Source organism: Streptococcus sp. 2018110 (assembly GCF_019754115.1).
In the GTDB taxonomy this organism is placed as follows: domain Bacteria; phylum Bacillota; class Bacilli; order Lactobacillales; family Streptococcaceae; genus Streptococcus; species Streptococcus hashimotonensis.
This window is the reverse complement of the sequence record NZ_JAIJZO010000014.1, coordinates 1-56,285: the sequence shown is the minus strand read 5'-3', so window position 1 is coordinate 56,285 and position 56,285 is coordinate 1. Positions and strand designations below refer to the sequence as shown.

Annotated in this window: 60 protein-coding genes, 2 pseudogenes and 1 riboswitch (1 of these 63 running past the window's edge); of the genes and pseudogenes, 42 read left to right on the top strand and 20 right to left on the bottom strand. The window is 41.8% G+C overall.

Translation table 11 applies throughout. The features are described from left to right. Positions 1–416 carry the 5' portion of a low molecular weight protein-tyrosine-phosphatase gene (locus K5Q34_RS08700; protein ID WP_105248727.1) on the bottom strand. The gene continues 19 nt to the left of window position 1, outside the view, so the window shows 416 of its 435 coding nt (coding positions 1–416); it begins with the start codon at positions 414–416; the stop codon falls past the left edge of the window. A gap of 169 nt (positions 417–585) precedes the next feature. Next, a complete protein-coding gene (locus K5Q34_RS08695) occupies positions 586–798 on the bottom strand; it encodes a CsbD family protein (protein WP_002942806.1) in 213 nt (70 codons plus the stop codon). Positions 799–1,000: 202 nt separating this feature from the next. Between K5Q34_RS08695 and K5Q34_RS08690 the strand changes: the two genes are divergently transcribed. From K5Q34_RS08690 to trpB, 15 genes are all read left to right on the top strand, one after another. Continuing rightward, positions 1,001–1,519, top strand: a complete 519-nt coding sequence (locus K5Q34_RS08690) for a DNA starvation/stationary phase protection protein (RefSeq protein ID WP_024384587.1) — start codon at positions 1,001–1,003, stop codon at positions 1,517–1,519. 408 nt (positions 1,520–1,927) lie between these two features. Next, positions 1,928–2,806, top strand: coding sequence for an ABC transporter ATP-binding protein (locus K5Q34_RS08685; RefSeq protein ID WP_114866743.1), 879 nt, complete (start codon positions 1,928–1,930; stop codon positions 2,804–2,806). Continuing rightward, on the top strand, positions 2,803–3,534 hold the full coding sequence (locus tag K5Q34_RS08680) for an ABC transporter permease (RefSeq protein ID WP_221864841.1): 732 nt from the start codon (positions 2,803–2,805) through the stop codon (positions 3,532–3,534). The genes K5Q34_RS08685 and K5Q34_RS08680 overlap by 4 nt, the downstream gene beginning before the upstream one ends. An 8-nt stretch (positions 3,535–3,542) precedes the next feature. Then, positions 3,543–4,637, top strand: a complete 1,095-nt coding sequence (locus K5Q34_RS08675; protein WP_221864840.1) for a sensor histidine kinase — start codon at positions 3,543–3,545, stop codon at positions 4,635–4,637. Beyond that, positions 4,634–5,233 carry a response regulator transcription factor gene (locus K5Q34_RS08670; protein WP_221864839.1) on the top strand — a complete coding sequence of 200 codons (600 nt, stop codon included), beginning with the start codon at positions 4,634–4,636 and terminating at the stop codon, positions 5,231–5,233. Before K5Q34_RS08675 ends, K5Q34_RS08670 begins: the two co-directional genes overlap by 4 nt. Before the next feature lie 324 nt (positions 5,234–5,557). Further along, positions 5,558–5,776 (top strand): YqgQ family protein, encoded by a 219-nt coding sequence (locus K5Q34_RS08665; RefSeq protein WP_004194736.1) that lies wholly within the window; start codon positions 5,558–5,560, stop codon positions 5,774–5,776. Then, positions 5,776–6,162 (top strand): rhodanese-like domain-containing protein, encoded by a 387-nt coding sequence (locus tag K5Q34_RS08660; RefSeq protein WP_221864838.1) that lies wholly within the window; start codon positions 5,776–5,778, stop codon positions 6,160–6,162. Before K5Q34_RS08665 ends, K5Q34_RS08660 begins: the two co-directional genes overlap by 1 nt. A 56-nt stretch (positions 6,163–6,218) precedes the next feature. Further along, entirely contained in the window at positions 6,219–6,941 is a 723-nt protein-coding gene (locus K5Q34_RS08655; RefSeq protein WP_105153463.1) for a serine protease, read from the top strand. Positions 6,942–7,248: 307 nt separating this feature from the next. Next, the gene (gene rsmD / locus K5Q34_RS08650) at positions 7,249–7,794 is read left to right on the top strand and encodes a 16S rRNA (guanine(966)-N(2))-methyltransferase RsmD (protein ID WP_205026979.1); all 546 of its coding nucleotides are present in this window, start codon (positions 7,249–7,251) and stop codon (positions 7,792–7,794) included. Beyond that, positions 7,784–8,272 (top strand): pantetheine-phosphate adenylyltransferase, encoded by a 489-nt coding sequence (gene coaD, locus K5Q34_RS08645; RefSeq protein WP_221864837.1) that lies wholly within the window; start codon positions 7,784–7,786, stop codon positions 8,270–8,272. The genes rsmD and coaD overlap by 11 nt, the downstream gene beginning before the upstream one ends. Continuing rightward, positions 8,259–9,308, top strand: a complete 1,050-nt coding sequence (locus K5Q34_RS08640) for a SepM family pheromone-processing serine protease (protein WP_014638484.1) — start codon at positions 8,259–8,261, stop codon at positions 9,306–9,308. Before coaD ends, K5Q34_RS08640 begins: the two co-directional genes overlap by 14 nt. A 187-nt stretch (positions 9,309–9,495) precedes the next feature. After that, positions 9,496–10,137 (top strand): YutD-like domain-containing protein, encoded by a 642-nt coding sequence (locus K5Q34_RS08635; RefSeq protein ID WP_221864836.1) that lies wholly within the window; start codon positions 9,496–9,498, stop codon positions 10,135–10,137. An 8-nt stretch (positions 10,138–10,145) separates the two neighbouring features. Next, positions 10,146–11,258, top strand: a complete 1,113-nt coding sequence (gene rlmN / locus K5Q34_RS08630) for a 23S rRNA (adenine(2503)-C(2))-methyltransferase RlmN (protein WP_012028433.1) — start codon at positions 10,146–10,148, stop codon at positions 11,256–11,258. Beyond that, positions 11,255–11,782: a VanZ family protein gene (locus K5Q34_RS08625; RefSeq protein WP_114866738.1), complete on the top strand. Its 528-nt coding sequence runs from the start codon at positions 11,255–11,257 to the stop codon at positions 11,780–11,782. The genes rlmN and K5Q34_RS08625 overlap by 4 nt, the downstream gene beginning before the upstream one ends. 871 nt (positions 11,783–12,653) lie before the next feature. Continuing rightward, a complete protein-coding gene (gene trpB, locus K5Q34_RS08620; protein WP_029179798.1) occupies positions 12,654–13,829 on the top strand; it encodes a tryptophan synthase subunit beta in 1,176 nt (391 codons plus the stop codon). Positions 13,830–14,136: 307 nt separating this feature from the next. Here the strand turns inward: trpB and nadE are convergent, their stop codons facing one another. The 4 genes from nadE to K5Q34_RS08600 all read right to left on the bottom strand — a co-directional run bounded on the left by nadE (position 14,137) and on the right by K5Q34_RS08600 (position 18,058). Then, positions 14,137–14,961 (bottom strand): ammonia-dependent NAD(+) synthetase, encoded by an 825-nt coding sequence (gene nadE, locus K5Q34_RS08615; protein ID WP_044681117.1) that lies wholly within the window; start codon positions 14,959–14,961, stop codon positions 14,137–14,139. A gap of 12 nt (positions 14,962–14,973) precedes the next feature. Continuing rightward, positions 14,974–16,434: a nicotinate phosphoribosyltransferase gene (locus K5Q34_RS08610; protein ID WP_024382383.1), complete on the bottom strand. Its 1,461-nt coding sequence runs from the start codon at positions 16,432–16,434 to the stop codon at positions 14,974–14,976. A gap of 107 nt (positions 16,435–16,541) precedes the next feature. Beyond that, the gene (locus K5Q34_RS08605) at positions 16,542–17,186 is read right to left on the bottom strand and encodes an A24 family peptidase (RefSeq protein ID WP_014638478.1); all 645 of its coding nucleotides are present in this window, start codon (positions 17,184–17,186) and stop codon (positions 16,542–16,544) included. A 53-nt stretch (positions 17,187–17,239) separates the two neighbouring features. Beyond that, entirely contained in the window at positions 17,240–18,058 is an 819-nt protein-coding gene (locus tag K5Q34_RS08600) for a cation diffusion facilitator family transporter (RefSeq protein ID WP_172115428.1), read from the bottom strand. A 121-nt stretch (positions 18,059–18,179) separates the two neighbouring features. Here K5Q34_RS08600 and K5Q34_RS08595 point away from each other — a divergent pair, with 121 nt between their 5' ends. Next, complete coding sequence (locus K5Q34_RS08595) at positions 18,180–18,698, top strand: TetR/AcrR family transcriptional regulator (RefSeq protein WP_024396128.1); 519 nt, start codon at positions 18,180–18,182, stop codon at positions 18,696–18,698. A 9-nt stretch (positions 18,699–18,707) separates the two neighbouring features. Further along, the gene (locus K5Q34_RS08590) at positions 18,708–19,262 is read left to right on the top strand and encodes a class I SAM-dependent methyltransferase (protein WP_024401709.1); all 555 of its coding nucleotides are present in this window, start codon (positions 18,708–18,710) and stop codon (positions 19,260–19,262) included. A 16-nt stretch (positions 19,263–19,278) separates the two neighbouring features. On the opposite strand, the gene K5Q34_RS08585 is transcribed toward K5Q34_RS08590, so the two are convergent. Further along, positions 19,279–20,058, bottom strand: coding sequence for an ABC transporter ATP-binding protein (locus tag K5Q34_RS08585; protein WP_205026975.1), 780 nt, complete (start codon positions 20,056–20,058; stop codon positions 19,279–19,281). 132 nt (positions 20,059–20,190) lie between these two features. On the opposite strand from K5Q34_RS08585, the gene K5Q34_RS08580 reads away from it, so the two are divergent. The 3 genes from K5Q34_RS08580 (at position 20,191) to K5Q34_RS08570 (ending at position 23,604) form a co-directional block, all read left to right on the top strand. Further along, positions 20,191–21,528 (top strand): hemolysin family protein, encoded by a 1,338-nt coding sequence (locus K5Q34_RS08580; RefSeq protein ID WP_002942867.1) that lies wholly within the window; start codon positions 20,191–20,193, stop codon positions 21,526–21,528. A 120-nt stretch (positions 21,529–21,648) separates the two neighbouring features. Next, the gene (gene pflA, locus K5Q34_RS08575; protein ID WP_012027587.1) at positions 21,649–22,440 is read left to right on the top strand and encodes a pyruvate formate-lyase-activating protein; all 792 of its coding nucleotides are present in this window, start codon (positions 21,649–21,651) and stop codon (positions 22,438–22,440) included. A gap of 21 nt (positions 22,441–22,461) precedes the next feature. Then, positions 22,462–23,604, top strand: a complete 1,143-nt coding sequence (locus K5Q34_RS08570) for a glycoside hydrolase family 3 protein (RefSeq protein ID WP_205032716.1) — start codon at positions 22,462–22,464, stop codon at positions 23,602–23,604. A 38-nt stretch (positions 23,605–23,642) separates the two neighbouring features. Here the strand turns inward: K5Q34_RS08570 and K5Q34_RS08565 are convergent, their stop codons facing one another. Both K5Q34_RS08565 and K5Q34_RS08560 read right to left on the bottom strand, forming a co-directional pair. Further along, positions 23,643–24,485: a VOC family protein gene (locus K5Q34_RS08565; protein WP_221864835.1), complete on the bottom strand. Its 843-nt coding sequence runs from the start codon at positions 24,483–24,485 to the stop codon at positions 23,643–23,645. A 5-nt stretch (positions 24,486–24,490) separates the two neighbouring features. Further along, entirely contained in the window at positions 24,491–25,030 is a 540-nt protein-coding gene (locus K5Q34_RS08560; RefSeq protein ID WP_172115420.1) for an NADPH-dependent FMN reductase, read from the bottom strand. 206 nt (positions 25,031–25,236) lie between these two features. On the opposite strand from K5Q34_RS08560, the gene K5Q34_RS08555 reads away from it, so the two are divergent. Beyond that, complete coding sequence (locus K5Q34_RS08555; RefSeq protein WP_172115418.1) at positions 25,237–25,584, top strand: helix-turn-helix domain-containing protein; 348 nt, start codon at positions 25,237–25,239, stop codon at positions 25,582–25,584. Between the two features lie 29 nt (positions 25,585–25,613). Here K5Q34_RS08555 and K5Q34_RS08550 read toward each other — a convergent pair whose 3' ends face one another. Beyond that, positions 25,614–27,311 (bottom strand): M3 family oligoendopeptidase, encoded by a 1,698-nt coding sequence (locus K5Q34_RS08550; protein WP_172115416.1) that lies wholly within the window; start codon positions 27,309–27,311, stop codon positions 25,614–25,616. 137 nt (positions 27,312–27,448) lie between these two features. Here K5Q34_RS08550 and K5Q34_RS08545 point away from each other — a divergent pair, with 137 nt between their 5' ends. The 3 genes and pseudogenes from K5Q34_RS08545 (at position 27,449) to nmlR (ending at position 29,442) form a co-directional block, all read left to right on the top strand. Beyond that, positions 27,449–28,384 carry a manganese-dependent inorganic pyrophosphatase gene (locus K5Q34_RS08545; protein WP_172115414.1) on the top strand — a complete coding sequence of 312 codons (936 nt, stop codon included), beginning with the start codon at positions 27,449–27,451 and terminating at the stop codon, positions 28,382–28,384. Between the two features lie 86 nt (positions 28,385–28,470). Beyond that, positions 28,471–28,935: pseudogene (locus K5Q34_RS08540) on the top strand (phage tail protein). A 96-nt stretch (positions 28,936–29,031) separates the two neighbouring features. Then, entirely contained in the window at positions 29,032–29,442 is a 411-nt protein-coding gene (gene nmlR / locus K5Q34_RS08535; protein ID WP_172115412.1) for a stress response transcriptional regulator NmlR, read from the top strand. 21 nt (positions 29,443–29,463) lie between these two features. Here nmlR and K5Q34_RS08530 read toward each other — a convergent pair whose 3' ends face one another. Continuing rightward, positions 29,464–29,778 (bottom strand): DUF3270 domain-containing protein, encoded by a 315-nt coding sequence (locus K5Q34_RS08530; protein WP_044681101.1) that lies wholly within the window; start codon positions 29,776–29,778, stop codon positions 29,464–29,466. A gap of 160 nt (positions 29,779–29,938) precedes the next feature. Here K5Q34_RS08530 and K5Q34_RS08525 point away from each other — a divergent pair, with 160 nt between their 5' ends. Continuing rightward, a complete protein-coding gene (locus K5Q34_RS08525; protein ID WP_024384623.1) occupies positions 29,939–30,868 on the top strand; it encodes a peptidase U32 family protein in 930 nt (309 codons plus the stop codon). A 121-nt stretch (positions 30,869–30,989) separates the two neighbouring features. Continuing rightward, positions 30,990–32,276 carry a U32 family peptidase gene (locus K5Q34_RS08520; RefSeq protein WP_014637579.1) on the top strand — a complete coding sequence of 429 codons (1,287 nt, stop codon included), beginning with the start codon at positions 30,990–30,992 and terminating at the stop codon, positions 32,274–32,276. Between the two features lie 20 nt (positions 32,277–32,296). On the opposite strand, the gene K5Q34_RS08515 is transcribed toward K5Q34_RS08520, so the two are convergent. Continuing rightward, positions 32,297–32,620 carry a hypothetical protein gene (locus tag K5Q34_RS08515; protein WP_024384625.1) on the bottom strand — a complete coding sequence of 108 codons (324 nt, stop codon included), beginning with the start codon at positions 32,618–32,620 and terminating at the stop codon, positions 32,297–32,299. A gap of 91 nt (positions 32,621–32,711) precedes the next feature. Here K5Q34_RS08515 and K5Q34_RS08510 point away from each other — a divergent pair, with 91 nt between their 5' ends. Then, positions 32,712–32,927, top strand: a complete 216-nt coding sequence (locus tag K5Q34_RS08510) for a YdbC family protein (protein ID WP_004194749.1) — start codon at positions 32,712–32,714, stop codon at positions 32,925–32,927. Positions 32,928–32,938: 11 nt separating this feature from the next. Here the strand turns inward: K5Q34_RS08510 and K5Q34_RS08505 are convergent, their stop codons facing one another. Then, complete coding sequence (locus tag K5Q34_RS08505) at positions 32,939–33,478, bottom strand: biotin transporter BioY (RefSeq protein ID WP_074391754.1); 540 nt, start codon at positions 33,476–33,478, stop codon at positions 32,939–32,941. Positions 33,479–33,682: 204 nt separating this feature from the next. Here K5Q34_RS08505 and K5Q34_RS08500 point away from each other — a divergent pair. Continuing rightward, positions 33,683–34,421 (top strand): annotated as a pseudogene (locus K5Q34_RS08500) (cyclase family protein). Between the two features lie 50 nt (positions 34,422–34,471). Here K5Q34_RS08500 and gorA read toward each other — a convergent pair. Then, complete coding sequence (gene gorA / locus K5Q34_RS08495; RefSeq protein WP_105119207.1) at positions 34,472–35,821, bottom strand: glutathione-disulfide reductase; 1,350 nt, start codon at positions 35,819–35,821, stop codon at positions 34,472–34,474. A 213-nt stretch (positions 35,822–36,034) separates the two neighbouring features. Here gorA and K5Q34_RS08490 point away from each other — a divergent pair, with 213 nt between their 5' ends. The 6 genes from K5Q34_RS08490 (at position 36,035) to K5Q34_RS08465 (ending at position 41,230) form a co-directional block, all read left to right on the top strand. Then, entirely contained in the window at positions 36,035–37,195 is a 1,161-nt protein-coding gene (locus tag K5Q34_RS08490) for an efflux RND transporter periplasmic adaptor subunit (RefSeq protein WP_024401720.1), read from the top strand. Next, positions 37,176–37,871, top strand: coding sequence for an ABC transporter ATP-binding protein (locus K5Q34_RS08485; protein ID WP_202846405.1), 696 nt, complete (start codon positions 37,176–37,178; stop codon positions 37,869–37,871). Before K5Q34_RS08490 ends, K5Q34_RS08485 begins: the two co-directional genes overlap by 20 nt. Continuing rightward, positions 37,872–39,119, top strand: a complete 1,248-nt coding sequence (locus K5Q34_RS08480) for an ABC transporter permease (RefSeq protein WP_044681089.1) — start codon at positions 37,872–37,874, stop codon at positions 39,117–39,119. Positions 39,120–39,244: 125 nt separating this feature from the next. After that, a complete protein-coding gene (locus tag K5Q34_RS08475; protein WP_172115406.1) occupies positions 39,245–40,309 on the top strand; it encodes an LLM class flavin-dependent oxidoreductase in 1,065 nt (354 codons plus the stop codon). Between the two features lie 213 nt (positions 40,310–40,522). Continuing rightward, the gene (locus K5Q34_RS08470) at positions 40,523–40,939 is read left to right on the top strand and encodes a hypothetical protein (protein ID WP_105154268.1); all 417 of its coding nucleotides are present in this window, start codon (positions 40,523–40,525) and stop codon (positions 40,937–40,939) included. 21 nt (positions 40,940–40,960) lie between these two features. Next, positions 40,961–41,230: a cytoplasmic protein gene (locus K5Q34_RS08465; RefSeq protein ID WP_105154267.1), complete on the top strand. Its 270-nt coding sequence runs from the start codon at positions 40,961–40,963 to the stop codon at positions 41,228–41,230. A 394-nt stretch (positions 41,231–41,624) separates the two neighbouring features. On the opposite strand, the gene lysS is transcribed toward K5Q34_RS08465, so the two are convergent. The 6 genes from lysS to K5Q34_RS08435 form a co-directional block, all read right to left on the bottom strand. Further along, complete coding sequence (gene lysS / locus K5Q34_RS08460; protein WP_024380363.1) at positions 41,625–43,115, bottom strand: lysine--tRNA ligase; 1,491 nt, start codon at positions 43,113–43,115, stop codon at positions 41,625–41,627. Between the two features lie 102 nt (positions 43,116–43,217). Continuing rightward, a complete protein-coding gene (locus K5Q34_RS08455; RefSeq protein ID WP_221864834.1) occupies positions 43,218–43,844 on the bottom strand; it encodes a histidine phosphatase family protein in 627 nt (208 codons plus the stop codon). Positions 43,845–43,846: 2 nt separating this feature from the next. Next, positions 43,847–44,329: an aminoacyl-tRNA deacylase gene (locus K5Q34_RS08450; protein ID WP_029180347.1), complete on the bottom strand. Its 483-nt coding sequence runs from the start codon at positions 44,327–44,329 to the stop codon at positions 43,847–43,849. Continuing rightward, positions 44,329–45,171, bottom strand: a complete 843-nt coding sequence (locus tag K5Q34_RS08445) for a DUF368 domain-containing protein (protein ID WP_172115402.1) — start codon at positions 45,169–45,171, stop codon at positions 44,329–44,331. The genes K5Q34_RS08450 and K5Q34_RS08445 overlap by 1 nt, the downstream gene beginning before the upstream one ends. Before the next feature lie 102 nt (positions 45,172–45,273). Continuing rightward, on the bottom strand, positions 45,274–45,822 hold the full coding sequence (thiT, locus tag K5Q34_RS08440; protein WP_024410121.1) for an energy-coupled thiamine transporter ThiT: 549 nt from the start codon (positions 45,820–45,822) through the stop codon (positions 45,274–45,276). A 58-nt stretch (positions 45,823–45,880) separates the two neighbouring features. After that, positions 45,881–45,976: riboswitch (TPP riboswitch) on the bottom strand. Between the two features lie 23 nt (positions 45,977–45,999). Then, the gene (locus K5Q34_RS08435; protein ID WP_024406698.1) at positions 46,000–46,854 is read right to left on the bottom strand and encodes a glycoside hydrolase family 25 protein; all 855 of its coding nucleotides are present in this window, start codon (positions 46,852–46,854) and stop codon (positions 46,000–46,002) included. 112 nt (positions 46,855–46,966) lie between these two features. Between K5Q34_RS08435 and K5Q34_RS08430 the strand changes: the two genes are divergently transcribed. The 8 genes from K5Q34_RS08430 to tpiA all read left to right on the top strand — a co-directional run bounded on the left by K5Q34_RS08430 (position 46,967) and on the right by tpiA (position 55,949). After that, a complete protein-coding gene (locus K5Q34_RS08430; RefSeq protein WP_024406699.1) occupies positions 46,967–47,470 on the top strand; it encodes a hypothetical protein in 504 nt (167 codons plus the stop codon). Beyond that, positions 47,467–47,832 carry a DUF4430 domain-containing protein gene (locus K5Q34_RS08425; RefSeq protein ID WP_024418011.1) on the top strand — a complete coding sequence of 122 codons (366 nt, stop codon included), beginning with the start codon at positions 47,467–47,469 and terminating at the stop codon, positions 47,830–47,832. Before K5Q34_RS08430 ends, K5Q34_RS08425 begins: the two co-directional genes overlap by 4 nt. Positions 47,833–47,968: 136 nt before the next feature. Beyond that, the gene (ftsW, locus tag K5Q34_RS08420; RefSeq protein WP_221864833.1) at positions 47,969–49,183 is read left to right on the top strand and encodes a cell division peptidoglycan polymerase FtsW; all 1,215 of its coding nucleotides are present in this window, start codon (positions 47,969–47,971) and stop codon (positions 49,181–49,183) included. 20 nt (positions 49,184–49,203) lie between these two features. Continuing rightward, on the top strand, positions 49,204–51,900 hold the full coding sequence (gene ppc / locus K5Q34_RS08415; protein ID WP_172115398.1) for a phosphoenolpyruvate carboxylase: 2,697 nt from the start codon (positions 49,204–49,206) through the stop codon (positions 51,898–51,900). 114 nt (positions 51,901–52,014) lie between these two features. Further along, a complete protein-coding gene (locus tag K5Q34_RS08410) occupies positions 52,015–52,518 on the top strand; it encodes an RNA polymerase sigma factor (protein ID WP_205028268.1) in 504 nt (167 codons plus the stop codon). Next, positions 52,499–53,470 (top strand): anti-sigma factor, encoded by a 972-nt coding sequence (locus tag K5Q34_RS08405; RefSeq protein ID WP_208546786.1) that lies wholly within the window; start codon positions 52,499–52,501, stop codon positions 53,468–53,470. Before K5Q34_RS08410 ends, K5Q34_RS08405 begins: the two co-directional genes overlap by 20 nt. A gap of 355 nt (positions 53,471–53,825) precedes the next feature. Continuing rightward, positions 53,826–55,022, top strand: a complete 1,197-nt coding sequence (gene tuf / locus K5Q34_RS08400) for an elongation factor Tu (protein WP_012775011.1) — start codon at positions 53,826–53,828, stop codon at positions 55,020–55,022. A 174-nt stretch (positions 55,023–55,196) separates the two neighbouring features. Continuing rightward, positions 55,197–55,949 carry a triose-phosphate isomerase gene (gene tpiA, locus K5Q34_RS08395; RefSeq protein WP_221864832.1) on the top strand — a complete coding sequence of 251 codons (753 nt, stop codon included), beginning with the start codon at positions 55,197–55,199 and terminating at the stop codon, positions 55,947–55,949. The last annotated feature ends 336 nt before the right edge of the window (positions 55,950–56,285 follow it).

Genomic DNA, 56,285 nt, shown 5'->3' with positions numbered 1-56,285 from the left:
TGTAACCTGTCCAACCAGTCTTGGCAACCTTTCTTTACCATGTCGTAGGTTTCGTCAAAATCTCCAGTATACCAAGGGTCTGGTACGGATTTTTCTGCGAATTGAAAAATCTTATTTTGAGCATGTGCTGGTGCCATTTTCTGTAAATCTCGGATATTATTGCTGTCCATACCAATGATGACATCAAATTCCTCAAAGTCTGCTTGAGAGATTTGTTGAGAGGTTTTGGTCTGGTCATAGGGAATATTGTGCTTTTGGAAAATTTTCTGAGTTCCAGGGTAGATAGGATTACCATGTTCCCAGTTTGAAGTAGCACGGCTTTCAATATGAAATTGATTTGTCAAATCTTTCATGACAAATTCAGCCATAGGGCTACGACAAATATTTCCAAGACAGACAAAAACGATTTTTTTCATAGATTCTCCTTTCGTGGCATACGAAAAGAGAGGGCAGACTCGACAGGTAAATGCCTGAGTTCCCCTCTCTTGCATATTTTTGTTCGGGCTACAGGTAAAAGACCAAATTGAGTGTAATGTTCATTATCAAACAGTGCACGAGCAATCCTACCCATATTGAACTCTTTGCTTATTTCTCTTCTTTGTCGAAAGCATTTTTGATGCCGTTAATGGCACCTTCAAGCCCATCTTTTGCATCTTCGACTAGCTCTTTTGCTTTGCCAATTCCTTTCTCAACAAGTCCTTCAACTTCGATTTCCTTGTCGCCGGTCAGCTTACCAATTACCTCTTTTGCAGAGCCAGATAGCTGTTCTAGTTTTGCGTCAAATTTTTCTTCTGACATAAAATCCCTCCTTATATATACAGATGGGGCGATGACTTTCTAAAAAGAAAATCACATACTATTCTTACTTACTAGTCTAACGTATATAAGTTAATATAGCAAGGAATTTGTCTGTCAATAGGTCAGAGGAGGATGAGGGATAATTCTTGCAATTTTTTCTTCTTTTATTTATAATTATTATAAATAAAAGAAAGGGTGATATATGATGAAACAAAAATATTATCAATCTCCAGCAGAAATTGCGTCTTTCAGCCCGCGTCCATCACTGGCTGATTCTAAGGCTGTTTTGAATCAAGCGGTGGCCGATTTATCAGTAGCCCATTCTATCCTCCATCAAGTTCATTGGTATATGCGTGGTCGTGGCTTTATGATTTGGCATCCAAAGATGGATGAATATATGGAAGAAATTGATGGCTATTTGGATGAGATGAGTGAGCGTTTAATTACCTTAGGTGGGGCACCATTTTCTACCCTTAAAGAGTTTAGTGAAAATAGTCAGCTCAAGGAAGTTCCTGGTGATTACACTGTAACGATTGAAGAGCAATTGGCGCGTGTGGTAGAGGTGTTCCGCTATCTGGCTGCTCTTTTCCAAAAGGGATTTGATGTCAGTGATGAAGAAGGTGACAGCGTAACCAACGACATTTTCAATGTGGCTAAGGCTAGTATTGAAAAACATATTTGGATGCTGCAGGCAGAACTTGGTCAAGCGCCTAAGTTGTAAATAGATGAAGGGTCCACAGTAGGACTCTTTTTTGCTGCATTATTTAATACTCTTCGAAAATCAACATTATCCGTTGTCAAGAGCCTTGATGAGTGAAAAGCTCCGGTGGAGCTTTTCAGCCTGTTACCTTGAAACAAGATAGTAACAGAGTTCTATCTTCGACTTCGTTTCCTAGGTACTTTTGATTTTCTTTGAGTATAATATGACATTTGTCACATGAGTCCATGACAAAGGCTTCTAGCGGGGGCTCCTTTTTCGAGATATACTGTCTATGTAGCGTCATTTAGTTTTTCTTTTATTACTTCGTTAACTCGCCTTGCCTAACTCCAGTTATGCCTGCGGCTCGTTGCCTAGTACTAAAAGTAAACTAAAAGACTATAAGATGCTCAAGAAATAGGAGGTAGAAAGATGCTAGAAGTACGGGCACTAGACAAGGTTATCAAAGGACGGTCCATTTTGTCTGATATTTCCTTTGAGATTAAGTCAGGGGAATGTGTGGCCTTGATTGGTCCCAACGGGGCTGGGAAGACAACACTCATGTCCTGTTTGTTAGGCGATAGAAAGGCGACGAAAGGGCAGGTCTTGTTGGACGGTCTGGCTCCACAGGCTCGGTCGAATAAAGAAACAGTAGCAGTCTTACCTCAAGAAAATGCTATTCCAACGGACTTGAAGGTAAAGGAATTGCTCCGCTTTTTCCAAGCTATCTACAAGGACAGTCTGACAGATGTGGAAATTGACAGCCTGCTCCGCTTTTCCCCAGAGCAAAAAAATCAGCTGGCGGGCAAGCTATCAGGTGGTCAGAAGCGGCTCTTGGCCTTTGTCATTTGCCTGATTGGTAAGCCCAAGTTGCTCTTTTTGGACGAGCCGACGGCGGGCATGGATACGTCGACCCGTCAGCGTTTTTGGGAGATTGTCCATGATTTGAAGGAAAAGGGTGTGACAATTTTTTATACCAGCCATTATATCGAGGAAGTGGAGCATACGGCGGAGCGGATTTTGGTCTTGCACCAGGGTAGGCTCTTGCGGGATACGACGCCGTTTGCCATGCGGAGTGAGGAGCAGGAAAAAGAAGTAGCACTGCCAATCGGCTTTGCGACAGTGGTGGAGGGCTTGGACGCAATTGATAACATCAGCTATAAACAGGACACGGTCAGCTTCAAGACCCGAGCTATTGAGCAGGTTTGGGCGAATTTACAGGAAGCAGGCTGTCGGATTTCAGACTTAGAGGTGCAGAACAAAACCCTGCTCAACAGCCTATTTGACAAGACAAGGGAGGGAGAATCATGAAAGCATTGGTGCAAGTAGAAGCGGTCAAATTATCTAGAAGTTTGGGAGTTTTTCTCCTGTCAATCGGGATGCCTGTTATCTTTTTCCTGATTTTCTCATCAACGGTCCAGTTTGATGATACAGCCATGCAAAAGGCCTTTATCCAGTCCTATATGCTGACCATGACAGGCTTTTCCATGTCGGGCTTTGCCCTTTTTACCTTTCCCGTGATGCTGGCAGAGGACCGGAAAAACAGCTGGTTGACCTTTATCCAGCATTCGCCTCTGCCAATCTGGCAATACTATCTTTCCAAACTCGTGCGGGTCTTGCTCTGCTTTGTGTCTTCCATTGCCATTGTCTTTGCGGTGGGTAGCTTAGTCAAGGGAGTTGAGATGACAGCTCAAGAATGGGGAATTTCGGCTCTCTTACTTTTAGTGACCTCTATCGTATTTCTAGCCATTGGCTTGCTTTTGGTGCAAATCCAGTCGGAACAGACCATGTCGGTGGTGGCCAACTTGCTCTACTTTGTTCTGGCTATCATGGGTGGCTCTTGGATGCCTGTCTCCCTCTTTCCTGACTGGGTACAGCGAATTTGCAAACTTATGCCCAGCTACCATGTCAATCAGCTGGTGACCACCTATGCCCAAGAGGGAGTTTTTCTCTGGAAATCCTTGCTAATTGTCCTAGGATATGCCATAATTTTCTTAGGAATTGCTCTGGCTATTCATAGAAAATCTGAACAGCAGTGAGGTGACCCATGATTTTTGAAAAAAGAAAGATACCACTCATGTTCTTCGTGGGCATGGTCTTTCTCTATTTTCCACTTTATTACGCCCAGTATAGTCCAAATCCGACGGCGGTTATTCTAGCAACCATTCTCTTTGCCCTGGTCTATTGTTCTCTCTTTTACACCGACCACAAGCTCTATTCCATACTGGGTTGGTTTTACCTGATTGGCTATATAGCCGTTATGAGCTTTTGGGGCAATCTGCAATTTTCACTCTTCATCTTCAACCTATCCAATATGCTGAGCTGGTATTATAAGGAAACTCGGCCGACCTATCGAACGGTGTCCTATGGGATTTTGTTGCTGGCCATTATCCTCTGGGCTTTATTTGGTCCTGTCCCCTTTGAAATGCGGGCCTTTGCACTCATCATTCACTTTTTCGGCTTAGCCTTGCTGATTTTTAGCTGGATTGAAACCAAGCGGGAAGCTCTTCAGCAACGGATTCAGGAGCAAAATGCTTCCATTAACCTCCTGCTTGCTGAGAACGAACGCAACCGCATCGGTCAGGACTTGCACGATACCCTTGGGCATGTCTTTGCTATGCTGTCCATCAAGGCAGAGCTGGTCAAGACCCTTTTGGACCACGACCAGATAGACCAGGCCAAGAAGGAAGTGCAGGAGCTCCAGACCTTAGCCAAGGACTCCATGCAGGAGGTCCGCCAGATTGTCCAGTCCCTCAAGCAGCACACCGTGGCAGAGGAACTCCAGATTTTGCAGCAGATGCTGGACTTGGCAGGAGTGGATTTGGTCGTTTTGGGCGGGGAAATAGCAGAGCAGCTCAGCTTGCCTGTCCAGAACAAACTGGCCATGGTGCTGAGAGAGTTGGGCAATAACCTGCTCAAACACAGCCGGGCTAGTAAGTGTCGTTTGATATTTGAGGAAGACCAGCAAGAATTGGTCTTGCACTACGAAGACAATGGTGTAGGCTTTGCCCAGTTAACCGGTCAAGAATTGTATACTATAAAGGATAGACTGGTGACGGTGCAGGGGAGTTTGGAATTTCTTTCTCTGGCACAACCCACCCGCCTGTCCATCCGAATTCCGCTTGAGGAGGTGGTAGAATGAGAATCTTAGTCGCAGAAGACCAGGCCATGCTGCGGGACGCCCTCTGTCAACTCTTGGGCTTTCAAGATGCGGTTGAGGCTGTTTTACAGGCAGAAAACGGCAGTCAGGCCCTTGCTCTTTTGGAAAAAGAGCCAGTAGATGTGCTACTCCTAGATATTGAAATGCCTGAGAAGACGGGGCTGGATGTCTTGGAATGGGTGCGAGCGAAATCCTTGCCCGTCAAGGTTGTCATCATGACTACCTTCAAGCGACCAGGCTATTTTGAACGAGCGGTCAAGGCTGATGTAGACGCCTATGTACTCAAGGAACGCTCCATTTCGGACCTTATGCGGACCATTGAAACGGTCTTGGCAGGGCGAAAGGAGTACTCGCCAGAGCTCATGGACATTCTCCTGACCCAACGCAGTCCCTTGACGGAACAAGAATGTCACCTACTTAAATTGGTGGCGAATGGCTTGTCCAATAAGGAAATCGCCAGCCAGCTCTACCTGTCTGACGGGACGGTCCGCAACTACATGACCTCTATCTTGGCCAAGCTGGGAGCTGAAAACCGTACGGCTGCTGTTAAGGTGGCACAGGAAAAGGGTTGGTTATGATATAGACACTCAGTTTATCTTTTATTACTTCGGCGAATGGGGAAACTTCGTTTCCTTATTTCCAACTTCAAATAATTTTATCATTATTTGAACTCACTTTGCCTAACTTCAGTTATGCCTGCAGCTTTTGACGTGAACATCGTTCACTTTATCCCCAGTCTCCAACTATCTCCCAGATAGTTGGAGCGAGTACTAAAAGCAAACTGAATGCCTATATTAGAATTGGATTATATTGGTGATTTATCCAATCCTTTTTAAGCATTTCATAAATTCCAACTGATTTTTTATATTGAAAAACACCTAAAATTCTGCTACAATTTTTTTATGAAAAGACTTTATGATGTGCAACAATTACTCAAACGGTTTGGTATAATTGTCTATATGGGCAACCGTCTCTACGATATTGAAATGATGCAGATAGAATTAAATAGAATCTATCAGGCAGGTGTCTTAGATCGGTTGGAATATATGGAAGCAGAGCTTGTTTTGAGGCGTGAACATCGTTTGGAATTAGAGTATCAGAAATCAAGGGAGAATGAGTGATGGAAACATTTTGGGTATTTTTAGTATTTTTGGCAGTATTGGGAGCCTGGATGGGTTTTAATTACTGGAGATTGCGCCGTGCGGCGACGGTGATTGATAATGCAGAATTTGCAGAAAAGATGCACGGAGGTCAGTTGATTGACCTGCGAGACCCGAGTGAGTTTAATCGTAAGCATATTTTAGGTGCGAGAAATATTCCTTACCAGCAATTACGCCAGTCTACAGCTGCTTTGCGTAAGGATAGACCTGTCTTAATCTATGAGAATGATCGTGGTCAGTTGGTAACACCAGCAGCCCTTCATTTGAAGAAACAGGGCTTTAATGAAATCTATATTTTAAGCTATGGTCTAAACGGATGGAATGGTAAGGTAAAAACGACTAAGTAACATTGTCAGTAGGCTAGAGTATTTTCTTATGCAATAAGACGGATAAGGGCAAAAATATGGAAAAGAAATTTGAAAAGTTGTCATTGGCAGAAATTGGCATTATTTCTTTTATGGGACTTATTTTATTGATTAGCTTAGGCGCTAGTTGGTATAAAAATGCTCAAAGCGAAACAAGTGATACAAAGACAGTACAGCAAGTGCCCAATCAGAAAAAAACGGTTGATACAGTATTTCAGGATGCTGAGAATGCTGTCATTGTATTAGAAGGAACACATACTGAAGAGAAACTTGCAGAGGCACAATCTGCAGTAAACAAGGTTACGGATGCGACTAAAAAAGCAGCATTACAGAAACGGATTGACCAAGTAAAAGAGCTAGTGGGACAGCAGACAGATGCTCAAACACAGGCTAAGCTAAAAGCGGAGTTGGTCAGGGCGGAAGCAGCTCAAAAAGTAGCTGATGAGAAAAAAATATCTGAAACAGGGACCAGTCAGTCAACGGACCTTGCTGAAGCTAGTGAGACCTCACAAGAATCTTATGTAGTACCCAATCAAAATATATATGGAAACCAAAGTGTGAGTTCAACAAGCCAGTATACAAGCAGCGTGGCGTCAACTAGTACAAGTACTTCAGTCCCTCCGACTAGTGAAGGAGCACCTGTGGTAGAAACTCCAACAGTTTCTGAAACACCGGCGGAAACGACAGATTCAACAACTAGCCTGGTTGAGTCAGTGGAAACAGTTCCAACAGCTGACGAGAGTTCACCAGATAATCCGTAGGCTTTTTAGCTACTGGTTCTTTATGGCGTATTAGCATACTGGAAAAAATAGCTATTTGTATTTCAACACTAATTTTTTCTTGTAACGATCTAGTTTAAATACATACGATAAGAGTGAGGAATTTCGCGTAAAACAGAATTTCCTTGCTTTTTATTTTTATCATTTTGTTGCATAGCGCGAGAATGATTTCCTGCTATAGCGGTTGAGAGTGTATTTGGCAGAAGGTTGAAAAAGTTGGTGCAAAAAGGAAAGCAGGAAGTGCACTTGGTTTCAGCAACGAGCTTCATTTTTTGCTATAATATACCTTATGAGAATTGTATCGGGAAGCTATGGTGGAAGACCACTGAAAACGTTAGATGGAAAAACAACCAGACCGACATCGGATAAGGTCCGTGGAGCCATGTTCAATATGATTGGTCCCTATTTTGAGGGGGGTAGAGTTCTTGACTTGTACGCCGGCAGTGGTGGTTTATCTATCGAGGCTATATCTCGTGGCATGGAGTCAGCAGTTCTGGTTGAGCGAGATCGACGAGCACAAGCCATTATCCGTGAAAATATTGCAATGACTAAGGAAGCAGATAAATTTCAGCTTCTAGCAATGGAAGCTAGACAGGCTTTGAACAGTGTGGAAGGTCAAGGTCCTTTCGACCTGGTATTCTTGGACCCTCCTTATGCAGAGCAGGAAATTGAAGAAGTGATAACAGAACTTTGTCGCCGTGACTTACTAGCAGATGATGTTATGGTAGTCTGCGAAACGGATAAGGCGGTCTCTCTTCCGGAAGAAATAGCAGAGCTGGGGATATGGAAAGAGAAACTCTACGGAATTAGTAAGGTAACAGTATATGTCAGATAAGATTGGATTGTTTACGGGCTCATTTGACCCCATTACCAATGGACACTTGGACTTAATTGAACGAGCGAATGGACTATTTGATAAATTATATGTGGGAGTTTTTACCAATCCTAAAAAGGCAGGACTCTTGACAGGCTTGGAGAGAAAAGCCATTTTGGAGAAGCTTTTTGTAGGAATGGAGAAGATCGAGGTCGTTCTGTCTGAAAATGAATTGGTAGTCGATGTAGCTAAGCGCTATGGAGTAACACATTTGGTCCGAGGATTGCGTAATGCGACCGATTTGGAATACGAGTCAAGTTTTGATTTTTACAATCGTCAGTTGGCGCCAGATTTGGAAACTATTTATTTAATCGCCAAGCCAGAGCTTAAGTTCGTATCATCCAGCCAGGTTCGAGAATTGCTGTATTTCAAACAGGACATAGGCCCTTATGTTCCAGAAATTGTTAGTGAGGAGATTAGAAAGAATGAAGAAAAATAGGAAGTTAACCTTAATTGCATCTATTGTTTTAGGAACTCTTTTGATTTGGTTTGCCGTTTTTGTTCGTCTGCCTTATTATCTAGAAAGTCCAGGTGGAGCTGCTGATATTCGTCAGGTACTAACGGTGAACAATCAAATAGACCAAGAGGATGGCTCTTACAACTTCACCTATGTATCAGTCCAACAAGCTACAGCTTTACAACTATTCGCTGCTCAGTTTGATCCCTATACGACAGTTCGTTCCTCTGAAGAGATGACAGGAGGGGCCGACAACGAAGAATATTTCCGTATAGCACAGTTTTACATGGAGACATCGCAAAATATGGCGAAGTACCAAGGTTTGACTTTGGCAGGAAAAGAAGTCAATCTTGATTTCTTTGGTGTCTATGTACTTGCCTTGGCGGATGATTCGACCTTTAAAAAAGTTCTTAATATTGCCGATACTGTTGTGAGTATCAATGGAAAAACATTTGAGTCTTCTCCTGATTTGATTAAATATGTGAGTGGCTTGGAACTTGGAAGTGATGTAACAGTTGGTTATATTAGCGCTGGTCAGGAGAAATCTGCGGACGGTAAGATTATCAAATTGTCTAATGGCAAAAACGGAATCGGCATCACTCTCGTAGATCATACAGAGGTTCAAAGTTCGATTCCGATTGATTTCCAAACGGGAGATATTGGTGGACCAAGTGCTGGTCTGATGTTTACACTTGCCATCTATACTCAACTCGCAGAGCCTGACTTACGTGATGGTCGAATTATTGCTGGTACGGGGACTATCGAGCAGGATGGAAAAGTAGGTGACATTGGTGGTGCTGATAAGAAGGTTATTTCGGCAGCTAAGTCAGGTGCAAGTATCTTTTTCGTACCAAACAATCCAGTTGATGTGGAAGTTTTGAAGGAAGATCCAAAGGCTAAAACGAACTATGAAGAAGCTAAGGAAGCTGCGGAGAAAGCAGGATTGGATATTGAGGTAGTTCCTGTGAAAACTGTTCAAGAGGCTATTGATTATTTGAAGAAAACAAAGGGCGAGTAAATCGTCCTTTTTTGTTAGAGAATAATATTATAATTGTCAGAAATTTCTCCTAAATGGTAAAGTAGAAGAATTTCCAGATAAATCGTGTTATAATGATAAGGTTAAGTGTGAGAATTTAGATTCTGACCAGATAGATGATTAATCAAATGATTTTTACGTATGAAGATTTTATAAGATAGGAGGACAAATGAAAAAAGAAATTTCACCTGAAATGTATAACTATAATAAATACCCTGGTCCGAGTTTTGCTCGTGTCGGAGATAAGGTTGTATCTGAAAATATTGAATTGGACCTTTTGGAAGATTACAAGAATGCTTTTGACCAGACGATTTTTGGTCAACGTTTTTCACAACTCATGCTCAAGTTTGATTATATCGTGGGAGATTGGGGCAATGAGCAGCTGAGATTAAGGGGATTCTATACAGACGATAAAAATGTTAAATCAGACTTAAAAATCAGCCGCTTGGACGACTATTTGACGGAGTATTGTAATTTTGGTTGTGCTTATTTCGTCCTAGCCAATCCGAATCCACAAGACTTGCCTGCTGAGGAGGAGGATAAACCTCGTCGGAAGCGGAGTCGTTCTCGCAATCGTAACAGAAATCAACAGCGGACGGAGCCTATTGCGCCAAAAGAAACCAAAAATAATCGCAATGACCGTCAGAAAAAAGGGAAGCAGCAGAACAAACAGTCGGAACAGCGTCATTTTACTATGAAGAATGCTGGTGTTAAGGCGAGTCAAACGGAGCGTTCTCAAAAACGTGAGCGTAAGCAGAGCAAGCGTGAGATGAATGAAGTGAAGCGTAACTTTGTTATCCGCCAGAAATAGGGAGAAATATGAAACCATCAATTTATGCATTTAGTCAAGCCAATCTGGTTGATTGGATTTTAGAAAACGGAGAGAAGAAGTTCCGTGCTACTCAAATTTGGGAATGGCTTTACCGTTCTCGTGTCCAATCCTTTGCGGAAATGACCAACTTGCCAAAATCTTTGATTGAAAAGTTGGAAGAACATTTTGTAGTTAACCCGCTCAAACAACGGATTGTACAGGAGTCTAAGGACGGCACTATCAAATACCTCTTTGAACTGCCAGATGGCATGTTGATTGAGACAGTTCTCATGCACCAGCACTATGGCCTTTCTGTCTGTGTAACGACACAAGTTGGCTGTAATATCGGCTGTACATTCTGTGCATCTGGATTGATTCCTAAGCAACGTGACTTGACTAGCGGTGAGATTGTGGCTCAGATTATGTTGGTACAAAAGTACTTGGATGAGCGCAATCAGAATGAGCGTGTTAGCCATATCGTTGTGATGGGGATTGGTGAGCCGCTTGATAATTACGATAATGTTATGACCTTCTTGCGAGTGGTTAATGACGACAAGGGCTTGGCAATTGGTGCCCGTCACATCACTGTTTCGACGTCAGGTTTAGCACCTAAAATTCGTGAGTTTGCACGTGAAGGTGTCCAAGTGAACTTGGCAGTATCTCTACATGCGCCAAATAATGACCTTCGTTCGAGCATTATGCGGATTAACCGCAAATTCCCTATAGAAGTTCTTTTTGAAGCAATCGAAGACTATATCAAAGTGACCAACCGCCGTGTGACTTTTGAGTATATTATGCTCAATGAGGTCAACGATGGAGTGGAACAGGCACAGGAATTGGCTGACTTGACCAAGAACATCCGTAAATTGTCTTATATCAACCTGATTCCTTATAACCCAGTTAGTGAACATGATCAGTACAGTCGTTCAACCAAGGAACGTACTCTTGCTTTCTTTGATGTTTTGAAGAAAAATGGTGTTAACTGTGTCGTTCGTCAGGAACATGGTACAGATATTGATGCTGCCTGTGGTCAATTGCGCTCCAATACGCTCAAGAAAGACCGTGAAAAAGCACGTGCTCGTATTGCAGCCGCAAAAGCAAAGGCAGGTATTCGAGCATGAGAAAATTCTTCCAAGCAGATGGAAACTTGACCAAGCTAGGAAGACAGATTTGTAAGACCTTAGCTGGAGCCTATGCTCTGGCTATTGTTTTACTTTGTTTTCTACCTCAGACTTGGTACCCTCAGTATAAGGATTTCTCGACCCCAGGAATTATTCAAATCGGCCGTCTCTATCTTTTACCAACGCCTTTCAACAGTATCGTAAACGGGGACAAGGTAGATAGTTTGGCGGACCTAGGATGGATTTTCTTGCAAAACATCACTAATATTTTTCTACTTTTCCCTCTGATTTTTCTTCTTTTGTTTCTTAGGGAAGAATGGCGGAGCCTTCGAGCGGTGATTCGTTATAGTTTTTGTATCAGTCTTTTTATTGAATGCACACAATTACTACTGGATTTGCTGATTGATGCCCAACGCGTCTTTGAAATCGATGATTTATGGACCAATACAATGGGGGGAATACTAGCCTATTTTACCTATTCATTGATAAAGAGAGGGATAATCCTTTCCAAAAAGGAGTCTTAGAACCTATCGTCACAGGTTCAGAATGTCCATCTAAGGCTATTGTTTAAGTTACACATCGTTATTTTTTTGAAATACAGTCAGTATTCCCTTAAAAATAACCTTGACTAACTAAAGCTGTCTTTGATATAAGCGCTTCGCTCGTGAGTACAGTTTTTTAGAAAGTCACTTAAGCAGAGTGGCTTTTTGTTAGTTTTTAATGGATTCAGGCAATGGAAACTGAATTTTCAAATTGTTTAGAAAATTTCTGAAAATTACTTGACCATTCCGATTTTGTAACGTATAATTACAAGTAATCAGAAAAAGTAATAAACACTTTGTCTTTAGAGAGTCTATGGTTGGTGTGAATAGATGATAGAGGTTTATGAAATGGGCTGATGCCAAACAAGCATTCGTATCCATTTTATGGATTGTCTGGTTTAGTAAAGCGAGTTTGGTTCGATGAATTCGAAACAATGAGAATTCGGTCCGCACCCCTTATCGTGCGCCTCCTTGTTAGAGGAGAAAAAGTTATGGACTTTTCTAGTCGAGTCCATAAGTGAGGTGGCACCGTGTCCATTGACGCCCTCGCAGGATGTGTTTTCCTGCGTGGGCTTTTTCATTGTCTGTGTAGATTGCTTTTATATTTTGTCGCGATTGGCTTGCCTACTTCAAACAGTCCAGTGGACTGTTTGAGGTCAATGCTTGAAAATGAGGAAGCATTGAGTTGTATTTGCGTCTCTGTTCCTTATCTAAAAGCAATCTACTTTGACAATGATAGAAATTACGAGGTAATCAAGATGAAACGATGGCGTAGCAATTAAGGATAAGTAAAGAAGGATTAAACTCTTGACCTTATTGGTCTCTTGTAGCGAATGTTGAAAGAGGGAATTATATGACAGAAAAAGGTTATTTCGGACAGTTTGGTGGTAGTTTTGTACCAGAGCAAATTCAGGTTTTGTTGGATCAGTTGGAGGAAACGTTTGAACAGTACCGCAATGATCCAGAATTTTTGGCGGAATACCAAGCTTATCTGAAAGATTATGCTGGTCGTGAAACACCATTGTATTTTGCGGAATCATTGACCAAGGAGCTTGGTGGAGCGAAAATCTATCTCAAACGGGAAGATTTGAATCACTTAGGTTCTCATAAGTTAAACAATGTGCTGGGGCAAATTCTGTTGGCAAAAAGAATGGGGAAAACTCGAGTGATTGCAGAAACTGGTGCTGGTCAACATGGGGTTGCGACGGCTGCTGTAGCTGCCCGCTTTGGTTTGGGCTGTGATGTCTATATGGGAGCTGAAGATGTCAAACGCCAACGCCTCAATGTTTTTCGAATGGAGATGATGGGGGCGCGTGTTCATGCTGTCACAGATGGAACGCAAACCTTGAAAGAGGCAGTTGATGCGGCATTCGGTGCTTGGATGGCAGATTTAGATGCCTTCTATGTTTTGGGATCAGCAGTCGGTCCTCATCCTTATCCGACGATTGTCCATGAGTTTCAAAAGATTATTAGTCTAGAATCTCGCCGTCAGATTTTAGAAAAAGAAGGTCGTTTGCCAGACTACGTTATTGCCTGTGTGGGTGGCGGTTCCAATGCCATCGGTGCATTTTCTCAATATTTACCAGATGAGTCAGTCAAGCTTATCGGTGTAGAAGCTGCTGGTAAAGGTGTTGATACAGAACTACATGCGGCGACTATGACTAAGGGAACAGTTGGTGTGGTTGATGGTATGAAGACGATCTCCCTCTTTGATGAAAATGGTGGAGTTGCACCTGTTTATTCCATTTCAGCAGGCTTGGACTATCCAGGCGTTGGACCAGAACATGCCCACTATAAGGAAACTGGTCGTGTTAATTATGTCGCAGCAACAGATGATGAGGCTGTTAATGCCCTTCTGACCTTAAGTCGTACAGAAGGAATTCTTCCAGCCATTGAATCGTCTCATGCGATTGCAGAAGCTATTCGATTAGCACCACAACTAGATAAAGATAAAATCATTATTATCAATGTTTCCGGTCGAGGAGACAAGGATGTCGCAGCGATTGCGGATTATTTGGAGAGTAGATAAAAGAAAACCCCTGACGGTTGTGCCTATCGTCAGGGGATAATTTTTATACTCAATGAAAATCAAAATCAGACTTGCTCCAAAGGTTCGGGGAACCTTTGGAGGTTGGCGATAGAGCGAACCTGTTCGCTACAAAAAGGTTTGGGGAACCTTTGGAGGTTGGCGATAGAGCGAACCTAGTTCGTATCGATATGATGCAGATAGAACACTGTTCCTTTTATATTTCAAGAGAACAGGCTGAAAACCTCCACAGGAGCTTTTCAGTCATCAAATCAAGTCAACAACGTCTGATTTTGATTTTCGAAGAGTATTATTTCCAAAAGTCATCAAAAATCGTAATTGGCAGGTGGCGTTTGTGGGCTGTTTTGTTCCACCAGCCTTCGATAATGGTTTGGGCTTGAGGGTCGATGGTTTTACCTTCGAGATAGTCGTCGATTTGGTTATAGGTAACACCGAGTGCGACTTCGTCAGCAAGGCCTGGTTTGTCTTCTTCCAAGTCTGCAGTAGGAACTTTGAGGTAGAGTTTTTCATCTGCCCCCAGTTCAGCTAGAAGCTGTTTTCCTTGGCGTTTATTGAGGCGGAAGAGGGGGAGAATGTCTGCGCCGCCGTCGCCGTGCTTGGTAAAGAAGCCAGTGATATTTTCAGCGGCATGGTCGGTTCCAATAACAGCCCCCTTGCGTTCCCCAGCGATAGCGTATTGGGCAATCATGCGCATGCGGGCTTTAGCATTTCCCTTATTAAAATCAGACATAGTAAGCCCATTTGCATTGACTGCAGCCACCATGGCATCTGTCGATTCCTTGATGTTGATGGTTAGGCTGACATCGGGTTGGATAAAGGCTAGGGCTGCCTGGGCGTCAGACTCGTCAGCCTGCACACCGTAAGGTAGGCGGATAGCGATAAATTGGTAGGAGTCGTCACCTGTTTCCGTCCGCATTTCTTCCATAGTCAGCTGGGCCAAACGACCAGCCAAGGTCGAATCTTGTCCACCAGAAATCCCCAAGACATAGGTTTTCAAAAATGGGTGTTTTTTCAGGTAGTCTTTGAGAAAGTCGATGGAGCGACGGATTTCTTCTTTGGGGTCAATGCTTGGCTTGACACCTAATTCTTTGATGATTGTTTCCTGTAGGGTCATAACATACCTTTCTTAGATGGATTTGGTCTGAGTTTGTTTGCGGATGCGATTGATGAGGTTCATCTTATTATCCCAAACATCTTGTGCCAAGTCGACTGGATAGAGCTGTGGGTTGAGCACACGTTTGTATTCATCCCAGAGCTTATCAAATTCTTGATTGGCATAGGTTTGAATTTCAGCTAGGCTTGGAAGTTCATAGACCTGTTTTCCTTTTTCGAAAATAGGAACTAGGAGAGGACGTGCATCAAAGTTCTCGATGGTTTTATTGATGTAGGTGTAAGTTGGATGGAACATATAGATATTATCCATCTGTGTGACGTCGGTGTCCGCAAAGGTGATGTAGTCCCCTTCTGATTTTCCTTTTTCTTTGGAGGTGATGCGCCAAACCTGTTTCTTACCAGGAGTGGAGACTTTTTCCGCATTAGAAGACAGCTTGATGGTGTCACGCATATTTCCATCTTCATCTTCGATGGATACAATCTTGTAGACAGCGCCCAAGGCAGGTTGGTCGTAGGCGGTGATGAGTTTGGTACCAACTCCCCAGACATCAATTTTTGCCTTTTGCATTTTGAGGTTGAGGATGGTATTTTCATCCAGGTCATTAGATGCGTAAATCTTCGCATCTGTAAAACCTGCATCATCTAATTGCTGACGAACTTTCTTGGAAATATAGGCCATATCGCCTGAATCAATCCGAACCCCTTTGAAGTTAATCTTATCTCCCATTTCTTTGGCAACCTTGATGGCTGCTGGAACACCAATACGAAGCGTATCATAGGTATCAACGAGGAAGACACAGTCATGATGGGTTTCAGCGTAGGCTTTGAAAGCCTTGTAATCATCTCCGTATGTTTGAACCAAGGCGTGGGCATGGGTACCAGCGACAGGGATACCGAAGATTTTGCCAGCTCGAACATTGGAAGTCGCAGATGCTCCACCAATAAAGGCTGCCCGTGTACCCCAGATAGCAGCATCCATTTCTTGGGCACGGCGAGTGCCAAATTCCATCAAGGGCTCATCTTCAATGACGGCCTTGATACGGCGAGCTTTTGTGGCAATCAGGGTTTGGTAGTTGACGATGTTTAAGAGGGCAGTTTCGATTAGTTGGCATTGTGCCAATGGTCCTTCGATTTGAAGAATGGGTTCGTTAGCGTAGACCAGGTCGCCCTCCTTAGCCGAACGGACAGTGAGAGTCATTTCCAATTGGGACAAGTAATCAAGGAAAGCCTGCGGATAACCCAGTTCTGTCAGATAGTCGATGTCTGTCTGGCTAAAGCTGAGATTGTTGAGGTAGTTTACAACGCGTTCCAAACCGGCAAATACAGCGTAGCCATTTTTAAAAGGTTGTGAACGGAAATAGACTTCAAATACAGCGTGTTTATTGTGGATGTTTTGGTCAAAATAGACCTGCATCATGTTGATTTGATAAAGGTCGGTATGCAGGGTTAGACTGTCATCCTTAAATAGTGTCATAACGTTTCTCCTTTTGCCTTCCGATCAAGAAGGTACTCCAATTATTTTGATGGAGTTGAACTCTAATATGCCTTCTATTATAACAAAAAAATCGAGAAAAACTCGATTTAGATGCACAGAATGATAGGAATACTTGAAAGAAAAAGGAGTGGTACGTAGGGAATAGACTTGGGTTTGAAAATAGTGAAGACAAGAAGCCCTAGGAGGGAACTAATTTGGATAATCCAGAGGAGTTCTGTAAATCCACATATTAAGGCCAAACTTGCCAGATAGAGAAAGTCACCAGAACCAATATTGATTTGCCATTTTTCAGTCAGATAGGCCAAGAGTAAAAAGCCACAGAAAAGCCAGTTGAGCTGGGAGAGTACCAGAGCTATAAAAGTAAAAACGAGCCAGACAGCAAAGGGATATTCCTGATGCTTGATGTCATAAATGGTTAAAACTAGCCCTGCTAAGCTGAGAATGGTTTCGGTTAGGTTTAGGACTTGAAAATGGCAGAGCAGGACAACTAGACCAGCTAAGAATTCCAATCCCAGATACCAATAAGGTATCTTCGCCTTGCAGTAACGGCATTTGGATTTTGTCGAAAGTTGGGATAGGATTGGAATTAGGTCCCAGGCTTTGAGCCGTCGCTTGCAGGCATTGCAGTGACTAGAGGGGGAGATAATGGACTGTTCAGGGAAACGGTCGATGACCAATCCCAAGAAGGAGCCGATTGAAGCTCCAAGGAAAAATAGGATAATTGTCTTCATACCTATTTATTCGCAAATGGGTGGAGGAAAATGAGATATTTTTTTAAATTTTTTTACAAAATTTCGATGGTACTCTGGATAATGCCAAAGGAATGGAGAGAATTCCGTATTTTTGCTTTGGTCTTGTCTGCTAAAGCAGGATTTGTCAGTTTGACCGTCACAGTCGCACAATGTTCATATCCATCCATGGTCCAGACATTTAGCTGAGTGATTTCGTGAACATTTTCAAGAGCCAGAAGGACTCCTTTAACTTCTTCAAGATTTACTCCTTGCGGACTTGTTTCAAGCAATATCTTTATATTGTTCCAAACTTTTGGCAGGGCTTTGGAGAGGATGAAGATAGCAATACAGAACGAGAGAAGTGGGTCTAGAAAGTACCAATCAGTAAATTGAAGAATGATGGAAACAAGGATGACCGCCAGCCATCCCAAAATATCCTCTAAAAAGTGCAAGCTGAGAATGGATTCAGTATGGCTATAGCCATTTTTTACAATACGGGAAGCAAGGAAATTGATGATGACAGCGATAATCCCAAGTACCAGCATCCCATCTTGATTGACAGGCTGGGGATGGAAGAGATTGGGAATGTTTTCCACGATGATCAAGCTGGAGCCGATAATCAGAATGCTAGAAGTCAAGAGAGCGGCCAAAATATTCCATCTCTTGTAGCCAAAGGGATAGACCTTGTCAGCAGGCTTGTTGGCATAGGTTTGCATGATGGCAGAGCTTCCGATGGCGAGGGCGTCACCCAAATCATGAACAGCATCTGCTAAGATAGCGCTGGAACCAAAGAGCCAGCCAAAGATAAACTCGATGATAGAGAAGCTGAGATTGAGGAGAAAAGCGATAAATGTATTTTTAGAAGATGACATGAGATTCCCTTTCTGTGTTATACTGTTTATAGGTTTATTATGTACTGTAATGAGCTGAAAAACTAGAAACAAGAGAAACGGTTTGTCTTTTTCTGAACAAATTGTTTGAAATGTACGAAAAATGGATAGACGAATTGCAAAAACAAAAAGGGCTATTTTTCAGGCTTTTTTGACCTTATTAAATGATAAGGGCTATGACGAGATGCGCGTGCAGGATGTCATTGACCTGGCAGATGTGGGGCGCTCCACTTTCTATGCCCACTATGCCAGCAAGGAAGCACTGTTAGAAGAGCTTTGTCATGACCTCTTTCATCATTTATTTACAGGTCGTGAAGATGCGGATGTGAAGACCTTATTGGTTCATATTTTCAAACACTTTCGGACCAATCAAGATCGTGTTGCCAGCCTTTTATTGTCCCGCAATGCCTATTTTCTAAGAGAGCTGGAAGCGGAGTTGAAACACGACATTTTTCCAAAAGTGGCTGAAGATTACATGCAGGATAAGAGAAATCTTCCAGAGGATTTGCTGGTACATTTTGTCGTGACGACTTTTGTGGAGACGGTCAGCTGGTGGCTCCAGCAACGCAAAAAGGTGGACGAAGCCACCTTGACCGAATATTATGTAAGATTATTAGCTTAAGGAGAGAAAATGCTTAGACCTTTACACATGGCTCATGCCTTTTTAGATGAGATTTTAACTGACCAAGACCTAGCGGTCGATGCGACTATGGGAAATGGGCATGACACGCTATTTTTAGCCCAGCGAGCAGGAAAAGTGGTGGCCTTTGATATTCAGGAACAAGCCCTGACCACAACGGCTGAAAAACTAGAAAAAGCTGGCTTGACCAATGCCCAATTGGTTTTGACTGGACACGAAAACCTAGACCAGTATGTGGAGGAGTGCAAGGCAGCCATTTTCAATCTGGGCTATCTTCCTTCGGCAGATAAGTCAGTCATCACCCTGCCTGCAACCACCCTTCAAGCCATAGAAAAAGTCCTTGACCGTCTGGTGGTGGGTGGTCGCCTAGCCATCATGGTTTACTATGGTCACGAGGGCGGAGCTCTTGAGAAGGATGCAGTTTTAGACTTTATCAGCCAGTTAGACCAGACTGTCTTTACAGCCATGCTCTACAAACCACTCAACCAAGTCAATACCCCACCATTTTTGGTGATGGTGGAACGATTAAGATCCAGCTCAAACTAGGGCTGGATTTGTTTTTTTATAATATCGGCTTAATGAACAATCTTCCCTCACCCAAGTCAATCAATTCCACCTGATTGCCATAAAAATCGCTGAGGAGTTCAGGTGTCAGGATGTCTTCTTTGGGTCCCTGTGCCAAGACCATGCCATCTTTGAGCAGGAGGACATGGGTGAAATTATCAGTGATTTCTTCGGCGTGATGGGTGACGTAGATAATGGCAGGAGCCGTTGGGAGTTGGCAGATATGGTCGATGTGGTGGAGCAGGCGTTCGCGAGCCAAAAGGTCTAAGCCCACAGTAGCCTCGTCCAAAATCAAAATAGCCGGCTCTTCCATCAAACTTCGGGCGATGAGCAGGAGTTGGCGTTCACCTTGTGACAAACTAGCATAGGCTCGACCAATCAAGTGCTCAGCCTTAATGGTTTTAAGCATGTCTATGGCTTCATTCAATTCAGCTTGACCGTATTCACGGTAGAGGATGGAGGATTTGTACTTTCCAGTCAGAACAATCTGCTCAGCTGTCAAATCAATAGGAAAGCGTTCTGCAAGGAAAGAACCAACGACCCCAATCTTAGTGCGAAGGCTAGGAATATCTCCCTTGCCAAACTCCACTCCAAGAACCGTCAAGTCACCAGATGTCTTCCAAAACTCAGCCATTAGAATACGAAGGAGGGTTGACTTTCCAGCCCCATTTAGCCCTAAAATAGCCCAACGCTCGCCTTTTCTAAATTCCCAGTTGATGTCTTCTAAAATAGTTTTACCTTGTCGTTTATAGTGGACATTCTTCATCGAAATAATCATAGTTGTTCTCCTATTCCTTTTGATTATTGTAACATAAACAGACATGAGGGACTATTTATAACAAGAAATATGTTAATTTTTAGAATTTGTGGTATAATGGAAATGTTATAAATTTTATTATAGGAGAACATCATGGAAGACCCTGGTAGTCAGACCATCTATTTACAACTGTTAATTTTATTCTTATTGACCCTATTCAATGCCTTCTTTTCAGCCTCTGAAATGGCGCTTGTTTCTCTAAATCGTTCAAGAGTAGAACAAAAGGCCGCAGACGGTGAGAAGAAATATATTCGCTTGCTTCAAGTTTTAGAAAATCCTAACAATTTTCTATCAACCATTCAGGTCGGTATTACCTTCATCTCCATCCTTTCAGGTGCCAGCTTGGCTAATGATTTGGGAGCTGTATTTGCCAAATGGATGGGGAATTCAACAACAGCGCAAACCGCAGGATACTGGCTTGCACTGGCTATGTTGACTTTCGTTTCAATCGTTCTTGGTGAATTGTACCCTAAGCGGATTGCCATGAATATGAAGGAAAATCTGGCAGTAGTCACTGCACCTGTGATTATTTTCCTTGGAAAAATTGTGAGTCCGTTCGTGTGGTTATTATCAGCTGCAACGAATCTTATCAGCCGTATTACTCCTATGAATTTTGATGATGCGGATGAGCAGATGACACGGGATGAAATTGAATATATTTTGACAAAGAGTGAGAAAACCTTAGATGCCGAAGAAATTGAAATGCTTCAAGGTGTGTTCTCTTTAGATGAGCTGATGGCACGTGAAGTAATGGTTCCCCGTACGGATGCTTTCATGGTGGATATTGAGGATGATACAGCAACCATCATGGCAGCCATCCTCAAGCAGAATTTTTCACGTATCCCTGTTTATGATGGCGATAAGGACAATATCATTGGTCTGATTCATACCAAGAAAATCTTGTCAGAAGCTTTCAGTAATGGCTTTGACAATCTCAACATCCGCCGCATTATGCAGGAGCCTCTCTTCGTTCCAGAAACGATTTTCGTGGATGATTTGTTGACATCATTGAGAAATACCCAAAATCAAATGGCCATCTTGTTAGATGAGTATGGTGGAGTTGCAGGTCTCGTTACCTTGGAAGATTTGCTGGAAGAAATTGTCGGGGAAATTGATGATGAGACCGATAAGACAGAAATTTTTGTCCGAGAAATTGCTGACAACACCTATATCGTCCAAGGAAATATGACTTTAAATGACTTCAATGAGCATTTTGAGATGGAGTTGGAAAGTGATAACGTTGATACGATTGCTGGTTATTATCTGACAGGGGTCGGTACCATTCCGAGCCAAGACGAAAAGGTTTCCTTTGAAGTAGATAGTAAAGATCACCACCTAGTTCTTATTAACGATAAAGTAAAAAATGGTCGCGTAACAAAATTAAAACTCTTGATTACACCACTGGAGAAAGAAGAAACCGATAAGGACTAGGGCAACCTAGTCTTTTAGCTTTCTTCTTACGGAAGATGATAGTTATGAAAGAAAGAAAGTAAATGATAGAAGCGTTTTCATTTTTGTGATATACTAGTCTTATAAAATGATGAGGATGAGATGATGACAGAAATTGATTATCGTAAAGTGACAGGTTTGGTTCATTCAACAGAGAGTTTTGGTTCGGTTGATGGTCCAGGGGTACGTTTTGTAGTCTTTATGCAGGGCTGTCACATGCGTTGCCAGTATTGCCATAACCCAGATACTTGGGATCTGGTCAATCCAGCAGCGACTGAGAGAACGGCAGAAGATGTCTTGAATGAAGCCCTGCGTTTTCGTATGTTTTGGGGAAAAGAAGGGGGTATTACCGTTTCAGGTGGTGAAGCAACCATCCAGATTGATTTTTTAATTGCTCTGTTTACCCTTGCAAAAGAAAAAGGGATTCACACTACTTTGGATACCTGTGCGTTGACTTTCCGTAAGACAGAGCGCTACTTGGAAAAATATAGTCGGCTTATGGAAGTAACAGACTTGGTGCTCCTTGATATTAAGGAAATGAATCCTGAGCAACATCGCATTGTGACAGGTCATAGTAACAAGACTATTTTAGAATGTGCTCAATATCTATCAGACATTGGTAAGCCTGTTTGGATTCGTCATGTCCTGGTACCAAATTTGACTGACCGAGATGAGGACTTGATTGAACTTGGTAAGTTTGTTAAAACATTAAAAAATGTCGAACGTTTTGAGGTGTTACCTTATCACAATCTTGGTGAATTTAAGTGGCGTGAGTTGGGCAGACCCTATCCACTAGAGGGGACTAAGCCCCCAACGAAGGCTCGAGTGGAAAATGCAAAGGCTTTGATGGAGACAGAAACCTATCAGGAGTACTTGAATAGAATTAAGGGATAATAGTGAAGAGGTCGGAGATTGATGCGGAAAAGATTTAATGTGTTAGGGACAAGTATCACTTGTCTCTTGTTTATTGGGCTTATGTTAGGCTTGTTCTTTTTGGGAAATCGAACACAAAAGGAGCAAACCAAAGTTGCAACGACATCGTCTAGCCAAGAAATATCTGCTAGGGACAAAGTGATTGCAAATTATCTAGATCAGATGACCTTAGAAGAAAAGGTCGGACAGATGATCTTTGCTCGGATGCCATCTGCAGGACAAACTGAGGCATTGGAAACCTATCATTTTGGGGGTTATATCTTATTTGCAAGTGATTTTGAAGGTAAGACACTGGAGCAAGTTAAAGAAGAGATTGCTTCTTATCAATCACTTTCAAAAGTGCCGCTATTAATGGCTTCAGATGAGGAAGGTGGGACGGTAACGCGGATTAGTCAACTTCTGGAAACACCTTTTGCATCACCTTTGGAATTGTACCAAGCTGGTGGCATTGAGGCGATTTTGTCGGATGCCAAGCAGAAGACCAGTCTTTTAAAGGAAGAGGGAATCTATGCAGGCTTCTTCCCAGTTGCGGATTTATCCACCAATCCATCATCTTTTATCTACGATAGGACCATTGGGCAGGATGCGAAAACCACCGCAGACTATATTGGTCAATTGGTCAAATTGTTAAAGCAAGAACAGTTTACTTCGACTTTGAAACATTTCCCGGGTTATGGGGACAATGCTGATTCGCATACGGATTTGGTCTATGACAACCGAAGTTTAGAAGATTTGCGTGCCAATGATTTTCTCCCCTTTAAAGCTGGGATTGAAGCAGGTGCAGACTCTATCATGGTTAGCCACAATATCGTACCTGCCATTGATAATGTCCCATCATCTATTTCACCTGAAATCAATAAAATCCTTCGGAATGAGCTTGGTTTTGAGGGGGTCATTATGACGGATGATTTTGATATGCAGGGCTTGGTCCAATTTGTAGATCAAGATACAGGTGCCTTGCAGACCATTCAAGCTGGGACAGATATGATTTTGTCTTCAAGTTATGCCAGTCAAATTCCTTATATTATCGAACAAGTAAAGGCTGGAACTATTACAGAGGAGCGAATTGACCAATCCGTCAAACGGATTTTGGGAATGAAATATGATCTTGGCTTAATCAAATAAACAAAGAAAAGGAAGTGCTAGATACTTCCTTTTTCGTATTATTCTAAAACAAGCTTAGTTTTTATGCCATCCACATCAACAAAGGCTGCGCTATTGTCTAGTCTTTGAAGGTTTAGGTTTGCAGCAATGGCACGATTCAAGGTTGCTTCAAATACTTCTGGATTGGAATAAATGACCGTATAGTAGGCAAGTCCTGGCATGCCTTCTTTTCTGGTTTTCAGATTTTTTCCTCCCCATTCATTGACAGCTAGGTGGTGATGGTAGTCGCCAGAAGCTAACCAGGATGCAGATGGGACGGAGAATTTATCCTCGATAGCTAGGACCTCTTGGTAAAATCGGCTAGAAGCTGCGCTTTCTCGGACAGATAGATGGATATGGCCCATGCGACTGCCAGCTGGCATCTGATAGGCAGCGTCAGCTTTTTTTCCTAAAGCATAGATAGCCTCTGCATCCATAGGCTCAGTAATGCCGACGATGCGGCCGTCTGGGCGGACATCCCATGTGTCTTGAGGTAGGTCGCGGTAAATCTCGATGCCATTGCCTTCGGTGTCGGCTAAGTAAATGGCTTCGCTGTAACCGTGGTCGCTGGCGCCTTGGAGGGGAATCTTATTGTCGATAAAGTGGCGGAAAATGGTACCCAAGTCTTCACGGCTTGGTAGGACAATGGCCAAGTGGTAGAGACCGTAGCTATGGCTGACTTCGTCTTTCTGCTCTGTTTGAATTAGGCGGACAAGGGTGGTTTTTTCAACGCCAAGATCAATCTGGTTAGGGCTTTGGGAGAGGACTTGGAGCCCCAAGACTTGTTGGTAAAACAGGCTTTGGAGTTCTAAATCGCGGACGTTGAGGGCGACATGGCCCAGTTCAAATTGGGAATTGTACATAGGCATTAAGCTTCCAACAATGCTTGAGCTTGGGTCTGCAAACCGGCAATGGCTTCCTCTGACAAGACCAATTCTCCAGTTCCCCATGCTTCTGGGTTGACAGTTGTACCTGTAAATTCACCTACGACTTGCATACGAACAAATGGTAATAGAGCTTGGTAGCTAGCAAACATTTGGTCATGACCAGCGTTGGCAACAGATGATACGGTAACGATTTTGTCTTGAAGGGCAGATGGACCACGTGTATCTGACAAGTCAAGGGCACGGCTGAGCCAGTCAATCAAGTTTTTCACAGTGCCAGGGATGGCAAAGTTGTAAACGGGCGAGAAAATCCAGATGGCATCTGCTGCCATGATGGCATCGCGTGCAGCTTGGACAGCTGGCAAGACTGGTGTTTCAAGGTCTTGGTTCATAAGCGGGATTTCTTTATAGTTAAGATAAGATACAGTTGCTTGACCTTCTAAAATGCTTTCTGCTTGTTTAGCCATTTGGTGGTTAAATGAACCTTCACGCAATGAACCGACGATAAATAAGATGTTCTTCATTTGTTTTTCTTCCTTCTTTGTAAAGATTTTTTTGAAAGTTGAGATAAGAGACATATATCCTCCTCTTAAGAAAATTCTTTCCTACTTTCGTAGTTTATGGTATGATTGTAGCAAATACAGTTCAAAATACAAGTAGGTATTTTTGGAATAGTCACTATCTTTTTCTAAAGTAATGTGGCGATTCAAGGAAAAAAAGGAGGAGTTTGATGCCTGATTATCATACAAAAAATGTTTATGCCTGTCCTTACTTGGCAACGCAGACAGTGTTATCAGGGAAATGGAATATTTTGCTATTGCATCATATTGAGGACGGACCGATTCGGTTTAATGAATTGCATCGTCGATTAACAGGGATTTCCCAAGCAACCTTGACTAAGCAGTTGCGGCAATTAGAAGAAGACGGCTTGATTATGCGTAAGGTTTACGCCCAAGTTCCACCAAAAGTGGAATATGAACTGAGTGAGATTGGCCAGGAATTTAAGTTGGTCTTGGAGCAAATCGAAACATTTGGGGATAAATACATCAACTTTGTCAAATCAAAAAAATCTGAATGAGTCACTTGATTCATTCAGATTTTTGCGTTTTATAGTTCATCATCCTTAACTGCATTTAACCAATCGGCCGCAGCTTTGGCGGTACTTTCGAGGGCACCTTCTTTGAATGGTGATTGGAGGTTTGCGGCTTCAACCACTTGCAAGAAGGACTTGGTGCCACCCAAATCACAGATGCGGATGTAGTCTTCCCAAGCATTTTCATCGTGATCTACTTGCGTACGTTTCCAGAATTGGAGGGCACAAACTTGGGCCAAGGTGTAGTCAATGTAGTAGAATGGGCTAGCAAAGATATGACCTTGACGGTACCAGAAGATACCGCGGTTGAGGGCTTCTGACTCGGAATAGTCACGGTCTGGCAAGTAGAGGTCTTGGAGTTTTTTCCAAGTTGCCTTGCGTTCTGCAGGTGTCATTTCTGGATGTTCATAGACTTCGTGCTGGAAGTGGTCCACCAAGACACCGTAAGGCAAGAAGAGTAGGGCACTTGCCAAGTGGGTAAATTTATATTTATCTACTTGTTCCTTGAAGAAACGGTCCATCCACGGCCAAGTCATAAATTCCATAGACATGGAGTGGATTTCACAGGTTTCATAGGTTGGCCAGACAACTTCTGGACTTTGAATCCAACGGGAACGATAGACTTGGAAGGCGTGACCTGCTTCGTGGGTCAAAACATCAATATCACCGCTGGTTCCGTTGAAGTTAGAGAAGATAAATGGGCTCTTGAAGTCAGGGATATAGGTACAGTAGCCACCACTGTTTTTTCCTGGTTTTGCGACCAAATCCAAGAGTTCATGCTCAATCATGAAATCAAAGAACTCGCCCGTTTCAGCGGATAATTCGCGGTACATGTCTTGGGCTTGGCTGACGATAAAGTCAGGGTCACCTTGAGGAACAGCATTTCCATCCAAGTACTCAAGGTTGAGGTCGTAGTGCTTGAGGCTTGGAACTTGCAAGCGTTTGGCTTGGAGTTGACGCAAATCTTGCACAATCGGTACGATGTGCTTGAGGATTTCTTCACGGTACACCTTGACCATGTCACGATTGTAGTCGAAACGGTTCATCTTGAGGTAGCCGTATTCCACATAGTCCTTGAAGCCAAGTTTGTGGGCGATTTCTGTACGGACTTTTACTAATTCATCGTAAACACGGTCAAAATCAGCTTCCTTGCTTTCAAAGAAGGCAGTTGTGGCAGCAGATGCAGCCTTGCGGACCTCGCGGTCAGTTGATTGACCGAATGGCCCCATTTGTGCCAGGTTGTAAGTCTGACCTTGGAAATCAATCTCTGCACCAGCAATCAGTTTACTGTACTCATCGGTCAATCCATTTTCCTTTTGGAACAAGGGAATCACATCAGATGAGAAGGTCTTGAGCTTGTTTTCTGCCTGCATGAAGAAGGTTTGAGGCAAGATGTCTGACAGCTCTTCCTTATACGGCGTCTGAACAATGACACGGTAGTAGTTGGTGGTCAATTCTTCAAAAAGTGGCGAATATTCATTCCAAAACTTGGTTTCTTCATTGTAGAACTCATCGTTCATGTCGATAGTATGGCGGATCATCCAGAGGTTGTACTGGGTATCGACCAAGTTGAGTAATTTGGTAACGGCTGCCACAAGTGTACGAGTTGTTTCCAAGTCACTTGCCTGAGCCAACTGGTCTGTCAGGTCAGAAAATTGAGCCTTGATAGCTTCATAATCTGGACGGACATAGGTATAGTCTGAAAATTTCATATGTTTCTCCTTTTGTATTGCTACCTTCTATCTTACTCTTTTTGAAAACGTTTGGCAAATCCCGACCCGTCCATGTTCACAAGTCTTTCTATTTATGGTAAAATGTAGGAGATTATTAGAAAAATGAGGTTGTAGACATGTCTAAATTTTTAGTTTTTGGTCACCAAAATCCTGATACAGATGCCATTGCATCATCATACGGTTGGGCTCACTTGGAGCGTGAAGTGTTTGGTCGTGATGCGGAAGCAGTTGCACTTGGAACGCCAAATGAAGAAACAGCGTTTGCGCTTGACTATTTTGGTGTTACTGCACCGCGCGTGGTTGAGTCTGCTAAGGCAGAAGGCGTTAGCCAAGTCATCTTGACAGACCACAATGAATTCCAACAATCAATCGCAGACATCGAGGATGTGGAAGTGGCAGCTGTTATTGACCACCACCGTGTCGCAAACTTTGAAACCGCAAATCCATTGTACATGCGTTTGGAGCCAGTAGGTTCAGCATCTTCAATCGTTTACCGTTCCTTCAAAGAAAATGGAGTAACACCTCCAAAAGAAGTGGCTGGTCTCCTCCTATCAGGTTTGATTTCAGATACACTCTTGCTCAAATCGCCAACTACTCATGCAACAGATCCACAAGTAGCAGCTGAATTGGCTGAAATTGCTGGTGTGAACTTGGAAGAATACGGCTTGGCACTCTTGAAAGCAGGAACCAACCTTGCCAGCAAGTCAGCAGAAGAATTGATTGACATCGATGCAAAAACCTTTGGTTTGAACGGAAATGACGTGCGTGTAGCCCAAGTCAACACAGTGGACATTGCAGAAGTCTTGGAACGCCAAGCAGAAATCGAAGCAGCTATGACAGCGGCATCAGCAGCAAATGGTTACTCTGACTTTGTTTTGATGATTACAGACATCGTTAACTCAAACTCTGAAATCCTTGCGCTCGGTAGCAACATGGACAAGGTAGAAGCAGCCTTCAACTTCAAGTTGGAAAATAACCACGCCTTCCTTGCAGGTGCCGTTTCACGTAAGAAACAAGTGGTGCCACAGTTGACTGACGCTTTCAACGCCTAATGAATTTTTCTACCGACCTCGAACCTGAAGTCGGTAGGGAGGTTTTACCTAGCACCTTCGGGTGCTTTTTTACTAAAGGAGAAACAATGTCCTACACAGTTAATTTCAAAGAAGTCGAAACGACGGGCTTGGAAACCAGCCCAGTCGCAGAAGTCTTGGCCGGTCTGCGTGCCAATGAAGCCCGCTATTTCTGGAACAAATATAAGCAGGAGTTCGTGGTCTTTACGCCGGAAGAAAAGCCTGAAATCCTGCCCTTCATCGAGAAGGTCTTGGCAGAGCGGGATATGGTTTTTCCTTATACTCCACTCAATGTCGCTTAGCTTGAGGTAGACGGTATTCTCTGGTCATTTGTTTTTTATGACAATGGCCTGGCTGTCAATGTCCTCTATACGCTAGAAGAAGGAGGCAAACGAGCGGTCGGTTTCAAATTGTCAGATGGCATTGATATTCCCAAAGAATTTGAAGGTAAATTCAAGTTTGCCCGACAACGCTCCAAACTAGCAGGCGAAATTCGTGGCACTTTCTTCGTTGTCAAGGGAGAATATTTGTAAGCAAGAATCTGGGATTTCCCAGATTTTTTAAAAATGGCTTGACTTGGAGTGGACTTCAAGGTGTATAATAAGCGAAAACAAAGAAAGGAACTCGGAATGAATATCAAAGAAGTGAGTCAGTTGACCAGTCTATCGGCAGATACCATTCGCTACTATGAACGGATAGGACTTATTCCCAAAATTGCAAGAAAATCTTCTGGAGTAAGAGACTTTTCGGAAAATGATGTAGCCATTTTGGAATTTATTCGCTGTTTTAGGAGTGCGGGTATGTCTATTGAGCGCTTGATTGAGTATATGGGCTTGGTGCAGGCTGGAGATAGTACAGTGGAAGCCCGGATTGATTTACTAAAAGAGGAACAGGAAGAATTGCGGTCACGCTTGTCGGAAATTCAGCAAGCTCTAGATCGTTTAGATTATAAAATAGAGAATTACCAGACTATATTAAGAGGTGCAGAGAATCAATTGTTTGCAGACGGCAGTAGTTCATTCAAAAAAGGCAGAGGATAACTTCTCTGCCTTTATAATTCATTATTCATTTTTTCTTATAACTTGTTTGGGTTTAAATTTCTTCTTTAGCCCAATTTGAACCAAACGTAGTCCAAGAAAACCCGTCGCACTTGCCAATATGATGGCAATAAAAACAGGAATGCCTATGGATAGATAGACATAACTAGCGATGACTGTTATCAAACTAAAAAATGCGATATTAACAAAAAACAACAATTCCTTTAGACGTTCTTTATTGGTATTTTTTGCCTGATAGGTTTGAAAATTAGCCTTTTTCTCTTTCGGGATATACTCTTCGTACTGGTACTCATGGGACTGATAGTGTCTTAATGCCATATCGTCTCCTTTTCTGCTCCTTAAAGAATACCATAACATTGCTGAATTTTTATGTCATTTATATTACAATAATGTTACAAGAGAAAGATTAGAAAAGTCTGAACATTAAAATACAGGTAGTCACTTATCAGATATTTCTCTTTTTGATATAATTATCTTTATGGAAAAAATTATCATTACAGCAACAGCTGAAAGTATTGAGCAGGTCAAAGAACTGCTTGCAGCAGGAGTTGACCGTATTTATGTTGGGGAAGAGGACCATGCCCTTCGCATCCCAACAAATTTTACCTATGATGAACTCAGGGAAATAGCAGAGCTAGTTCATAGCGCTGGGAAGGAATTGACGGTCGCTGCCAATGCCCTCATGCACCAAGATATGATGGACAATATCAAACCGTTCATGGAGCTAATGAGGGAAATCAAGGTTGATTATCTGGTTGTCGGAGATACTGGAATTTTCTATATCAATAAACGTGATGGCTACAATTTCAAGCTAATCTATGATACATCTGTCTTTGTGACTTCCAGCCGTCAGATTAACTTTTGGAAAGATCATGGAGCAGTAGAGGCTGTTTTGGCAAGAGAGATTCCATCAGAAGAACTCTTTGATATTGCTAAGAACTTGGAAATGCCAGCGGAAATCTTGGTCTACGGTGCCTCTGTTATTCACCATTCTAAACGAACCTTGTTACAGAATTACTACAATTTTACAAAGGCTGATGAGACAGATTTGTCACGTGGACGTGGACTTTTCTTAGCTGAGCCGAGTGACCCAGATAGCCACTATTCTATCTTTGAGGACAAGCATGGTACCCATATCTTTATCAACAATGACATTGATATGATGACCAAGCTGTCAGAATTAGATGAACATGGTTATCATAATTGGAAACTTGATGGTATCTATTGCCCTGGTCAGAACTTTGTTGAAATTGTTAAGCTTTTTGTTCAAGCAAGAGATTTGATTGAAAAAGGCGAATTCACTTATGATCAGGCCTTCCTTTTGGATGAACAGGTGCGCAAGCTCCATCCAGCTGAACGTGGCTTGGATACAGGCTTCTACGAATTTGACCGCAATAAGGTTAAATAAGTTTCAGTTTAATCATATATTTATTATTTTACTTACTCTATCCTGGCAGAGTTAGCTCTGCCCCAAGTTTCCGAATGAAACAACATCGTTATTCTATCCTGCAAATAGAAAGAAGTTTATTATGTCAAAAACATTAAAGCGTCCCGAGGTCTTGTCACCTGCTGGGACTTTGGAGAAATTGAAGGTAGCCATTGATTATGGTGCTGATGCTGTCTTTGTCGGTGGCCAGGCCTACGGTCTGCGTAGCCGTGCAGGGAACTTTACCATGGATGAGATGCGGGAAGGAATCGAATATGCCCATGCCCGTGGAGCCAAGGTCTATGTAGCTGCCAACATGGTCACCCACGAAGGCAATGAAGAAGGAGCGGGAGCTTGGTTCCGTGAACTACGAGACATGGGCTTGGATGCGGTTATCGTTTCCGACCCAGCCCTTATCGTTATCTGTGCAACCGAAGCACCAGGTCTTGAAATTCACCTATCTACACAGGCCTCCTCCACCAACTACGAAACCTTCGAGTTCTGGAAAGAATTGGGCTTAACCCGTGTCGTTTTAGCCCGTGAAGTGACCATGGAAGAGGTGGCTGAAATCCGCAAACGCACAGACGTGGAGATTGAAGCCTTTGTTCACGGAGCCATGTGTATCTCCTACTCAGGCCGCTGCGTCCTCTCCAACCACATGAGCAAACGCGATGCCAACCGCGGCGGCTGCTCTCAGTCTTGTCGTTGGAAGTACAATCTCTATGATCTCCCATTTGGCGAAGAACGTCGTTCGATTAAAGGGGAAATCCCAGAGGAGTTCTCCATGTCTGCGGTGGATATGTGTATGATCGACCATATTCCAGACATGATTGAAAATGGGGTCGATAGCCTGAAAATCGAAGGCCGTATGAAATCTGTCCACTATGTATCAACCGTAACCAACTGTTACAAGGCGGCGGTAGATGCCTATCTTGAAAGCCCAGAAAAGTTTGAAGCAATCAAACAAGATCTGATTGATGAAATGTGGAAGGTTGCCCAACGTGAATTGGCGACAGGTTTCTACTATAGCCCGCCGAGTGAAAATGAGCAGCTCTTTGGAGCCCGCCGTAAGATTCCAGAATACAAATTCATCGCAGAAGTAGTAGCCTTTGACAAGGAAACCATGACCGCCACCATTCGCCAACGCAATGTTATCAATGAGGGCGACCAAGTGGAGTTCTACGGACCAGGCTTCCGTCATTTTGAAACGACTATTCAGGACTTGCATGATTCAAATGGAGAAAAGATTGACCGTGCCAACAAGCCGATGGAACTCTTAACTATTAAGCTGGACCGTGAAATCTATCCTGGCGACATGATCCGTGCCTGCAAATCAGGTCTCATCAACCTCTATCAAGAAGATGGGCAATCCCTAACTATTCGTGCATAAACAAACAAAAGGCTGAAATTTCAGCCTTTTGTTTGTTGTTGAGAAGTCTTGATGCTATCTGGAACCAAGGTAACTTTTTTTATGTCTTCGATTTTTATAATGCTGGTAACCTGACGTTTAAAATTTTTCATGATAATCCGTTGGCGATTGGTATCATATTTCACAATGTCACCTGTGAAACTACGATCACCATAGATGACATGGACTGCAGCTTTTTTATATAAAGCCAGCTCCAAGTTATTCTTGATTTCTTCCTTGCTATCTGGCTCAATAGACTTAGGAGCTTTGCCATGTTCTAAAAAGACGGTGATCTGCTCGAAAATAACTTCTAAAAACCTCTTCATGGCATAATCCTTTCAAACTTGATATAATTATATTATCTAATTTTTATAAAAATGACAAGCTTTTTCGAATAGATAAGTGAGGAGGTAACAAATGGCAGAATTTACATTTGAAATTGAAGAAAAATTATTGGTCTTATCTGAAAATGATAAAGGATGGACCAAGGAGCTTAATCGAGTATCTTTTAATGGCGCACCAGCCAAGTATGACATCCGTACCTGGAGTCCTGACCATACCAAGATGGGGAAAGGGATCACTCTTAGCAATGAGGAATTTCAAGTTTTACTCGATGCGTTTGCTAATAAATAAATGAAAGAAGCCTAAGCAAAATAGGCTTCTTTTTTGATAACAGGTTGCAATAAACGATGACAAATCATGACTAGTGTAATTTTAGCTAAATCAGGAAGAATGAAAGGCAGAACAGTCCATCCGATAGTGTCAGTCCAACTGGCACCTGAAACTAGCTTAAATACAAAACAGCCGAGAAGGAAACAGATACTTGTTCCAAGTAGGCAGGCTAGAAAAATTGTAATTGGTGAGGAGTCTGATTTAGTGAGGGCAGAAGTGATGATAGTGTAGAGTAGAAACCCCCATAGAAAGCCAGATGTCGGTCCTGTGAGTGCAGCAAAGCCACTAGAAAAACCGGAAAAAACAGGTAAACCGATAGCGCCAAGAACTAGATATAAGCTGACACTTGTAATTGCCTCCTTGGGTTTGTATAGACAAGCTACTAAGCCGATAGCCAGGGTTTGTAATGTAAATGGTACAGGTCCAATAGACAGACTGATTTGTGAAAGGGTGGAAATTAAGGCTGTTCCAATAGCGATATAAACAAGTGATTTGATAGAAGTTGTTTTCATTTGTTATCCTTTTAAAATTTTATGGTTAACAAAAATTATAGTGAGATTGGATAAGAAAGTCAATGCTCTTTCATCGGCTGTAACAACTCTATAGGTGATTTTTATAACAGCTAATAAGAAACTTATATAGTAAAAAACAACAAATTATATGTAAAACAACCTATACCTATACTAGAATAATAAAAAAAGAAAGTGAGGATTTCTATGACAGAATTACTTGATATTTACCGTACTCTTAAATCTAAAACTTGGGTAGACTTGACTCACCAAATCAATGAAAAGAGCCCGCATTTCCCTGCGCTACCAGCTCTCGAAAAGAAAGCCCTATTTACTCATAAGGATGGCTTCTTTGTCGAACAATTTACGGTTGTGGGGCAGTATGGAACCCATATTGATCCTCCCGATTCATTTTGTAGAAGGAGCTCGTTATCTTGATGAGATTGATTTGAAAGATTTACTCCTGCCACTCTACGTTATTGATAAATCTGCTGCTGTTATAGAAAATAATGACTATGAGATAACTAAGCAGGATATTTTAGACTTTGAGGCTGAATCTGGCCCGATTGCGCCAGAATCTTTTGTTGCCTTTCGTTCGGATTGGTCAAAGCGCTGGCCTAGTCAAGATGCCATTCGTAATCTAGACGAAGATGGAGTTCAACGTACACCAGGATGGAGTCATGAAGCTCTAGAATATTTGATTGAAGAACGTCAGGTGAAAGCAGTTGGTCATGAAACATTGGATACCGATTCAGGAGTATCTGCAGCCAAACACGGAGGAAGTCTACCAGAAGAATACTATCTCCTATCAAAAGATATTTATCAGTTGGAAGTATTGGCAAACTTGGATCAGGTACCACCAACAGGCGCATTGATTTCAATCGCTTTTCCTCATTGGGAGAAGGCTTCGGGTTCACCAGTGCGAGCAATTGCTATATTACCATAAGAAAAAGTCCAGACAGTGCTGACCTTCATGTCTGGACTTTTTCAATTGAGTTAACGCATAGTAACAAATTCTTCAGAACCTGTCGGATGGATGGCGACAACGGCATCAAATTCTTCTTTTGTAGCTCCCATTTTGATAGCAACTGAGAATCCTTGAATCATTTCATCGACACCATAGCCAATGCCGTGCAGACCAACGACTTTTTCATTTTCTCCTACGGTTACTAATTTAAACTTGGCCATTTGGCGGTTGTTTTCTAGGGCAGTGTACATAGAAGTAAAGGCTGAAGTATAGACTTTTACATTGTCCTGGCCGTACTGGGCAATCGCTTCGTCCTCAGTTAGACCAACTGTTCCGATAGCGGGGTGAGAAAAGACGACAGTTGGGATGGTTGTGTAATCCATTTTTGCGGTTGGTTTATTGTTAAATAAACGTTCTGCCAAAAGGCGACCTGCCTTGATTGCAACGGGTGTTAATTCTTTTTCACCAGTCACATCACCGAGGGCATAGATACCTGGTACAGCTGTTTCTTGGTATTCATTGACAGAAATATGTCCTGAAGAAGTAAGTTGAACACTAGTTGCTTCTAGGTTGAGTTTGTCAATATTTGGTTTACGTCCAATTGCCCAAAGGACCTTCTGAGCAATATGGTTACTACCGTCAGCAAAGTTAATCTGGATTTGTCCATCATCAGTTTTTTCAAGACTGACAGGAGTTTTCCCGGTATGGAGTGGAAGGTTGGTACGTTGCATTTCTTCCATCAAGGCATCAACAATGTAGGTATCAAAGCTACGAAGAGGGCGATTGCCACGAACAAAGAGGTCAGTTTGGACACCGAGTCCATGTAGGAGACCGGCCATTTCCACAGCGATATAACCAGCACCAATCACAGCCACAGAAGAAGGTAATTCTTCCCATGCAAAGACATCGTCAGATACAATCCCTAGCTCACTACCAGGAATAGCAGGGACTGCCGGTTTGGCGCCAGTTGTGATGACAATGTGTTTTGCACGAATCAGCTCACCATTGACTTCAACCGTTTGATTGTCCACAAAACGTGCGAAACCCTGGATAACTTCTACTCCGTTATTGTTAAAAGTATTACCGTAGGATGCGCGTGAACGCTCAATATAGGCTTCGCGATTTTTACGCAAGGTGGCAAAATCAAAGGTCACCTCTTGGCTAGTAAATCCATATTCAGGTCCATAATGCTGGATGGCTTCTGCTACCTGAGAACCGTACCACATAATTTTTTTGGGTACACAGCCAAGGTTAACACAGGTCCCTCCTAGATAGCTTCCCTCAATAACTGCTGCCTTGGCACCGTACATAGCGGCTCGGTTCATGGTAGCGATGCCTCCGCTTCCGCCTCCGATAGCGATAATATCAAACACTTTCATAAATTTCCTCCAATAAAATCAGTAACTATATTCATTGTAACGTTTTTTTGTGTGTCAATCAAAAATCCGCTACGTTACCTTACAAAAATGTAAGTGGGAAAATTGCCGAACTTTTTATAAAATAGTTAGGAAAAAACTTGCATTTGTTCTTGTATTTGTGTATTATATAGACAACACAAAATAAGTATGTTTTATAAAGAAAAGGAGTTTGTTATGTTAAAGACAAAGAAAGCGAAAATTGCTTTGTTTGGCGGCCTTGGAGTAGTCGCAGTTGCCCTAGTAGGTGGGGCCTTAATTTTTAGCAATATGCTAACGTCGTCACCATCTTCAGAAGAAGTAGCCATGAGTATGACCTATACCGTTGCTAAAGAGGGGTCGATTGCTTCCTCAACGCTACTTACAGGAACGATTACAGCAGCAGATGAGCAGTATGTTTACTATGATCCTTCTAAGGGAGATTTGAGTGAGGTTCTAGTTGCTCCAGGTACTCAGGTCGAAGTAGGCACCCCTTTGATTCGCTATGATGCTACAGAGTTGCAGTCTGCTTTGGATACTGCTGTTCGTGGTCGTGATAAGATTGGTCGCCAAATTGAAGACTTAAGAACCAATGGTCAAACTGTTCAAACAACTGGTGATGCAGAAACAGATGCTGCCGCAACTGCTACTGCACAACGTTCAGTAGATATGCAGTTGGCAGACTTGAATGATTCGTACGCAGATGCTCAAGCTGCGGTTGATAAAGCCTATACAGCCTTAACTGAAGCGACAGTAACTAGCACCGTTGCTGGTACAGTTGTTGAAGTGAATAAGGCTGTTTCTAAGAACTCTACATCTAGCCAGACAGTTGTACATATTGTAAACCAAGGTAGTTTGCAAGTAACAGGTAGTTTGACAGAATACGATTTGGCTAATATTGCAGTGGATCAAGAGGTCAAGCTGACTAGCAAGGTGTATCCTGATAAGACTTGGACAGGAAAAATTACCTATATTTCAAACTACCCATCTAGTGATCAAGCTGGTGCCGCAGTTACAACAGGAACTGGTGGTTCAGGTGCTAAATATCCATTTAAGGCAGCTCTAACTAGTGAATTAGGTGAGTTGAAGCAAGGATTTTCTGTAAATATTGAGGTTGTCAATACAAGTAAAAACATTTTAATTCCGGTGTCCGCAGTTGTGCCAGAAGAAGATAAAAACTATGTGTGGACCCTGGTTGATGGGAAAGCTAAGAAAGTGGAAGTCACTCTCGGAAACGCAGATGCTTTGAACCAGGAAGTGACTGCTGGCATAGCAGTAGGTGATAAGGTTATTACCATTCCGACTCCGGATCTCGAAGATGGCAAAGAGGTTGAAGCCAATGAAGAACCAGCTTATTAGATTAACGAATATCAATAAATCCTACAAAAATGGTGATCAAGAGCTCCGAGTTCTAAAGGATATTGATTTAGAAGTGGAAGAGGGAGAATTTCTTGCCATTATGGGACCTTCTGGTTCAGGTAAATCAACCCTTATGAACATCATCGGGCTTTTAGATCGTTCCAGTTCAGGAAACTATTGGTTAGAAGGTGAAGAGGTCAGTCAACTTTCTGAGAAAAAATTAGCTCAGGTTCGGAATGACCAAATCGGTTTCGTTTTCCAACAATTTTTCCTATTATCGAAACTCAATGCCCTTCAAAATGTAGAATTACCCTTGATTTATGCTGGAGTTCCATCAAGCAAACGTAAGGAACTAGCTCAACAATATCTTGAAAAAGTTGAGTTGGCAGAGCGGATGACGCATTTACCATCGGAATTGTCTGGTGGTCAAAAACAACGGGTGGCTATTGCGCGTGCACTAGTCAATACTCCGGCTATTATTTTAGCGGATGAACCTACAGGTGCCCTAGATACTAAGACAGGTGAGCAGATTATGCAACTTCTGACGGAGTTGAATAATGAAGGAAAGACCATTATCATGGTTACACATGAGCCTGAGATTGCTGCTTACGCAAAACGAAAAATCGTCCTACGTGATGGAGTGATTACCGAAGATAGTCGAAGGGAGGGAGTTTAGATGGAAAATTGGAAATTCGCCCTCAAATCTATTATGGCTCATAAAATGAGGTCTCTTCTTACGATGTTAGGTATCATCATCGGTGTGGCTGCAGTTGTCATTATTGTTGCCATGGGTACAGGGATGTCCAAGAGCATAGAAAAGTCTCTAGCTGGCGATCAAAATAATGTTCAAGTTTACTTTACTGCCTTCTCCAGCTCAAGCACAGCCTTCGGTCCATTTGGAACAGTATCGACGGAAGAGCCAATCTTAGAAGAAGAGCCAGATTTGACGGATTCTACTTTAAAAGGATTGCTAGAGATTGATGGTGTATCGAGCTATTATTCCAGTATCAGTAACATGGCTGAAGTCAGCTCAGGCAATAAAAAAGCAGAGAATGTCACCATTACTGGTGTCAGTCAGAATTACTTTGCTGTGAAAGAATATGAAATTTTAGCTGGTCGTCAATTTACAGCTAACGATTATAGTCGTTTTTCACGTATGATTATGCTAGATACGGCACTAGCTGAGAAGTTGTTTGGTTCTATAGAGGACTCTCTCAATCAGACGATTAGTGTCAATAGCAATGCTTATCTCGTAATAGGGGTTTACAAAGATCCAAAAGCAGGGACAGCTATTTATGGAATGAATTCAGGCGGAAATGCCGTCATGACTAATACGCAGCTGGCTGCTGAAACAGGCATGAAAGAGAATTCTCAAATCTATGTCCATGTTGAAGATGTTACTCGGGCAACAGAAGTTGGTCAGGCCGCTGCAGATTACTTGACTAAAGCGACTGGATTGAAAGAAGCGAGATATGAGATTTATGATATGTCAGCCATGTTGGAGGAGTTTAAATCTCAAATGTCTGGTGTTACCCTGTTTATCGGTGCTGTTGCAGGTATCTCCTTGCTGGTTGGTGGTATCGGTGTCATGAATATCATGCTGGTATCAGTAACTGAGCGGACTCGTGAAATCGGCCTTCGAAAAGCGCTTGGAGCAACCCGAGGCAATATCTTGATGCAATTCTTGATAGAAGCCATGGTCTTGACTACTCTTGGTGGAGCAATCGGTCTCGCAATCGCCCAAACAATAGTCTTCTTGCTCAATGTGAGCAAGGCGATGGGAGAAAGAATAACTGCTGAAGTTTCAATTCCAGTTGTTCTGGGAAGTCTGGCTTTCTCAGCGGTAGTTGGTATTGTATTTGGTGTACTACCTGCTAACAAAGCATCTAAGCTTGATCCAATTGAAGCTTTGCGCTATGAATAATCTATTGAAACGATTAGGTTTTCCTAGTCGTTTTATTTTTTGAGCAAATCAATTGACTGTATCACTAATTAGAGATAAAATAAACGCATCAATTAAGAAATAGTGATTTCAAAGGAGAACACATCATGGTAGAATTAGGTATTTCAACATTTGGCGAAACAACTCCACTAGAAAAAACAGGGGAAACTTACAGCCACGACGAGCGGATTCGCCAGCTAGTCAAAGAAATCGAACTAGCTGATGCGGTGGGGCTTGATGTTTATGGGATTGGGGAGCATCACCGAGAAGATTTTGCGGTTTCTTCACCTGAGATTGTGCTGGCAGCTGGTGCCGTCAATACCAAGCATATCAAGCTAACATCAGCAGTTTCAATCCTTTCCTCCATGGACCCTGTGCGACTTTATCAGCAGTACACCACCATTGATGCTTTGTCAAATGGCAGAGCGGAAATCATGGCGGGTCGTGGTTCCTTTACGGAGTCATTCCCCTTGTTTGGCTATGATCTCCATGACTATGAAGAACTCTTCGATGAAAAGTTGGACATGCTTCTGGAAATCGACAAGGAAACCAATCTCAAGTGGGATGGGCATTTTACCCAGTCGGTCGATAATAAGCCAGTCTATCCACGTCCTGTTCAGGAAGATTTTCCCATTTGGGTGGCAACTGGGGGCAATGTAGAATCCACCATCAAGATTGCTAAGAAAGGCTTGCCAATTGTTTATGCTGTCATTGGTGCAGGTGCCCATCGCTTTAAACCTTTAGTCGATGCTTATCGCAAGGTTGCCCGCAACTCAGGTCATGATCCAAAGAAAACGAAAGTTGCAGCCCATTCTTGGGGCTGGATTGCAGACGACCATGACAAGGCTGTGGAAGAATACTATCATCCAACCAAAGTAATTACGGACAATATCGCTAAAGACCGCCCACATTGGAGCGAGATGACCAAGGCGCAATATCTCTACTCCCTGACAGACGAAGGTGCAACCATCGTCGGAGATCCAAAACGAGTCGCTGAAAAAATTATTAAGACAATTGAAACACTTGACTTGGACCGTTTCTTCCTCCATCTCCCAATCGGCTCTATGCCACATGAAGATGTCCTCCGTGCTATCGAACTCTACGGAACAGAAGTCGCGCCAATTGTCCGAGATTATTTTGCAAAAAAAGAAGAGAATCAGTCCCAAGACTGATGAGAGAGTTGATAGGAAGAGCTATACTATAGTCAATCCTAAATATTTTTCATAATCTCCTGAAAATCCTGACCAAGTGGTTGGGATTTTTTGTGGTGTTGGAGAGGAAAGAAAATGGCAAAGTTTTTTGCGTTATAATTTTTGAAATTGAGTTAGCATGAGCGGATAATAAATGCTATAATGAACATAGTAGTATTTAATGGAGATGGGATAGTGTTAGTAGATAAGGAAAGTTTTTTCTTAGCAGAAGAAGTTCTTCGTAAGCAAGGGATACTTGATAAGTTTGAAGCTGAAAATGGTAAAATAACAGGACATATGATGATTACGATGATGGATCTTCCGCCTGAATTAAAGATCGAAAATTCTAATGAAAATGTTAGGGCTTTTTATGCCTCTTTTGATTTCTATGATATGATGATTGGAATTGCAATAGATTTAAGTAGTAAGGAACCCGTATCTCAACTTTGGCTGGCACCACAATGTGATGATGCAGTGGAGCCATCGATGGAATGGATAGAGTTTTTCTTAAAAACGCTATTTGAGAATCTTTCAGAAGATGGAGTTGGCATTCCAATGTATAGCTTTGTAAATGATCACAGTGATTTTACAGCTCTCCCACATAAATCATAAAATAAGATTTAGGAGCAGACTATGACGGATAAATATGATTTTGGACAGGCTCATTTTTACAGCAGTAATCATAAACCTGAATTGGAAAATGATAGAGTATGTGGGTGTTTTTATTGTTTGAAAATTTTTTCCCCTGCTGAAATTGATGAATGGATAATTGAAGATACAAAAATAGATTATAGAGGAACGGCAATATGTCCATATTGTGGAATCGATTCAATCATTGGTGAAAGTTCTGGTTTTCCAATGAACAAGGAATTCTTTAAAGAAATGAATAAAAGATGGTTTTAATCATTATTTCGCTTGTATATAGAACCTGTTTTAATTCATATACTAATAATATTCTTTTTCTACATAGATTGGATTTATAATTTCATTGAAATTGTATTCTTAATACTCGATTTAACAAAAGTACAATCTAGGAACATTGACAGCACAATTTCTGTTGTCAGTGTTCTTTTTTATCCAGATTCTCCTAAGCAAACTAAAACAGCTCTTGGGATGAACCGAGAGCTGTTACTTGTGTTAGATATTTTGTATTTCAAAATAGTACTTACTTAATGTACAGTAACTTACATCATCGTCAGGAGTGACAAGGTCTAGCAGACCTTGTCAGCCAATCGCCAAGAAACTGGAAAGCGATTGGTATTTCCTAGTGGCAACAATACTAGAAGGTTACTCTAGCTTATTTCATAGTCGGAAATAGGAGTACATCCCGAATAGTAGTGGTATCTGTCAGGAGCATGCAGAGGCGGTCGATACCGATTCCGAGGCCGCCTGTTGGTGGCATACCGTATTCGAGGGCTTCGATGTAGTCGTAGTCAACGCCTGTCGCTTCGTCGTCACCGAGTTCTTTAGCCTTGGCTTGGGCTTCGAAGCGTTCCAATTGATCGATTGGGTCGTTCAATTCTGTAAAGGCGTTTCCGTATTCCTTGGTCATGATGAAGAGCTCGAAGCGGTCTGTGAAGCGTGGGTCTTCATCGTTTTTCTTAGCTAGTGGGGATACGGCTACTGGATGACCATAGACAAAGGTTGGTTGGATAAGAGTTGCTTCAACGTATTCTTCAAAGAAGCTGTTGATGATTTGACCAACTTCTGTATGGTGTTTTTCCACAGGGACCTTATGCTCAGCTGCAAGGGCTTTTGCTTCCTCGAAGCTCATCTCTTGCCAGAAGTCCACGCCAGTTTGTTCCTTAATAGCATCAACCATGTGGATACGCTTGAATGGCTCATGGATAGCAATTTCAGTGCCCTGATAAGTCACTGGACCATCACCGACAACAGCCTTGGCAGTATGCTGGATAATACCTTCTGTCAAGTCCATGATGTCTTGATAGTCTGCATAGGCTTGGTAAACCTCAATGGAAGTGAACTCAGGGTTGTGAGTCGCATCCATACCTTCGTTACGGAAGATACGACCAATTTCATAAACGCGTTCCATACCGCCGACAATCAGGCGTTTGAGGTGGAGTTCTGTCGCGATACGAAGCACCATGTCAATGTTTTGGGCATTGTGGTGGGTAATGAATGGACGAGCTGCAGCACCACCAGCTTCGTTGTGAAGGACAGGTGTTTCCACTTCCAAGAAACCAAGTCCGTCAAGGTAACGGCGGATTTCTGAGATAATTTTTGAGCGGGTCACAAAGCGGTCAAAGCTCTCGCGGTTAGTAATCAAGTCCAAATAACGTTTGCGGTAGCGGGTCTCGATGTCTGTCAAACCGTGGAATTTTTCTGGCAATGGGCGGAGCGCTTTAGAAAGGTGAGTCAACTTGCGAGCATGGATAGACAACTCACCAACGTTTGTCTTGAAGACATCTCCCTCGACACCGATAAAGTCACCAAGGTCTGCTTTTTTGAAGATTTCATAATTTTCTTCGCCAACATCATCCTTACGAACGTAGATCTGAATCTGGCCTTCGCGGTCTTGAATGTGAGCAAAACCTGCCTTACCCTTACCACGCTTGGTCATAATACGGCCTGCAATGATAGCTGTTTGCCCTAATTCTTCCAAGTCTTCTTTTGATTTGTCTTCGTACTGGGCCTTCAATTCAGCTGAGTTGGCAGAACGCTCAAAACGTTTTCCAAATGGGTCAATGCCCTGTTCGGCAAGAGCCGTCATTTTCTCACGACGGACAATCTGTTGGTCATTTAATTCTTCAAAATGTTCAGTTGACATAAAAATTTTATTCCTCCAAAGTCTGTTATTTCTATTTTATCATAGAAGAGAGAAAAAATCAGTATAAATTGCTAATAGGATAGGAAAAAACAGCAGAAAATTCTACTGTTTTGCTTTATAGCTGGTATCATTCCAAGCTAATTCTGTAAAGTTTTCGAAATCGCTTGTTTCTAAAATAGTAACCGATGCATTATCCAAACCACCTCGGTGACGCAGTTGGGCTGGTGGAAAACCAAGCAGGCGATGGATAGAAGCGGTTAGAAAGGCACCATGGCTGACGATGAGGACTGTTTCCAGGTTTTCTTCTTGAAGAGACTGGATAAAATCGACCATTCTCTGTATGACCTGATGGACAGATTCGGCATCAAAGACATCGTGTTTAAATCGTGCTAGATTATGTTTGAGTGCCCAGGCTTGTTTGGGGTAGATGGCACGAAAAATTGCCATCTTGCTTCCTTCTAGCGTCCCAAAATTCCATTCACGTAGTTGTGGCGTGGTTAGAATGGTTTGGCAATGGTGATTGGCTTTGGCAATTTCTACGGCAGTGCTATGTGCGCGCTGCAAATCACTAGAATAAATAGCATCAAAGGGGATTTCAGCAAGGTATTTGCCCAGTTTTTCTAAATCCTGATAAGATTCGGGCAAGAGAGCCGAATCTCCAGAATAGCCTTGAAAGCGTCCCTCCAAATTCCATTCGGTCTTACCGTGACGGACAAAGTAGATTTTCAAGTCTAGTCCCTCCCCTCGATCAAATCGGCAAAGTCAGCTTTTACAAAATCAGCTAAAACCTGGCTATCAATTTTTATCGACCGACCAATTTCACCAGCAGAGACAATCAAGTGGCCGAGTTCAAGGGCAGATTGATCAATGTAGATTGGGAAATTATGCTTCTGACGAATGCCCACGGGATTGTTGGCACCGTGGACGTAGCCAGTTGTCTTTTCCAAGTCCTTTTGCGGAATCATGCTCACTTTTTTATTGCCAGAGATCTTGGCTAATTTTTTCTCAGACAGGTGTTCTGTGATGGGAACAATGCCGATAATTGGTCCAGTTTTATCTCCAGTTAATGCTAGTGTTTTGTAAATTTCGTGTTCTTCAATTCCTGGTGGAAGTTGACCTTCGAAGGCATTTAAAACAAGGCTATCATGATCGATCTTAGCCTTGTCTAGTATTTGGTCCACCAAGGTTTTCTTTATTTTAACCTTTTTTGCCATTATTTATATTTTTCCTCAAGTTTACTCATCCAAAGCCCTAACCATGCGCCTAGTATAAATAGGACAATAGCAGCAATCCATGTAACAAAGTTCGCTCCAGCATAGGAAATTGATTCTTTATTACTTGCTTGTGGAATCAAAATTAGCAGAGTAGAAGATGAGACGATACCAATAATAAAGTGATAAACACGTGAATGGTATACTTTCAGAGCGTGGTCCATTGCTTTTGAAAATGCAACCATTGCAAGAACGCCACCGATTGCGATTGGTAGGAAGGTGCAGAATAGATCAAGTGATTTGAAACCATTTAGCATTGGCGTGTAGATCCCCAAAATTAATAGCAAGTTTGAAGGGCTGAGTCCAGGAACAAGTACCCCTAAAGCAATCAAGGCACCTGCCAAGACAAAACTTGCAAAGTTTGCTGGAAGCGTTCCTACAAGATCGCTTAAATTGTAAAGTAGGAGACCAGAAACGACGAATGTCCCAATCAACCAAGCCAAATCAATGCTATCTCGTTTGCTCTTTTGAGTTGATTCTTTAAGCAGGCTAGGGATAGTTCCCACGATTGCTCCTGCAAAGGCCCACAAAACTGGGACTTGGAAATGTTGCAATAAATATTCAACAGGGAAAGAGAAGAGTGCGATTCCCAAAATTCCACCGATTCCTACAGGAACAAAATAAAGAAAGTTTTCCTTGAAATCTTTTCGAATATTTGCTAAAAATCCAATTAGTCGCTCATAAATTCCGAGGATAGCAGCGAGTACTCCCCCAGAGACACCAGGTAAGATAAAGCCGAGTGCGATAATCATACCTTTAATAATTCTTGAAATCCAAGAAGCCATAATTTCCTCCAAAATGTATTATAACGCTCCTATTATAGCATAAAGCAAGTAAAAATAATTAAAAAGACTGCCTGTTAGATAAAATCCAGCAGGCAGTTTTGGTTAAAGATTGTAAAAACCTGGTCTTGCTCTATAGAGTAAAATGAGCAGAATAGAGGCAATTGCAGTGGAAGGAAGAATATAGCTGATATTGTAGGTAAAGGAATAGAACCAGACAGGCATACCATCTGGAGCGTAGTCTGCGTAGAAAATAATTCCTGATAAGAAGGTGGCTATCAATCGGATGCTTCCTCCTAGAAAACTAGCCAGAGTAATGATGAGAGTAGCATTTTTTAGATCTTTTTGTTTGGATAGGGTGGGGGCTACTAAACCTGCTAAACCAATTCCGGCGTAAGAAAGTGCATAGTCAAGAAAAACTTGAAAAACGTTTAGGAAGTAGCCACCGTAGAAAAGTTGAATGGTTCCGACAATACTACCAGTAAGAACACCCACCCCTAGTCCGTGGCGTAGAGCAAGCAGTAAGATTGGAAGCATGACTAAAGACACGGATCCACCTTGGGGCATTGTAAAGAGCGGGATTTTGTCAAAGACGAGGGCAATTGCAGAAAAGATAGCGACTTCGGCTAGGATGGATAATTTTGATGCGGACATAAAAAGACTCCTTTGTAGATGGTCAACAAAGGAGTCTTTATAGCAGAGTATAGTATCATTCTATAAAGCACACAATTCCTACGCTAGTTTTAACTAGATCAGGTTCGAGGATTTCGCAGTTGCGATCTCAGCCGAAGCACTCCTTTGTGTATATGTAATTAGTGAAATTGTATCATTTTATTCGGGTGTTGTAAATAGTTTCTGATAAACTTCGTTAGGATCTTTGAGTGTGGTAATGAGGTTTAAATCCAAATGGTGTTCAAATCCGTTGACATACCCACGTGATGTGTATTGGTGAAGATCGTAATCCAAATCAGTATTTGGAGCGGCATTGTAGTAGCCAGAATCATCACCATATGTAGGAATCCAGACTGCATCGAATTTATCCACATTGATGCTGTGGTCTTCCATGAAATAGGTTCCAACGTAAATTCCAATGTTTTTAGCACCGAGAGTTTCTAACTCTTTTCGAAAAGCCTCCACTCCAGCATTCATATCATCCATGGTATATTCTTCAACGTCTAACCAATAGAAGGTCGGCTTGTATTTATTTGCGGCCTTATAAAAGCTTCGAGCTTCCTCCTGCATGCTCTCAATACTATTTCCCGTGACATAGGCATAGACAGCAACAGGGATATTTCTTGCTTGGAATTCTTTAATATGGGTATCAAAGGATTTATCTAACCCGTTTTTATCAGTCGCTGTATTTTCGTTTTTAGTGTGTGATCCACTTTGAATACGAACGATTGCGCCAGAAATGTTTTTGCTAAGGGTATCGTAGTCAATTTCAGAAGGTCTCTGCCAAGCAGAAACGTCGACGATAGGTTTCATTTCGAGCGCATTTGCAATGTAATAACTTGAGCTAGAATTTGTTGGTTTAGAACTTGTACTGGTGTTTGATTGTGTGACTGCGGGTTCGTTAGCTACCTCCGTCTTATTTACAGTATTTCCAGTCACCCCAGTGATGAAAATAAGAGCAAAGAAGGATAGGAAAAAACCAACAACAATCATCGGATTTAGTTTCTTTCTCATCTCCTCAATTCTACCGTAAAATCATGAAAAAATCAAAAAAATACGATTCAAGAAATAGTAAAAGATTATCTGAACTTGACATAATAAAGGGAATAAGGTAGGCTAAATTGGTATGCATGACAAAAGTGAAAAAGTAAGACGTGTTAGTCAGCTAGTTGTTCTGTCCTCTTTGACGATTGTTTTAAGGGTGGTTTTTGGGCCGTTTCCCAATATAAAGCCTCTTACGGCTATTTTCCTCATTGTTCTGTCCTATTTCAGTTTGCTGGAGAGCTGGACATTGATGATACTAGCGATGGTAGGGAGTGGCTTGCTTTTTGGATTTGGAACAGTTGTTTTGTGGCAAGTTCTTAGTTTTGCTTTCATCCAATTTATATGGTGGTTGGCAATTGGTCCTTCTATCAAAAAAGAGAGCATTCCCTTGTGGCTACAGAGTCTTCTGGCGGGGATTCTTGTCTTTTTGTATGGGCTAACGATAAGTTTTTTATCTGCTACACAGTTTGGGATTTCCCCTATCGTCTTCTGGCTTAATGGTCTAGTCTTTGATAGTTTACACGCTGCTTCAACAGTTTTGTTTTATCCAATTATTGATTATATTTTTAGGAGATTTTATAAATGAAAAAAATTAGTATTATGTTGACGGTTGTCTTCTCGCTCTTCTTGGCTGCTTGTACAAACACTACTGAGAAACAGAGCAACTCGGCTATTGAAGTCACTTTGCAGATTACAACCAAGGACAAAGAGAATCGTCAGGAAGTTACTGCGGAAGAAGGTGATAGTGTCATGGATGTACTTAAAGAACATCATGACATTGTAGAAGACAATGGTTTGATAACAGAAATTGATGGTGTTAGCCAAGATGCGAGTACCAATACATACTGGATGTATAAAGTTAATGGCCAAATGGCTGATAAAGGGGCGAAAGACCTTACAGTTGCGAATGGGGATGAAATTGAATTTTATCTTGAAACATTTGAATAGATATGAAAGGCTTCGGCCTTTTTCTTGTTGACAAAAGTTAGTTCCGAATGTTTGCAGAGCAACTTAGAAAGTGATAAGTATTTTTATACAAAGTATGCTATAATAAGAGCTATACTCGAAGAAGGTTGGATAAGCAATGAAGATTGACAAACGCCAGTTGTTGAATTACTCCATACTGATTCCCTATCTCATCTTATCGGTGATTGGGTTGGTCATGGTTTATTCGACAACCAGTGCTACGCAAATTATTAATGGTGGAAATCCATTTAGAACAGTGATTAACCAGGCAGGATTCTGGGTTGTCAGCTTGGTAGCAATCTATACGATTTATCGTATGAAATTAAGTTTTTTACGCAAGAAAGCCGTTATCTATTCGGTTATTTTGGTAGAAGTATTTCTGTTAGCTATTTCTCGGTTGTTTCCTCCGATTAACGGGGCTCATGGCTGGATTCCTCTGCCGATTGCAGGAACCTTGCAGCCGGCAGAATATTTGAAATTAATAATCATTTGGTATCTGGCACATGAGTTTGCAAAACAACAGGCGGATATTCGGACTTATGACTATGTATCGTTGATTAAAGGAAGTTGGATTCCGAAAGAGTTTACAGATTGGCGGGTGGTCAGTCTGCTCCTCCTTGGTCTAGTTGCAACACTGCCAGACTTGGGGAATGCGACGATTATTGTGCTGATTATGGTCGTGATGATCAGTGTGAGTGGGATTGCCTATCGCTGGTTTTCAACAGCGGTTTTGGGAATTGTGGCCGCCTCAACAGTTATTCTAGGAACGATTCGTATTTTGGGTGTAGAAACGGTGGAAAAAATTCCGCTCTTTGGTTATATTGCTCGTCGTTTTGCTGCCTATTTTGATCCATTTGGTAATGCCACCAACTCAGGTCTTCAATTGACTCATTCTTACTATGCGATGAGTAACGGTGGATGGCTTGGACGTGGCTTGGGAAATTCGATTGAGAAAAAGGGGTATCTACCAGAGGCCCACACCGATTTTGCGTTTTCGATCGTCATTGAAGAACTCGGTTTTGTCGGAGCTAGTTTAATTCTAGCCTTATTGTTCTTTTTGATTATTCGAATTATTATTGTAGGCGTCCGTGCTCGTAGTCCATTTAATGCGATGATGGCACTTGGAATGGCAGGTATGCTTCTGATTCAAACATTTGTCAATATCGGAGGAATTTCAGGAATTATTCCTGCAACGGGGGTAACTTTCCCTTTCTTGTCACAGGGGGGATCGAGTCTTTTGATTATTTCCATCGGGATAGGGTTTGTTCTGAATATTGATGCTAGTGAAAAACGTCGATTAATTGAAGAAGAAATAGAGCGTACGCTAATTTAGAGATAGGAAAGAGGTAGGAGATGGCTATTCAAAAATTAGAAAACTATAACAACAAGGAAGCAATCCGTGAAGAAGTAACGATTCTAACATCTATTTTGGAAGAAGTAGCAGCTCAAATGATACCTGCAGAGACTTTTGCTAAAATTGTAGAATTATCTCAATTGTCTCGTCAGGATGATTATCAGGCATTGATTGCTATTATCAGTCAGTTGAATAATGATGAACTAGCAGTTATTTCTAGATACTTTGCTGTTTTGCCACTTTTGATTAATATATCAGAAGATGTTGACTTGGCCTATGAAATCAATCACCAAAACAATATTGATCAAGATTATCTTGGTAAGATTTCAACAACAATTGATATGGTTTCCAAACAAGAAAATGCAGCTGAAATCCTTGAAAAGTTGAATGTTGTTCCAGTCTTGACAGCCCATCCTACTCAGGTTCAACGTCAGTCTATGCTTGATTTAACCAAGCATATTCATGAGTTGCTTCGTCGTTATCGCGATGTAAAATTGGGCTTGCTCAATAAAAACAAATGGGAAGATGAGCTCCGTTGTTACATTGAAATTATTATGCAGACGGATATGATTCGTGAGAAGAAGTTGAAGGTAACCAACGAAATCACAAACGTTATGGAGTATTACAATTCTTCCTTTATTAAGGCTGTCACTAAGTTGCAGCGGGAATACAAACGTTTAGCCGCTGAGAAAGGAATCGCCTTAAATAATCCTCGTCCAATTACAATGGGGATGTGGATTGGGGGAGACCGTGATGGAAATCCATTTGTTACTGCAGAGACCTTGAAGTTGTCAGCCTTGACTCAGTGTGAAGTCATTATGAATTATTACGATGAGCAACTCTATAAACTCTATCGGAATTTTTCGCTCTCAACTTCCATTGTAAATGTATCTACAGCGGTTAAGATGCTGGCGGATTTATCTGAAGATAGTTCTGTCTATCGTGAAAATGAGCCTTATCGTCGTGCTTTTCACTATATTCAGATGAAACTTGCAAACACAAGAGATTATTTAGTTCACAATAAGCCGTCAGATGTTCGCTATAGTAATGTAGCCGAGTTTAAAGCTGATTTATTAGCCATCAAACAATCTTTGATTGAAAATAAATCTATGGCGCTATTGAAAGGTGATTTTACAGAATTACTTGAAGCGGTTGAAGCGTTTGGTTTCTACCTAGCTAGTATCGATATGCGCCAAGATTCTTCTATTCATGAAGCAAGTGTTGCGGAACTATTGGCTTCTGCCCGTATCGTAGAAGACTACTCCAGTTTATCTGAGGAAGCTAAATGCCATGTTCTTTTGAAACAGTTGGAAACTGATCCACGCATTCTTTCTGCAACGCATATGCCAAAGTCAGAACAACTAGAAAAAGAATTGGCTATCTTTGCTGCTGCGCGTGAATTGAAAGATAAGCTAGGTGAGGAAATCATCAAGCAACATATTATTTCACACTCGGAGAGTGTTTCTGATTTGCTGGAATTAGCTGTCCTATTAAAAGAAGTTGGTCTAGTAGATGTCGATAAGGCCCGTGTTCAGATTGTTCCACTTTTTGAGACAATTGAGGACTTAGATAATGCACCTGATACCATGCGTCAATATCTGCAATTAGATTTAGCGAAACGTTGGATTGCAGGCAATAAATACTACCAAGAAATCATGCTTGGCTACTCAGATTCCAACAAGGATGGTGGCTACCTGTCCTCCGGCTGGACACTCTACAAAGCACAGAATGAATTGACGCAAATTGGTCAAGACTACGGAGTAAACATCACCTTCTTCCACGGTCGTGGTGGTACTGTTGGTCGTGGTGGTGGTCCTTCCTACGATGCGATTACATCTCAGCCATTTGGTTCCATCAAGGACCGACTTCGTTTGACAGAACAAGGCGAAGTGATAGGCAATAAATACGGTAACAAAGACGCAGCCTACTATAATTTAGAAATGCTGGTATCTGCAACGCTTGACCGTATGGTCACACAAATGATTACCGATCCAAATGAAATCGATGGCTATCGCGAAACCATGGATGAAATTGTATCAGATAGCTATCGTATTTATAGAGATCTTGTGTTCAATAATCCACATTTTTATGATTATTTCTTTGCCGCTAGTCCAATTCGTGAAGTATCAAGTCTGAACATTGGCTCACGTCCAGCGGCTCGAAAAACCATCACAGAAATCGGTGGTTTGCGTGCGATTCCATGGGTATTCTCCTGGTCACAAAACCGTGTTATGTTGCCAGGTTGGTATGGAGTTGGTTCAAGTTTCAAACGCTTTATTGATAAGCACCCTGATAATTTGTCTAAGTTACAAAAAATGTACGAATCCTGGCCATTCTTCCGTTCACTTCTATCAAACGTGGATATGGTATTGTCTAAATCCAATATGAATATCGCATTTGAATATGCTAAAATGTGTGAAAGCGAAGAGGTACGAAATATCTTCCATCTTATTTTAGATGAATGGCAGTTGACCAAAGAAATCATTTTATCAATCGAGCAAAATGATGAGCTTTTAGCAGAACTACCGTTCCTAAAAGCCAGTCTTGATTATCGCATGCCTTATTTCAATGTGCTCAACTATATTCAGATTGAATTAATTCATCGTCTTCGTCGTGGAGAATTGAGCAAAGAACAAGAGAATCTCATTCATATTACCATCAATGGTGTGGCGACAGGTTTGCGCAACTCAGGTTAATAGGCATAAAACAACTTCTTCGGAGGTTGTTTTTTTCTATTCTAAAAATATATAATAATTATAAGAAAGCGTAACCAAATTATCCCTTATTCGTTTTATTAGTGAAAGGAGGAGATGAGTATCAAACTTGATCAATATGAAAAAGAAGTCATTGGTATTGCTGAGGAGATTTCCTACTATCTGCAAAAATCAGGAGCCAGCCCAACTGACAGTCAGGATATTGCTCAAGATGTTCTAGTCAAATTGCTTGAATCTGATATTGTCCTTCCTTTCGAAAAACTAAGAGCTTGGCTTTACCGTTCTGCAGTTCGGGCTTACATTGACAAATACAGGAGAGACAAGCGCTACCATGAAATTTTACAAAAGGAGTTTTTTAGGCCTGAAAATTTTTTGGTCTATGACCAAGAAGGCTATGAGGAACTCTATCAAGCGGTGGAAGGTTTGCCCAGTAAGTACCAGCAGGTGATTGACCTCTATTATTTCCAAGATATGAGTATCAAGGAGATTGCGCATATTTTAGGTGCTGGTCAAAGTTGGGTGAAAATCAGCCTTTACCGAGGACGCAAACAGTTAAGGAAAGCATTAGAAGAGAGAGGATATGACTATGAAGACTTTTGAAGAAGTGACAAAAAAGAGTAAGCGGAAGAATTTATGGAAAACAATAGGGCTATCATCGCTCATCGGTTTCATCTTAATGCTTATTGGCGTTCAAACCGTAAAAATAATTGTCGGTGCACGAGAAGGTCGTGAGGTGTGGGAACAAACGATGCTAATGGAAATCGCCTATCCAAATATAAATCATGATGGCATTAAAATCCAAAGCACAAGTTATGTTTCTGGAAAACTCTACTTCAATTTGTACAAGGATTTAGACGGTGTTCCTATGGCTTTTGGTCAGCACGAAATTTACTATGACCTGTTTGATAGTCATTATGACTTTGCCCAGCATATACCTGGGAATACCCTCAAATACCTATATGATCATACAACCAATACCAAGGTACCTGTTTTTTACAATAAGAATCAGATCGTGTGGAGTGAGTCAGAGATTGCTAAAGAATTGCCTTATCTAAGAGAAATGAGTGGTCAGCTAGTAGAAGTGGCTATTTCCTTTGATAAGAAGTACAGCTTGGCAGAGATTAAGGAGATGATTCCTAGCAACCTCAAGCAAAATTGGTATTGGATAGGGACAGAAGGGAAGCAGAGTACCCATTACTATCGTCCAGAGCAGCTTTTGGGATTAGATCCAGAGGATATTCAACTGGTCTTTTCGGATATGCCTGGAGACTATATGTCAGGTATGGACTATATGAAAGAGTTCTTAGAATCGGGAGATCAGAAACGAGCGCAGTATTTGGACATACCAGTGGATGACTTGCAAGCCTTTGTTGATAAGTTTGGTAACACCGACTTTACCAAACAAGAAGAGATTGATCGGTTGGAGTTCGCAGGCATTATCCTAACAGGAAAAGCAGAAGACTTTGCTCAGTTGGAAGGCAAGGACTGGATTTATTCTTCTAGTATTGGCGCGTCCATTCCTATTCAGCCTTATTATCAACTGCATCATTAAGTGAAAATAGTCAATATATTTTCAACACCTATAGCAAGAGGCTTGCCAGGGAGTCGTAGGATGACTGAACGGAGAAAGGTCTGTTGCAGTAGTCTCGTATTTGTGGCACCTTGTAGCTATGGTAACATCAATATTCCTACGGAAGTGAGGTGTTTTTAGTTGAGTAATAGGTTAAAATGGGATGATAAAAAAAGTTATGAGCGAAGCTAATAGCCCTTGCAGAAAATGGATAAAATAAAAAACGATAGAAAATGCTTGCAATTCTGCTACAATTTGATAGAATAGTAAGGTAAAGTTAGACTGTATTGCCTACTGTCTATCTATAAAATATATTTTATTGGAGGCTTTTACCAAAATGGCAAAAGAAAAATACGATCGTAGTAAACCACACGTTAACATTGGTACAATTGGACACGTTGACCACGGTAAAACTACTTTGACAGCAGCTATCACAACTGTATTGGCACGTCGCTTGCCTTCATCAGTTAACCAACCTAAAGACTATGCGTCTATCGATGCTGCTCCAGAAGAGCGCGAGCGCGGTATCACTATCAACACTGCACACGTTGAGTACGAAACTGAAAAACGTCACTATGCTCACATCGACGCTCCAGGACACGCGGACTACGTTAAAAACATGATCACTGGTGCTGCTCAGATGGACGGTGCGATCCTTGTAGTAGCTTCAACTGACGGTCCAATGCCACAAACTCGTGAGCACATCCTTCTTTCACGTCAGGTTGGTGTTAAACACCTTATCGTCTTCATGAACAAAGTTGACTTGGTTGACGATGAAGAATTGCTTGAGTTGGTTGAAATGGAAATCCGTGACCTTCTTTCAGAATACGATTTCCCAGGTGATGATCTTCCAGTTATCCAAGGTTCAGCTCTTAAAGCTCTTGAAGGTGACTCTAAGTACGAAGACATCGTTATGGAATTGATGAACACAGTTGATGAGTACATTCCAGAACCAGAACGCGACACTGACAAACCATTGTTGCTTCCAGTCGAGGACGTATTCTCAATCACTGGTCGTGGTACTGTAGCTTCAGGACGTATCGACCGTGGTACTGTTCGTGTCAACGACGAAATCGAAATCGTTGGTCTTCAAGAAGAAAAATCTAAAGCAGTTGTTACTGGTGTTGAAATGTTCCGTAAACAACTTGACGAAGGTCTTGCCGGCGATAACGTTGGTGTGCTTCTTCGTGGTGTACAACGTGATGAAATCGAACGTGGTCAAGTTATCTCTAAACCAGGTTCTATCAACCCACACACTAAATTCAAAGGTGAAGTTTACATCCTTACTAAAGAAGAAGGTGGACGTCACACTCCATTCTTCGACAACTACCGTCCACAGTTCTACTTCCGTACAACTGACGTAACTGGTTCAATCAAATTGCCAGAAGGTACTGAAATGGTAATGCCTGGTGATAACGTTACTATCGACGTTGAATTGATCCACCCAATCGCCGTTGAACAAGGTACTACTTTCTCTATCCGTGAAGGTGGACGTACTGTTGGTTCAGGTATGGTTACAGAAATCGAAGCTTAATTCGATTGAGTTCCCAGAAATAACAATTATAGTCAGACAACTTAATTGTAACTCTCTACTTTCGGGTAGAGAGTTTTTCTGTAAGTATTCATAAAATGCACAGAAATTCTTTAATCTTAGCTAAGTTTATGCTATAATGTACCTTGTACAATAAATATAGAAGAGGTAAGTGAAATGTCACGTAAACCAATCATTGCCGGTAACTGGAAAATGAACAAAAATCCTCAAGAAGCACGAGCTTTCGTTGAGGCAATTGCAGGAAAATTGCCTGCAGGCGACAAAATTGAAGCAGCTATCGCAGCTCCAGCTGTAGATTTGAATGCCCTCTTGTGGTTCGCTAAAGATTCTGAATTGAAAGTTGCTGCTCAAAACTGCTACTTTGAAGATGCTGGTGCCTTCACTGGTGAAACATCTCCAAAAGTATTGGCTGAAATGGGTGTTAACTATGTTGTTATCGGTCACTCAGAGCGTCGTGATTACTTCCACGAAACTGATGAAGATATTAATAAAAAAGCTCATGCAATCTTCCGTAACGGTTTGACTCCAATCATCTGTTGTGGTGAGTCACTTGAAACTTACGAAGCTGGTAAAGCAATAGAATTTGTAGGTGCACAAGTTTCTGCAGCTTTGAAAGACTTGACTGCTGAACAAGTAGCATCACTTGTTATTGCTTATGAGCCAATCTGGGCAATCGGTACTGGTAAATCAGCTACTAAAGATGATGCACAAAACATGTGTAAAGCTGTTCGTGACGTTGTTGCTGCTGATTTCGGTCAAGAAGTTGCAGACAAGGTTCGCGTTCAATACGGTGGTTCTGTAAACCCATCAAACGTTGCTGAATACATGGCATGTCCAGACGTTGACGGTGCGCTTGTTGGTGGCGCATCACTTGAAGCAGAAAGTTTCTTGGCTTTGTTGAACTTCTAATATAGTCATTTAGTTTTTCTTTTATTACTTCGTTAACTCGCTTTGCCGTACTCCAGTACTGTCTGCAGCTCGTTGCCTAGTACTAAAAGTAAACTAAAAGACTATAACAAAAAGCATCGGCTTGTGAATCCGATGCTTTTTTTCTACCATTTGTCAAGTCCATCAAGGTATTTGACGAAAAATATTTTGAGTCTCGTAATCCAAATAAAGAAATTATTTTATTTTGGACTAAAGTTTAGTGTAAAAAGTGTATACAAAAGCAACACCTTATGTTGAAATTTTTTGATAAGGTGTTACAATGATAGAGCATAAACAGTTTTACCGATTTTGGGTAGA

Bases quoted from the DNA above. Each gene is read 5' to 3' on its own strand.
- rsmD (WP_205026979.1), top strand. From the start codon at position 7,249: ATGAGAATTGTATCGGGAAGCTATGGTGGAAGACCACTGAAAACGTTA.
- rlmN (WP_012028433.1), top strand. From the start codon at position 10,146: ATGAAACCATCAATTTATGCATTTAGTCAAGCCAATCTGGTTGATTGG.
- K5Q34_RS08435 (WP_024406698.1), bottom strand. From the start codon at position 46,854: ATGAGAAAGAAACTAAATCCGATGATTGTTGTTGGTTTTTTCCTATCC.
- K5Q34_RS08640 (WP_014638484.1), top strand. From the start codon at position 8,259: ATGAAGAAAAATAGGAAGTTAACCTTAATTGCATCTATTGTTTTAGGA.
- K5Q34_RS08550 (WP_172115416.1), bottom strand. From the start codon at position 27,311: ATGAAATTTTCAGACTATACCTATGTCCGTCCAGATTATGAAGCTATC.
- K5Q34_RS08595 (WP_024396128.1), top strand. From the start codon at position 18,180: ATGGATAGACGAATTGCAAAAACAAAAAGGGCTATTTTTCAGGCTTTT.
- tuf (WP_012775011.1), top strand. From the start codon at position 53,826: ATGGCAAAAGAAAAATACGATCGTAGTAAACCACACGTTAACATTGGT.
- K5Q34_RS08505 (WP_074391754.1), bottom strand. From the start codon at position 33,478: ATGAAAACAACTTCTATCAAATCACTTGTTTATATCGCTATTGGAACA.
- K5Q34_RS08475 (WP_172115406.1), top strand. From the start codon at position 39,245: ATGGTAGAATTAGGTATTTCAACATTTGGCGAAACAACTCCACTAGAA.
- trpB (WP_029179798.1), top strand. From the start codon at position 12,654: ATGACAGAAAAAGGTTATTTCGGACAGTTTGGTGGTAGTTTTGTACCA.
- K5Q34_RS08695 (WP_002942806.1), bottom strand. From the start codon at position 798: ATGTCAGAAGAAAAATTTGACGCAAAACTAGAACAGCTATCTGGCTCT.
- coaD (WP_221864837.1), top strand. From the start codon at position 7,784: ATGTCAGATAAGATTGGATTGTTTACGGGCTCATTTGACCCCATTACC.
- K5Q34_RS08465 (WP_105154267.1), top strand. From the start codon at position 40,961: ATGACGGATAAATATGATTTTGGACAGGCTCATTTTTACAGCAGTAAT.
- K5Q34_RS08600 (WP_172115428.1), bottom strand. From the start codon at position 18,058: ATGTCATCTTCTAAAAATACATTTATCGCTTTTCTCCTCAATCTCAGC.
- K5Q34_RS08430 (WP_024406699.1), top strand. From the start codon at position 46,967: ATGCATGACAAAAGTGAAAAAGTAAGACGTGTTAGTCAGCTAGTTGTT.
- K5Q34_RS08480 (WP_044681089.1), top strand. From the start codon at position 37,872: ATGGAAAATTGGAAATTCGCCCTCAAATCTATTATGGCTCATAAAATG.
- K5Q34_RS08570 (WP_205032716.1), top strand. From the start codon at position 22,462: ATGCGGAAAAGATTTAATGTGTTAGGGACAAGTATCACTTGTCTCTTG.
- pflA (WP_012027587.1), top strand. From the start codon at position 21,649: ATGATGACAGAAATTGATTATCGTAAAGTGACAGGTTTGGTTCATTCA.
- K5Q34_RS08410 (WP_205028268.1), top strand. From the start codon at position 52,015: ATGAGTATCAAACTTGATCAATATGAAAAAGAAGTCATTGGTATTGCT.
- K5Q34_RS08545 (WP_172115414.1), top strand. From the start codon at position 27,449: ATGTCTAAATTTTTAGTTTTTGGTCACCAAAATCCTGATACAGATGCC.
- K5Q34_RS08660 (WP_221864838.1), top strand. From the start codon at position 5,776: ATGGAAACATTTTGGGTATTTTTAGTATTTTTGGCAGTATTGGGAGCC.
- K5Q34_RS08445 (WP_172115402.1), bottom strand. From the start codon at position 45,171: ATGGCTTCTTGGATTTCAAGAATTATTAAAGGTATGATTATCGCACTC.
- K5Q34_RS08670 (WP_221864839.1), top strand. From the start codon at position 4,634: ATGAGAATCTTAGTCGCAGAAGACCAGGCCATGCTGCGGGACGCCCTC.
- nmlR (WP_172115412.1), top strand. From the start codon at position 29,032: ATGAATATCAAAGAAGTGAGTCAGTTGACCAGTCTATCGGCAGATACC.
- K5Q34_RS08450 (WP_029180347.1), bottom strand. From the start codon at position 44,329: ATGGCAAAAAAGGTTAAAATAAAGAAAACCTTGGTGGACCAAATACTA.
- K5Q34_RS08690 (WP_024384587.1), top strand. From the start codon at position 1,001: ATGATGAAACAAAAATATTATCAATCTCCAGCAGAAATTGCGTCTTTC.
- K5Q34_RS08525 (WP_024384623.1), top strand. From the start codon at position 29,939: ATGGAAAAAATTATCATTACAGCAACAGCTGAAAGTATTGAGCAGGTC.
- K5Q34_RS08425 (WP_024418011.1), top strand. From the start codon at position 47,467: ATGAAAAAAATTAGTATTATGTTGACGGTTGTCTTCTCGCTCTTCTTG.
- K5Q34_RS08565 (WP_221864835.1), bottom strand. From the start codon at position 24,485: ATGTACAATTCCCAATTTGAACTGGGCCATGTCGCCCTCAACGTCCGC.
- K5Q34_RS08635 (WP_221864836.1), top strand. From the start codon at position 9,496: ATGAAAAAAGAAATTTCACCTGAAATGTATAACTATAATAAATACCCT.
- lysS (WP_024380363.1), bottom strand. From the start codon at position 43,115: ATGTCAACTGAACATTTTGAAGAATTAAATGACCAACAGATTGTCCGT.
- K5Q34_RS08610 (WP_024382383.1), bottom strand. From the start codon at position 16,434: ATGACACTATTTAAGGATGACAGTCTAACCCTGCATACCGACCTTTAT.
- K5Q34_RS08580 (WP_002942867.1), top strand. From the start codon at position 20,191: ATGGAAGACCCTGGTAGTCAGACCATCTATTTACAACTGTTAATTTTA.
- K5Q34_RS08560 (WP_172115420.1), bottom strand. From the start codon at position 25,030: ATGAAGAACATCTTATTTATCGTCGGTTCATTGCGTGAAGGTTCATTT.
- thiT (WP_024410121.1), bottom strand. From the start codon at position 45,822: ATGTCCGCATCAAAATTATCCATCCTAGCCGAAGTCGCTATCTTTTCT.
- K5Q34_RS08530 (WP_044681101.1), bottom strand. From the start codon at position 29,778: ATGGCATTAAGACACTATCAGTCCCATGAGTACCAGTACGAAGAGTAT.
- K5Q34_RS08590 (WP_024401709.1), top strand. From the start codon at position 18,708: ATGCTTAGACCTTTACACATGGCTCATGCCTTTTTAGATGAGATTTTA.
- tpiA (WP_221864832.1), top strand. From the start codon at position 55,197: ATGTCACGTAAACCAATCATTGCCGGTAACTGGAAAATGAACAAAAAT.
- nadE (WP_044681117.1), bottom strand. From the start codon at position 14,961: ATGACCCTACAGGAAACAATCATCAAAGAATTAGGTGTCAAGCCAAGC.
- K5Q34_RS08490 (WP_024401720.1), top strand. From the start codon at position 36,035: ATGTTAAAGACAAAGAAAGCGAAAATTGCTTTGTTTGGCGGCCTTGGA.
- gorA (WP_105119207.1), bottom strand. From the start codon at position 35,821: ATGAAAGTGTTTGATATTATCGCTATCGGAGGCGGAAGCGGAGGCATC.
- K5Q34_RS08555 (WP_172115418.1), top strand. From the start codon at position 25,237: ATGCCTGATTATCATACAAAAAATGTTTATGCCTGTCCTTACTTGGCA.
- K5Q34_RS08405 (WP_208546786.1), top strand. From the start codon at position 52,499: ATGACTATGAAGACTTTTGAAGAAGTGACAAAAAAGAGTAAGCGGAAG.
- K5Q34_RS08665 (WP_004194736.1), top strand. From the start codon at position 5,558: ATGAAAAGACTTTATGATGTGCAACAATTACTCAAACGGTTTGGTATA.
- ppc (WP_172115398.1), top strand. From the start codon at position 49,204: ATGGCTATTCAAAAATTAGAAAACTATAACAACAAGGAAGCAATCCGT.
- K5Q34_RS08485 (WP_202846405.1), top strand. From the start codon at position 37,176: ATGAAGAACCAGCTTATTAGATTAACGAATATCAATAAATCCTACAAA.
- K5Q34_RS08675 (WP_221864840.1), top strand. From the start codon at position 3,543: ATGATTTTTGAAAAAAGAAAGATACCACTCATGTTCTTCGTGGGCATG.
- ftsW (WP_221864833.1), top strand. From the start codon at position 47,969: ATGAAGATTGACAAACGCCAGTTGTTGAATTACTCCATACTGATTCCC.
- K5Q34_RS08520 (WP_014637579.1), top strand. From the start codon at position 30,990: ATGTCAAAAACATTAAAGCGTCCCGAGGTCTTGTCACCTGCTGGGACT.
- K5Q34_RS08680 (WP_221864841.1), top strand. From the start codon at position 2,803: ATGAAAGCATTGGTGCAAGTAGAAGCGGTCAAATTATCTAGAAGTTTG.
- K5Q34_RS08515 (WP_024384625.1), bottom strand. From the start codon at position 32,620: ATGAAGAGGTTTTTAGAAGTTATTTTCGAGCAGATCACCGTCTTTTTA.
- K5Q34_RS08655 (WP_105153463.1), top strand. From the start codon at position 6,219: ATGGAAAAGAAATTTGAAAAGTTGTCATTGGCAGAAATTGGCATTATT.
- K5Q34_RS08685 (WP_114866743.1), top strand. From the start codon at position 1,928: ATGCTAGAAGTACGGGCACTAGACAAGGTTATCAAAGGACGGTCCATT.
- K5Q34_RS08605 (WP_014638478.1), bottom strand. From the start codon at position 17,186: ATGAAGACAATTATCCTATTTTTCCTTGGAGCTTCAATCGGCTCCTTC.
- K5Q34_RS08585 (WP_205026975.1), bottom strand. From the start codon at position 20,058: ATGATTATTTCGATGAAGAATGTCCACTATAAACGACAAGGTAAAACT.
- K5Q34_RS08510 (WP_004194749.1), top strand. From the start codon at position 32,712: ATGGCAGAATTTACATTTGAAATTGAAGAAAAATTATTGGTCTTATCT.
- K5Q34_RS08625 (WP_114866738.1), top strand. From the start codon at position 11,255: ATGAGAAAATTCTTCCAAGCAGATGGAAACTTGACCAAGCTAGGAAGA.